Source organism: Streptomyces sp. NBC_01260 (assembly GCF_036226405.1).
GTDB lineage: Bacteria > Actinomycetota > Actinomycetes > Streptomycetales > Streptomycetaceae > Streptomyces > Streptomyces laculatispora.
On sequence record NZ_CP108464.1, the window covers coordinates 4628744 to 4685832 of the forward strand.

Consider the following 57089-nt stretch of genomic DNA (forward strand, 5'->3'; position numbering starts at 1 on the left):
TGCACATGGACGTCCACGACCCGGGTGTCACCGCCCCAGCCGTAGTCCCAGACCCGCTCCAGCAGTTTGTCGCGGGAGAGCACCGTGCCGGGCGCGGACGAGAACTCCAGCAGCAGCCGCATCTCGGTCGGGGTCAGGCCCACCTGCTCGCCGGCCCTGCGCACTTCCATGCCCTCGGTGTCGATCTCCACGTCGCCGAAGACCAGCACCCCGCCCTCGGGCCCGCTCTCCGTCCCGTCGGCGCCGCCCGGACGGCCGCCCGAGGCGTGGCCGAAGCGGCGCAGCACGGCGCGGATCCGGGCGACCAGGACCGCGCCGTCGAAGGGCTTGGTGACGTAGTCGTCGGCCCCGGCCTCCAGGCCGAGCACCACGTCGATCGAATCGGCACGGGCCGACAGCATGATCACGGGAACCGTCGACTCGTCGCGGATGCGACGGCACAGGCTCACCCCGTCCAGTCCGGGCACCATCACGTCGAGCAGGGCGATGTCGGGCCGGTCGGCCCGGAACGCGTCGAGGCCCTGGAGGCCGTCGGGCATCGCGGTGACCACGAAGCCGTCCCGCTCCAGCGCGAGCTGGGTGGCCTCGCGGATGACGTCGTCGTCCTCGACGAACAGGACATGGGTCTCGGCCATCGGAAAGCTCTCAGTTCTTCGTCGGTTCCGTGGGCTCCGGGAAGTCCCCCTCCCCGGCACCGACGGCTCGGTTGAAGTCGTTGTGCACCCGGTCCTGCTCAGTGAACCGGGTGTTCGCCCAGTGGTACGTGATCACTTCCTCGCCCGAGGGATAAGCGACCGAGTCCTTCTTCCCGTAGACCTGTGTCGTCACCACGAGATCGCCGCGGTCGATGGTCCCGTAGACCGCCGGCTGCTCGGTGGTGAACACGTTGTCGTACGTGCCGTTGTCGCGGTGCCGGTACACATAGGTGCCGACGCCCACCGAATCGCCGCAGGTCATCACGTTGACCACCACGTCGGCGGCGGATCCCCCGGTCAGCTTCCCGTACGAGGTGTCCACCGGGTACTCGTCACCCGTGCAGGGCTTCAGGTCCGTCCGGACCCGTTCGCCCACCTTCGGATCTGCCTTGAGCAGGGCCACGGCATCGACCCGGGGGGTCGGCTTCGCCTTGGACGGCGTGGTGGCGGTCGGCGTGATCCGGGCGACCGGCTGGGTACCCGCCGGGCCCTCGTCGCGCGTGCCGGTGCCACCGGTGGAGCAGCTGACCGCGAACACCCCGACGACGGCGAGCCCGGCCAGAGCCGTACTGCTCGCCGCCCATCGGGCCGGGAACCGTCTGCCCCTGGTACCGGTCCCGTTCCCGCTTCCCCCGCCGGTGACCGCGCCGCCGCTTGCGTCGCCGCCGTCACCGCTGCCTGTCAGGCCGCGCACCGCTCCCGCCCCCGCTCGTCATGACGCCCGATCCCCGGGGCCCCGGTCTGTGTCCGAGGCCGCACCGGAGCCGCCGCGGCACGGACGGCCGGCCGGTGCTCCCGGTCCTCTCGGATCCGGGCCTCCCTGCCCGCCTCTTCCCTGCTCTCCAGCTCCTGGCGCAGCCGCGCCAGGGCGCGGTGCAGTGTGCTCTTCACCGTACCGGCCGACATGCCGAGCGCCGCGGCGGTCTCCTCCGTGCTCATCTGCTCCCAGTGTCGCAGCACGACGACGCTGCGCTGCTTGGGAGCCAGCACACCCAGGACGTCCATCAGCAGGGCGCGGTCGGCACGCTGCTCGGTGCCGTCCTCGATGCTGGCGTCGGGGAGCTGCTCGGTGGGGACCTCGTCCAGCTTGCGGGCCCGCCACCACTCGGTCCGGGTGTTGATCATGACCCGGCGCAGGTAGGCGTCGGCGAGGGACTTGTCGGCGATGCCGTCCCAGCGGCGGTAGGTGCGGGCCAGGGCGGTCTGCAGCAGGTCCTGCGCATCCACGGGGTCGGGGACCAGCCGGCGTGCGCTGCGCAGCAGCGCCTCCTGCCGGGTACGTACGTACTCCTCGAATCCGAGCACCTCGCCCTGCGCCATTACAACCGCCTCCATCCCCGTGGAACCCCGTAGTACCGCCGCCAGCCGCTTGGTCGTCGGGCTGACGTCGGTGACGCTACGGAGCGGTTGTCACGAGGCTGTGCGGAGCAGCCATACGCCGACGCACGGCTGCCCATCGGTTGTGTAACAGCACAGGAGGAGTGGGGCAAAGAGGCCCCTGCGGGGGTGCGGACGGGTTCACGCGGGGGGGCCGGGCGGGAGAGTCCCGCCCGGCCGTCAGGTCAGCGGCAGCCGGTACTGGCCGCCCGCCAGCGGTTCGACGAGGCCGTCGGCGACCAGGCCGTCCAGCGCACGGGCGCGCTGCACCGGTTCCTCCCACACGGCGTCCAGCGCCGACTGCGATACCGGTGCCACCGACTCGCGCAGCACGGCGAGCAGCCTGCCGCGCACCTGCCGGTCGGTACCGGCGTAGGTCTGGCCGCGGCGCGGGGGCCCCTGGTGCGCGGGCTTCCCGGCCAGCCGCCAGGCGCACTGCTCCGCGATCGGGCAGCGCGTGCAGTCCTCGTTCTTCGCGGTGCAGACGAGGGCTCCGAGCTCCATCGTCGCGGCGGCCCACTGCGCCGCCCGCTCGTCCTCGTCGGGCAGCAGCGCGCGGGCGAGCTTGCGCTCGGCGGCGGTGGTCGCGTTCGGCGGGTACTGGATGCCGGTCGCGGCCCGCGCGAAGACCCTGCGGACGTTCGTGTCCAGGACGGCGTGCCGCTGCCGGTAGGCGAACGAGGCCACGGCCGCCGCCGTGTACTCACCGATCCCGGGCAGCGCGAGCAGCTGGGCGTGCTCGCTCGGTACGTCGCCGCCGTGCCGTTCCGCTATTGCCTGGGCGGCCCCGTGCAGCCGCAGTGCGCGCCGGGGGTAGCCGAGCCGGCCCCAGGCGCGGACCGCCTCGCCGGGAGGGTCCGCCGCGAGGTCGGCGGGGCGCGGCCAGCGGGCCAGCCATTGTTCGTAGACCGGGAGCACCCGGTTGACGGGGGTCTGCTGCAGCATGAACTCGCTCACCATCACACCCCAGGCGCCCGCTTCGGGGCGGCGCCAGGGCAGATCGCGGGCGTGCTGGTCGAACCACCCGATGACGGGGGTGTGGAGGGAGGCGGGGGGCGTCTGTGTCGCTGTTGTGGCAGTCATCGCACATCCGATCCTGGCACGGAAGGGCAGGCGACGGACCGGGGCACGGGGGTGTCACCCCTCATAAGAGCCCTTGGAGTGATAGTGCCACCCGTCTGCCCCCACGCCACCGGACCTCCGGTTGCGGCAACTGGCCGCACCCCCTGGACCCGGTTGCGGCAACTGGCCCCCTCGGGTCCGGCGGCCCGCCTTCCGTGCGGCGGGGGGCACCGGGATCCACCGGACCGGGTTCCGTGTGCGGCGGACCGCTTTCCCTTCAGATTTCCGTTCAGATGTGAACTACCCAGGTGACGGAGGGTAGGTATCCAACGCCCCTGATCACGTTGGGCGATCATCGCGGTGGCCGTCTCGTGGACTGCGGGGGCGCGAACGGGCGGTGCCGGGATGATGATCCGCAAATCTTGGAGATCGGGGCGGCGGGTGGGGCGGGAGTTGGGGCCGATCTCTCGTACAGTTTGAGCCGTGGGATCTCTGCGTAATCCGATCGGGCCGCTCCCCTCCACCATTTACTGGCGACGGAGGGCGGTAGCGGCGACGCTGATTGCGCTGCTCGCGCTGCTGGTCGTATGGGCCGTCACCTCTCGTGACGGCAAGGGGAACCACGACGACTCCAGGGCCCCCGGCTCCGGTCCCACCGACGCGATCACACCAGGACCCTCCGGTTCCGGCCCGGCCATCAGCGAACAGCCCGGCGGGCGCGACGAGTCGGGCGACTCCGGCGGAGGCGACAGCAGCGGCGGCGGAGGCTCGGACACCGGTTCCGGCGGCTCGGGCGGCGGCAACGACGGCTCCGGCAAGGCCGGTTCCGGTTCGGGCGGCGGCACGGACGGCGGTTCGGGTTCCGGATCGGGCGGCAGTGGCGCCACCGCCGGACAGCGGCTCCCGGCCGGCTCCTCGGTCCCCGACTGCACGCCCGGCGCACTGCAGTTGACCCTGAAGAGCGGTGTCAGTTACGGACCCGGCGAGAAGCCGAAGTTCCGGCTGATCGCCAAGAACACCTCCGCCACCGCCTGCAAGGCCGACTTCGGCCCGAAGAGCGCGGTGCTCACCATCACCGAGGCCGGCGGCGACGACAACGAGGTGTGGTCCTCCAAGGACTGCCCGCGCAACGCGGCCGCCGTGCTGCTGAAGGTCCCGGCGGGCGCGACCGTCGTGCACACCGTGGAGTGGAACCGCGCGAAGAGCGCCCCGAAGTGCGCGACGCCGCCCGCGGGGAGCGCCGGACCCGGCACGTACCTGGTCGAGGCCAAGGCGCCGGGCGAGCCCGTGCAGCGCGCCTCGTTCGTCCTCGCCAAGGACTGACCGGGCACTGGACGCCGCCACCGGCACCGCGCCGCCCCGAGGGGCGCGCGCCCCTCGGGGCTACGGGAGAGCCCTTACACGTACCGTTCGAGAATCGACGACTCGGCCAGCCGCGACAGGCCCTCGCGCACACTCCGCGCCCGCGCCTCGCCGACCCCGTCCACCGTCTGGAGATCGTCCACGCTCGCCGCGAGCAGCTTCTGCAGGCCGCCGAAGTGCTCCACCAGCCGGTCGATGATCGCCCCGGGCAGCCGCGGCACCTTCGCCAGCAGCCGGAAGCCGCGCGGCGAGACCGCCGAATCGAGCGTCTCGGGAGAGCCGCTGTAGCCCAGCGCCCTTGCCACGACGGGGAGTTCGAGCAGCTCGGTGTGGGACAGCGCGTCCAGCTCGGTGAGCGCCTCCGCCACCGTGCGCGACCGCTTCGCGGTCGGCTCCGGCACGTAGTCGCGCACGACCAGCTCGCGCTCCGGCTCCACGCCCGCGATCAACTCGTCGAGCTGGAGCGAGAGGAGCCGGCCGTCGGTCCCCAGCTCCACCACGTACTCGGCGATCTCGGTCGCGATCCGGCGCACCATCTCAAGACGCTGTGCGACGGCGGTCACGTCCCGGACGGTCACCAGGTCCTCGATCTCCAGAGCGGAGAGCGTGCCCGCGACCTCGTCGAGCCGGAGCTTGTACCGCTCCAGCGTGGCGAGGGCCTGGTTGGCGCGGGAGAGGATCGCGGCGGACTCCTCCAGGACCCGGCGCTGCCCGTGCACGTACAGCGCGATGAGGTGCATCGACTGCGAGACCGAGACCACCGGGAAATTGCACTGCCTGGAGACCCGGTCCGCCGTGCGGTGGCGGGTGCCGGTCTCCTCGGTGGGGATGGAGGCGTCCGGGACCAGCTGCACGCCGGCCCGCAGGATCTTGGTCATGTCCTTGTCGAGGATCAACGCCCCGTCGAGCTTCGCCAGCTCTCGCAGCCGGGTCGCGGTGAATTCCACGTCCAGCACGAAGCCGCCGGTGCACATCGACTCGACGGTCTTGTCCATGCCGAGCACGATCAGCCCGCCGGTGTTGCCACGGAGAATGCGCTCCAGGCCGTCCCGCAGGGCCATTCCGGGCGCGACGGCGGTCAACGAGGCGCGCATCAGCGCCTCGTTACCGGTGCCTTGGCCGGACTTTCCGGGCGATGCTGCCCGGTCGCTGGCTGCCACTGCACTCCTCCGGTCACAGGTTTGCGGTGCCCTTGGGGCTTCTCGTTCGGATCAGGCCGGAGCCAGTCGAAAGACCCCACGTCCCTCATACCGTTCGTACGGACGGGCGAGACCAGGGCAAAGTCTACCGGCGTGCGCCGTCCTCCTGTGGGGCCTGTGTACGAGACCGGCGCGGGAGCACTCTCAGCGCGTCGCCCATGTTGGCGACTTCCGTGACCTTCATACCGGCCGGGACCTTCCCCGGATCGGTCGGAACCAGTGCGTGGGTAAAGCCCAGACGGTGCGCCTCGGCCAGCCTGCGCTGGACCCCCGTGACCCTTCTGACCTCGCCCGCGAGACCCACCTCGCCGATCGCCACGAGATTCTTGGGCAGCGGTGTGTCACTCGCCGCACTGGCCAGCGCCAGCGCGATCGCGAGGTCCGCGGCGGGCTCGGTGAGCTTCACGCCGCCGACCGTGGCGCTGTAGATGTCCCGTTTGCCCAGCGAGCTGATCCGGCCGCGCTGCTCCAGTACGGCCAGCATCATCGACACCCGGGACGTTTCGAGCCCTGAGGTGGTGCGCCGGGGTGAAGGGATCTGGGAGTCGACCGTGAGCGCCTGCACCTCGGCGACCAGGGGCCGCTTGCCTTCGAGCGTGACGGTCAGACAGGTGCCGGGCACGGGTTCGTCGCGGCGGGTGAGGAAGAGGCCGGACGGATCGGCGAGACCGGTGATGCCCTCGTCGTGGAGCTCGAAGCAGCCGACCTCGTCGGTCGCCCCGTACCGGTTCTTCACGCCGCGTACCAGCCGGAGCCGGGCATGGCGGTCGCCCTCGAACGACAGCACCACATCGACGAGGTGCTCCAGCAGCCGAGGCCCGGCGATCGCCCCGTCCTTGGTGACGTGGCCGACCAGCAGGGTCGACATACCGCGCTCCTTGGACGCGCGGATGAGCGCCCCGGCGACCTCGCGGACCTGTGCCATGCCGCCGGGCGCGCCCTCGATCTCGGGCGAGGCCACGGTCTGTACGGAGTCCAGGACCAGCAGGGACGGCTTGACCGCGTCCAGATGGCCCAGGACCGCGGACAGATCGGTCTCGGCGGCCAGGTACAGGTGGTCGTTGATCGCCCGGATCCGGTCGGCGCGCATCCGGACCTGGCTCGCGGACTCCTCCGCGGTGACGTAGAGCGTGCGGTGTTCCTCGCTCGCCGCCTTGGCCGCCACGTCCAGCAGCAGCGTGGACTTCCCCACGCCCGGCTCGCCCGCCAGCAGTACGACGGCACCGGGCACCAGCCCGCCGCCCAGCACCCGGTCCAGCTCGCCGACACCGGTCGAGCGGGCGGTGGCCTGCCGGCTGTCGACCTGTCCGATGGGGAGCGCGGCGGTGGAGACACGGCCGGCCGCCGTGGTCCGCACCGCGGGGGCGCCGCCGAACTCCTCGACCGTCCCCCAGGCCTGGCACTCGGGGCAGCGGCCGAGCCACTTGGCGGTGGTCCAGCCGCATTCCGTGCAGCGGTAGGACGGCCGGTCCTTCGCGGATTTCGTACGGGCAGCCATGGCGCCACCGTATAGGTGACCTCGGACAGCGCCGTCCGGCGCGGTGCCGCCGGGGGGGAGCGCACGCCCCTTCCCGCCGGGAATCAGGGAATCCGCCCGATCTCTTCCGATCCCTTCCGCTTTCAAGCGATACGTTCACCCGTAAGGGTTAAATCTGCTCAAGGGGCACCAGGGTCGTGCCCCGTCCTGCCTACGGTCGCAAGGTGACGAGCAGCAGGCTGGAGACCCCCGCGAGCACCCCCGGCGCACACTGGACGCAGCAGCGTGCGCCCCACTCCTCACCGAAGAAGCCGCCCGCCCGCTACGAGCCGCATCTCGACGGCCTGTTCACCTACTGCCTCTCCGTGCTCTGCGACCACGACGCCGCCACCGACGCGCTCGGCGGGGTGCTCGCGCTGGCGGAACGGCAGGGCGGCCGGTGTCCCGCGGACGAGGAGGAACGTAAAACCTGGCTGTACGCGCTGGCCAGGTGGACGTGCCTGCGCAGGCTCACCGAGCAGAAGCAGGGCCGCCACGCGCACCGTCAGCACGACAAGGCGCGGGCGCATGGGCAGTCGGCGAAGGAGAACCGCCGCGCCCCCGCCGTGCAAGGAGTGCGCGCGGGACGGCGTACGCCCCCACCTTCCGTGGCCACCCACGCACCGAAGACGAAGACCCCCGCCGCGCCGCCCCGGTCCGCGATGCCGCAGTCCGCGCCCGCCCCGGAGACCCCCGCGGCCGCCGAGGCGCACCGCCGCGAGCTGGCCCAGCTGGCCTGGCCCGAGGCCGCGGGCACCACCCCCGAACAGCGAGAGGCGCTGGAGCTCGCGGTACGGCACCGGCTCACCCCGGCCGCGGTCGCCGCCGTCCTCGGTCTGGAGGCCGCTGCCGCCAGGGAACTCCTGGCCGCGGCCGCCTGCGAGGTGGAGCGGACCAGGGCCGCGCTCGCCGTCGTCGCGGCGGGCAGCTGCCCCACGGCGAGCAGGCTCACCGGCGATCGGCGCATACTGCTCTCCACCACCCTGCGCCGCGAGCTCGTACGGCATGTGGACGACTGCCCCCGCTGCCGCCGCGCCGCCGAGCGGGCCGGGGCCCAGGGCCCCTGGCCCGGGGCGGCCGTCACCCCGGCCGCCGCGCTGGCGGTCGTCGAGGCGCCGCGCCCGTCCGCCTACGTGGCCATGATTCACGCCCAGAAGCATCAGAAGAATCGGTCCGCCACTCCGCGGTTCGACCGGGCGGGCTTCCCGATGGACCCCAAGGACCACGCCGCGCGCCGGGACCGGCTGCGGTCGAGGGTCATGACGACGACGGTGGTCGCCACGGTCGTCGCCGCCCCGGTGATCGCCCTGTGGTCCGCCTACCGGGGCGCACCGCTCATCGGCGAGGGGCACGACGGGGTCTCGGTCGCCGCGACCGAGATGGACGGGAGCCGCGGCGGCGACCCGTACGACCGCTACGAGAACGCGGGCAACGCCACCCCCGAGTCCGGCCCCCGTTTCACGGACGACGACGGCCTCCCGGACGTCTCGGCCGAGGTCATCAGTGTGGACACGCAGGAGGGGCCGGACACGGGTCGGCACGGCGCGGGCGGGCTCACCGTCGAGGCGCGTCTGGTCGGCGGCACGACGATGATCACCCTGACCGCGTCGAAGGCCGGCCCGGTCGCCTGGTCGGCCCGGACCCCCGCGTCCTGGCTGCGCCTCAGCAGCTCGTCCGGGAAGCTCGCCGCGGGCGGCAGCGTCACGATCCGGGTCCTCGTCGACCACGGGCGCGAACCGGCCTCGCACTGGACCGCACGGGTCGCCCTCACCCCGTCGGGATCGGCCGTCGCGATTCACGGGTACGGCGGGAGGCGTCTGTCGGGCGGCAGACCGCACCCCTCGCGGCCGGGCGGCTCGCTCCATCCGCGCCCGCCCGTCCCGTCGTCCTCACCGGACCCCACGGAGCCGACACCGGACCCGACCGAACCGACGCCCGGCCCGACGGACCCCACCACGACACCGACGGACCCGGGCGGGCCGAGCCAGTCCCCGGGCCCGTCGACCACGACCGGCCCGGGAAAGAACCCGAGCGTCCCGCCCCCGGCGCACTGAAGCACCACCGCCCGGGACCGCCCCTCCGGAACTACGCCGGACCGGCCGGCGGGACCGCCCCGGAACTACGCCGGATCGGCCGGGTGGGGCGCCATCGGCAGCAGCGAGGAGAGCCGCTCCTCGCACAGCCCGGCCAGCCGGTCGTACCCCTCCTTGCCCATCAGCTCGGTCAGCTCGGGGCGGTAGGACACGTACACCGGCTCCCCGGCTCCGTGCGCCGACGTCGCCGACGTGCACCACCAGTGCAGGTCATGACCGCCGGGCCCCCATCCCCTGCGGTCGTACTCACCGATCGTCACCTGGAGCACCCGGGTGTCGTCGGGCCGGTCGATCCAGTCGTAGGTACGGCGGACCGGCAGCTGCCAGCACACGTCCGGCTTGGTCTCCAGGGGCTCCTTGCCCTCCCGCAGGGCCAGGATGTGCAGCGAGCAGCCCGCGCCCGCCGCGAAGCCGGGCCGGTTCTGGAAGATGCACGAACCCTCCCAGCGCCGCGTCTGGCGCTCCCCGTCGTCGTCGGTCTGGACCCAGCCCGACTCCGTACCCACGTCGTGGAACTGCCACAGATCCGGAGTCAGCCGGGCGACATGACCGGCCACCCGCTTCTCGTCGTCCTCGTCCGAGAAATGGGCGCCCAGCGTGCAGCACCCGTCGTCCGCGCGGCCGGCCTGGATGCCCTGGCAGCCGCTGCCGAAGATGCAGCTCCACCTGGACGTCAGCCAGGTCAGGTCACAGCGGAAGACCTGCTCGTCGTCGGCGGGGTCCGGGAACTCCACCCACGCCCGCGCGAAGTCGATCCCCGTCTCGTCGGACCCGTTGGGTCCCTTTGTCTTCGGCTGCTGCATCTCCTGCTTCGTTTTCTGCTTCTTCGTGACTTTGTCCGGCTTCGCCTTTTTCGTCTTTGGCACGCGCCAAGAGTAAGACCGCGGCCGCAGTAGCGTTCTGCGTATGAGACTCGGAGTCCTCGACGTGGGGTCGAACACGGTTCATCTGCTGGTGGTGGACGCGCACCCCGGCGCCCGCCCGCTGCCCGCGCACTCGCACAAGGCGGAGCTGCGCCTGGCCGAGCTCCTCGACGAGGACGGCGCGATCGGCCCGCTCGGCGTGGACCGGCTGGTGGCGACGATCGCCGACGCGGCCCAGGCCGCCGAGGACAAGGGCTGCGAGGACGTGCTGGCGTTCGCCACCTCGGCGGTACGGGAGGCGAGCAACGCCGACACCGTGCTGGCCCGGGTACGGGACGAGACGGGCATCGGCCTCGCCGTCCTCAGCGGCGCGGAGGAGGCCCGGCTCACCTTCCTAGCCGCCCGCCGCTGGTTCGGCTGGTCGGCGGGCAAGCTGCTGGTTCTGGACATCGGCGGCGGCTCGCTGGAGATCGCGTACGGCATCGACGAGGAGCCGGACGCCGCCGTGTCGCTGCCGCTCGGCGCCGGACGGCTCACGGCCGGCTGGCTGCGGGGCGATCCGCCGGACCAGGCGGAGGTGAAGACGCTGCGCCGGCACGTACGGGCGAGCATCGCCCGCAGCGTCGGCGAGTTCACCCGCTTCGGCCGCCCCGACCACGTCGTGGCCACGTCCAAGACCTTCAAACAGCTCGCCAGGATCGCCGGCGCCGCCCGCTCCACCGAAGGGCTGTACGTGCAGCGCACCCTCAGCCGCAAGGCACTGGAGGAGTGGGTGCCGAAGCTGGCCACGATGACGGCCGAGGAGCGCGGGAGACTGCCCGGCGTCTCCGACGGCCGCTCCGCCCAGCTGCTGGCGGGCGCGCTGGTCGCGGAGGGCGCCATGGACCTCCTGGGCGTCGAGGACCTGGAGATCTGCCCCTGGGCGCTGCGCGAGGGCGTCATCCTGCGCCGCCTGGACCATCTGCCCACGCCGGACGCGGTGGCCCTGACCTGACGGCCGCCGCGGACGGGCGCGGCGACCGCCATGGCCCTTCTCACTTTCCGCCGGGCTCTCTCGGCGCCGCGCACCGCGGCCCGTACGCTGTCTGCGTGGCAGAACCAGTGGTGCGCATCCCGGATGCGAAGGTCGCCCTGTCGACGGCCTCCGTCTATCCGGAGTCGACGGCGACGGCCTTCGAGATCGCCGCGCGTCTGGGCTACGACGGTGTCGAGGTCATGGTCTGGACCGATCCCGTCAGCCAGGACATCGAGGCGCTGCGCCGCCTCTCGGACTACCACCAGGTGCCGATACTGGCTGTTCACGCCCCCTGTCTGCTGATCACCCAGCGTGTCTGGTCCACCGATCCCTGGGTCAAGCTCCAGCGGGCGCGGGCGGCCGCGGAGAAGCTCGGGGCGTCGACCGTCGTGGTCCACCCGCCGTTCCGCTGGCAGCGGCAGTACGCGCGTGACTTCGTCACCGGGATCTGGCGGATGGCGGACGAGACCGATGTGCGGTTCGCCGTCGAGAACATGTACCCGTGGCGCTACCGGGACCGGGAGATGCTCGCGTACGCCCCCGACTGGGACGTCACCAACGACGACTACCGGCACTTCACCGTGGACCTCTCGCACACCGCGACCGCCCGTACGGACGGCATGGCCATGGTCGACCGCATGGGCGACCGGCTGGCCCACGTCCACCTCGCCGACGGCAAGGGTTCCGGCAAGGACGAGCACCTGGTGCCCGGCCGGGGCGACCAGCCCTGCGCCGAGCTGCTGGAGCGGCTGGCCCGCACCGGCTTCGGCGGCCATGTCGTCGTCGAGGTCAACACCCGCCGGGCGATGTCCACCGCAGAACGTGAGGCCGATCTCGCCGAGGCGCTGGCCTTCACCCGGCTGCACCTCGCCTCGTCCTCCGCCCAGGTGCCGCGCCCATGACGACGGGCGCCGGCGGCCCGGGCCCCAGACGCCGCGGCCGCCCCTCCCGCACTGAGGCGGCGACCGGCCCCGATGCCCGCACCCGCATCCTGGAGGCCGCCCGCACCGAATTCGCCGAGCGCGGCTACGACAAGACGTCGATGCGCGGCATCGCGAAGGCCGCCGGCGTGGACGCGGCACTGGTCCACCACTACTTCGGTACGAAGGACGAGGTCTTCGCCGCCGCGGTCGAGGTCTCCTTCGAGCCCACCCTGGAGCTCTCGGACGTGCTCGGCAGCGGCACGGAGGGCCTGGGCGAGCGGCTGGCGGGCTACTTCATCGAGGTATGGGAGAACCCGGTGTCCCGTGCCCCGCTGCTGGCGATCATGCGTTCGGCGATGACCCACGAGGCGGCGGCGAAGGTCCTGCGCGTCTTCGTGCTGCGGCGGCTGCTGGGCCGGATCGCGGAGCAGCTGGACGTCCCCGACGCCACCTTCCGCGCGGAACTGGCCGCGTCGCACATGGTGGGCATCGCGGTGCTGCGGTACGTGATCCAGGCGGAGCCGCTGGCATCGGCGGACCCGGAAAAGATCATCGCCATGGTGGCCCCCACGCTGCAGCGCTACCTGACGGAGGACTGACCCCTCCACCGCGTACTCCTCGCACTCCGCGCTGGCGCTCACCACTCCGCTGCGGGCACAGCCCACCCGCGCGCCCGATCCCGGATTTCGGACACTGCGTCCAGATCCTGGCGCCGAGGCGTACGCTCGGAACCAGTCTTTTCTGTCGAAGGAGCGAGAGACGATGCCCCAGCTGAGGTCCCGCACTGTCACCCACGGCCGCAACATGGCGGGCGCCCGCGCCCTTATGCGGGCCTCGGGCGTAGCGAGCGAGGACATCGGCAAGCCGATCATCGCGGTCGCCAACTCCTTCACGGAGTTCGTCCCCGGCCACACCCACCTCGCCCCGGTCGGCCGGATCGTCTCCGACGCGATCAAGGCCGCGGGCGCGGTGCCCCGCGAGTTCAACACGATCGCGGTCGACGACGGCATCGCGATGGGCCACGCCGGGATGCTCTACAGCCTCCCGTCCCGCGACCTGATCGCCGACTCCGTCGAGTACATGGTCGAGGCGCACTGCGCCGACGCACTGATCTGCATCTCGAACTGCGACAAGATCACTCCGGGCATGCTGATGGCCGCGATGCGCCTCAACATCCCCACGGTCTTCGTCTCCGGCGGCCCGATGGAGGCCGGCAAGGCCACCCTCGTCGACGGCACGGTCCGCAAGCTGGACCTGATCAACGCCATCAGCGACGCGGTCGACGAGAGCGTCTCCGACGAGGACATGCTCCGCATCGAGGAGAACGCCTGCCCCACCTGCGGCAGCTGTTCCGGCATGTTCACCGCCAACTCGATGAACTGCCTGACCGAGGTCCTCGGCCTCTCCCTCCCCGGCAACGGCTCCGTGCTCGCCACGCACACCGCCCGCAAGGCGCTGTACGAGGACGCCGGCCGCACGGTCGTGGAGATCACCAAGCGCTACTACGAGCAGGACGACGAGACGGTCCTGCCGCGCGCCATCGGCACCCGCGCCGCGTTCGACAACGCGATGGCGCTGGACATCGCCATGGGCGGCTCGACCAACACGATCCTGCACCTGCTGGCCGCAGCCCAGGAGGCCGAGCTGGCGTACGACCTCGACGACATCAACGAGGTCTCGCGCCGGGTCCCCTGCCTCTCCAAGGTCGCCCCCAACGTGGCGCCCGGCGGTACGTACTACATGGAGGACGTCCACCGGGCCGGCGGCATCCCCGCCATCCTCGGCGAGCTCCACCGTGGCGGGCTGCTCAACGAGGACGTGCACTCGGTGCACTCCGACACGCTCGCCGAGTGGCTCAAGAACTGGGACATCCGCGGCGGCTCTCCGTCCCCGGAGGCCGTCGAGATGTGGCACGCGGCCCCCGGCTGCGTCCGTTCCGCGACCGCCTTCTCGCAGTCCGAGCGCTGGGAGACCCTCGACCTGGACGCGGCCGGCGGCTGCATCCGCGACATGGAGCACGCGTACTCCAAGGACGGCGGGCTCGCGGTCCTCAAGGGGAACCTCGCCGTGGACGGCTGTGTCGTGAAGACGGCCGGCGTCGACGAGTCGATCTGGACCTTCGAGGGCCCGGCGGTCGTCTGCGAGTCGCAGGACGACGCCGTCGACAAGATCCTCCGTAAGGAGATCAAGGAGGGCGACGTCGTCGTCATCCGTTACGAGGGCCCGCGCGGCGGCCCCGGTATGCAGGAGATGCTCTACCCGACGTCGTTCCTCAAGGGCCGCGGCCTCGGCAAGAGCTGCGCACTGGTCACGGACGGCCGCTTCTCCGGCGGGACGTCGGGCCTGTCCATCGGCCACGCCTCGCCGGAGGCGGCGTCCGGCGGCACGATCGCGCTCGTCGAGGACGGCGACCGGATCCGGATCGACATCCCGAACCGCTCGATCGAGCTCCTCGTCCCCGACGCCGAGCTGACCACCCGCCGTGAGGCGCTGAACGGTGTGTACGCGCCGAAGAACCGCGAGCGCAAGGTCTCGGCGGCGCTGCGCGCCTACGCGGCCATGGCGACCAGCGCGGACCGCGGCGCCGTCCGCGACGTCTCCAGGCTCGGCTGACCCTCCGGTGTCCGGCCCCTCCCGTGAGGGGCCGGACTCATAGCGGGCCCTGACCGCGGCCGACGTCCCGCGCGAGGTGTTGTGGCCCGAAAAGCACTCCCTGTGACCAGGTGGTCGCAGTAAGCTCGCACCCTTGTCATGCATGATCATGAATGGGGGAGTATGCGCACTTCTGTACGCCGCTCAGCGGTCGTCTCCGTACGTCGCTCAGCGGTCATCGCGTCAGCCGTCGCCGCCCTCGCGGCCCTCGGCGCAGTCCCGGCGGGTGCGGCTTCGGCCGCCGCCACTCCGGCCGGTGTCTGCGGATCCGGGTACACCCAGATCGACTCGCACGCGTTCCGGAACTCGTCGGTCGAACTGGCCCGCGTCTACCTGTTCTACAACGCGAGCACCAAGTTCAACTGCGTGGTCACCTTCCACGCCTCCGCCACCAGCGGTCACGCGCTGACCACCGGCGCCTGGCTCGATGTGGACGGGGACGGCAAGGAACAGGCCAAGGACCAGGGCACGTACTCCTCGTACGCGGGCCCGGTCCGGCTCGCCGCGGGCAGCCACTGCGTGAAGTGGGGCGGCATGATCGAGGCGGGCGTCGGTACGTACACGTACACGAGCCCGTGGAGTCACTGCGGCTGACGCGCGACGGCGCCGCGCCCCGCACCGGACGGGCGCGGCGCCACCGCCCCACCGCCCGGCTGACCCGGGTGCGGGCCCGGCCCTGGGACAATCGGCCTCGTGAGCGAGAACAGCGAGACCTCCGACGACACCGCGCCCGGCACCACCGAGTCCGCGACGGCATCCGCCGGCGCCGCCGCGACCGCCCCCGGTCCGCAGCCCGAGCCCATCCGCTTCTTCGGCACGACCTGGGTCGCCCACGACGGCCACTACGGTCTCCGCCGCGCCGGAGTGGCCGTCGGCTCGCTCGCCGCGACCGTTGCCTCCTGCTTCGTGCTGCGGTTCGCCTACCAGGGCCTGGAGATCGCGGATGTCGGCAGTTTCGTCGGCATGCTGGTGGTCCTGATGTTCGCCGTCTGCAGCGCCATCGCCTTCCGCAAGACGTGGGAGGGCTTCAGCAGCCGCCCGGCCGACCCCGGCCGCGAGGACAATCTGCGCGGCCTCAAGACCATCGGCTTCATCGGCGCGCTGCTCGCGTACTTCATCCGTACGTTCACCGAGGCGCCGGGCGAGAAGCTCCGGCGCACGGAGTACGAGGAGGCCCAGGTCCGGTTCACGAAGCGGCGGTCGGCACGGACCGGGAATCCGGCAGCCCGCAGGACGGCCAAGGCGAAGAAGGCCCGCCGCAAGTAGCGCGGCGCGCCCGGCCGGAAGGCGGCCCGGCCCGTGGAGCCCGGCCGTCCCACCCGCCCCGGACCGGTTGACGGTCCGCGACCGGCGGCGTCGCGGGACCGGCCGACACGGCCCCGCGACGCCGCTGAACACCTCGACCCGGCAGCCCGGCCGAAGCCACCATGGCCGCATGGCCACTACGGATAACCCGGACCCCAGCCGGTCCCCGCGTCCCTCGTCCGCACCCCCGCGCGCCCTGTCCTTCGACCGCGCCGCCGCCCAGTACGGCGCGGCCCGCCCCGGCTACCCGGACGCCCTCCTCGACGCCGTCGAGGAACTCGCGGGCCGCCCCCTGCGAGGCGCCCGTACCCTCGACGTCGGCGCGGGCACCGGCATCTCGACCCGCCGCCTCCACGACCGGGGCGCCCGGGTCGTCGCCGTCGAACCGGGCCCCGGCATGGCGGCGGAACTGCGAAGGACCCTGCCGGACATCCCGCTGGTACGGGGCGACGGCAACCGCCTCCCCTTCGCCGCGGCTTCGGCCGACCTGATCACGTACGCCCAGTCCTGGCACTGGACCGACCCCGCCCGCTCGGCCCCCGAGGCCGTGCGCGTCCTGCGGCCGGGCGGCGCGCTGGCCCTGTGGTGGAACGTCGCCGACCCGGCCGTCCCGTGGATCGCCGAACAGGACGCGCGCCTGCGCCGCTTCTTCGCCGTCGAGGTGCCCGCGGAGGGCGGGCCCGAGAACGAGAACGCAGCCGGGAACGCGCCCGTGAACCGCCCCCGGGCCACCGGTGTCCACGGCTCGCCCGTCTCCGCCCGCGATCTGCCGTCCGAGCTCACGTTCGTGCACCGTCGTGTGCCCTGGACCCGGCGCGTCCCCCTGGCCACCCACCTCGCCAACCTCGCCAGCCACTCCGCCTTCCTGGTCCTCGGCGACGAGCCCACCCGGCGCTGTCTCTCCGAGGAGCGCGAGCACCTCGCGCAGCGCTTCCCGGACGGCACGGTGGAGGAGGCCTATGTCGTCGATCTGAGCGTGGCCATCCGCTGAGCCCCCGCCCGACGACGCCCGGCTCCCTTGACGGCAGCCCGCCGCCGAGACAAAATTCATCACATGATGAATTCTTCGGGCGTCGCCATCGAGGCCCGCGGCCTCACCGTCGTACGAGGCAGCCGCACCGTCCTGAAAGGCCTCGGCTTCACCGTCGAGCCAGGCAGGATCACCGGGCTCCTCGGCCCCTCCGGCTGCGGCAAATCCACCCTGATGCGAGCCGTCGTCGGCACGCAGGCCAAAGTCACCGGCACCCTCGACGTCCTGGGCAGCCCTGCCGGCCACCCCACCCTCCGCCCGCGGGTCGGGTACGTCACCCAGGCGCCGTCCGTCTACACCGACCTCACCGTCCGGCAGAACCTCGACTACTTCGCGGCGATCCTGCAGCCGGGCCGCCGGCACCGCGATGCCCGCCGCGAAGCCGTCACCCGCGCCATCACCGAGGTCGACCTGACCAGCCACTCCGACGCCCTCGCCGGCACCCTCTCCGGCGGCCAGCGCACCCGCGTCTCCCTCGCCGTGGCGCTGCTCGGCACCCCCGAACTCCTCGTCCTGGACGAACCCACCGTCGGCCTGGACCCGGTGCTCCGGCGCGATCTGTGGAGCCTCTTCCACCGCCTCGCCGCGGACCGGGGGACCACCCTCCTCGTCTCCTCCCACGTCATGGACGAGGCCGAGCGCTGCCACCGGCTGCTCCTGATGCGCGAGGGCGAGATCCTCGCCGACGACACCCCCGAGGCACTGCGCGCCGCCTCCCGCACCGACACCGTCGAAGAAGCCTTCCTCCACCTGGTCGACGCGGCCGCCACCCGTCAGGAGAACGCCCGATGAGCACGCGTACGCCTACGAGCACGACGCGCGACACCCCGGCACCGCCCCCGGTGACCGGCTCGCCCGTCCTGAGCCCCGCCCGCACCCTCGCCACCGCAGTCCGCGTCCTGCGTCAGCTGACCCACGACCCCCGCACCGTCGCGCTGCTCCTGCTGATCCCGGTCCTGATGATCACGCTGCTGCGCTACGTCTTCGACGGCAGCCCCAGGACCTTCGACTCCATCGGCGCCTCGCTGCTCGGCATCTTCCCGCTGATCACGATGTTCCTGGTGACCTCGATCGCCACCCTGCGCGAGCGCACCTCGGGCACCCTCGAACGCCTCCTCGCCATGCCGCTCGGCAAGGGCGACCTGATCGCGGGCTACGCCCTCGCGTTCGGCGCCGTCGCCATCCTCCAGTCCCTCCTGGCGACGGGCCTCTCCCTCTGGGTCCTCGGCCTGGACGTCACCGGATCACCGTGGCTGCTGCTCCTGGTCGCCCTGCTCGACGCCCTGCTCGGTACGGCCCTCGGCCTGTTCGTCTCGGCCTTCGCGGCATCCGAGTTCCAGGCGGTCCAGTTCATGCCGGCCGTGATCTTCCCGCAGCTCCTGCTCTGCGGACTGTTCATCGCCCGGGACCAGATGGCACCCGTCCTCGAAGCGATCTCGAACGTCCTGCCCATGTCGTACGCGGTCGACGGCATGAACGAGGTCCTCCACCACACGGACATCACCGGGGACTTCATCCGCGACATCGTGATCGTGGCGGGCTGCGCACTCCTCGTCCTCACCCTCGGCGCCGCCACCCTCCGCCGCCGCACCACCTGACGGGCCGGTGCGAGGATGGCGGGCACGCGTACCGAGAACAGCCGGCACCCAGAACCGCCGGCACCGCCCGGAGGGTGAACCGCATGACCCAGACAGTTGCAGTCCTCGGCACCGGCAAGATCGGCGAGGCCCTGCTCAGCGGCATGATCCGGGCCGGGTGGCGCCCGGCGAACCTGCTGGTCACCACCCGCCGCGCCGAACGCGCCGAGGAGCTCCGCAACCGCTACGGGGTCGACTCCGTCAGCAACGCCGAGGCCGCCGAGCGCGCCGACATCCTGATCCTCGCGGCCAAACCCCAGGACATGGCCCGCCTCCTCGACGAGCTCTCCGCCCATGTCGCAGCCGACCGCCTGGTCATCAGCGCCGCGGCCGGCATCACGACCGCCTTCATCGAGGACCGCCTCACCGAGGCCACCCCGGTCGTCCGTGTCATGCCGAACACCCCCGTCCTGGTCGACGAGGGCATGTCCGTCATCTCCGCGGGCAGCCACGCCACCGGCGCACACCTGGCCACCGCCGAGGCGATCTTCGGCGGGGTCGGCAAGACCCTGCGCGTCCCCGAGTCCCAGCAGGACGCGGCCACCGCACTCTCCGGCTCGGGCCCCGCGTACTTCTACTTCCTCGTCGAGGCGATGACGGACGCCGGCATCCTGCTCGGCCTGCCCCGCGCCCAGGCCCACGACCTGATCGTCCAGGCCGCCATCGGCGCCGCCGTGATGCTCCGGGACAGCGGCGAGCACCCGGTCAAGCTCCGCGAGGCGGTCACCAGCCCGGCCGGCACCACCATCAGCGCCATCCGCGAACTGGAGAACCACGGCGTGCGCGCCGCCCTCATCGCGGCCCTCGAAGCCGCCCGCGACCGCAGCCGCGAACTCGCCTCCGGCAACGGCTGAGCTACTCCGCGGCGGCTGCGATCAGCTCCGCACTGCGCACCACCTCCGCGAACCCACCGCCGTGCAGCGACACGGCGGTGGCCCGCGCCAGCTCCTGCGCGCCGAGCGTCCACCCCCACGGACCGGCCCCGTCGAAGGTGTACGTCGCATCGAGCGCGAAGAACACCTCGTACCCCAGGTTCCCCGCCATCCGTGCCGTCGTCTCCGCGCACATATTGGTCTGGATACCGGCCACCACGATCTGCCGCACCCCGCCCGCGCGCAGCCACGCCCCCAGATCGGGCGTCCCGTAGAACGCCGAGTTCACGCTCTTCGTCAGAAACAGCTCGGGCCCACCGCCCTTTCCCCGCCGCTCCTCCACGTACGGCTTGAAGCCGTTCCCCGGATATCCCACCCGCAGCGGCGAATCCGGCTTGGGCGAGTCATGCCGTACGAACACGACCGGCCGCCCGCTCGACTGCCAGGCATCGATCAGCCCGGCGATGTTCCGGTCCGCCGAGGGGTTGTTCCGCGGCCCCCAGTACGCCTCCTCCTCGAATCCCTGCTGCACGTCCACCACGACCAGCGCTGCGTTCTCCGCGATATCCATGGCTACGATGCTGCCGCCCCGGACCCCGGCGGCCCAGAGGTCAAAAAGCCATCGATCGATGCTTTACTGCCAGCATGGCCACGCCCCCGGACACGACCGCCACACCCGCCCCCGCCCGCGCCCCGTCCCGGATCGCCCTCGTCTCCTTTCCCGGCATCCGCGCGTTCGACGTCTCGGTCATCACGGAGGTCTGGGGCGTGGACCGCACCGACCGGGACGTGCCGGCGTTCGAGCTGCGCCGCACCGCGGCCGACCCGGCGCCCATCCCGCTGCGCGGCGGCCTCTCGCTGACCCCCGACCGCACGCTCGCCTGGCTGCCCCGCGCCGACCTGATCGTGGTCCCCGGCCTGGACGACCACCTGACACCGGCCCCCGGGCCGGTCCTCGAAGCGCTCCGCCGCGCCCATGCCCGCGCCACCCCGATCGCCGCCCTCTGCGGAGGCGCCTTCACGCTCGCCCAGGCGGGACTGCTGGACGGCCGGCGAGCGGTCACCCACTGGAACCTCACCGACCTCCTGCGCACCCGCCATCCCGGCGTGACCGTCGTCCCCGACGCCCTCTTCGTCCACGACGACAACCTCTGGACATCCGCGGGCACGGCGGCGGGCATCGACCTCTGCCTCCACCTCGTCCGTACGACCCACGGCGCGGAGGCCGCGGCGACGATCGCGCGTTCGATGGTCACGGCGCCCTTCCGCACCGGCACCCAGGCTCAGTTCATCGAGCACCCCACCCCGCACACCGACCGCGACGCCGACGCCCTCGCCGCGGTACGGGCCTTCGCCCTGACACATCTGGCCGAACCGCACACGGTGGCCGGCCTCGCCGCCCGAGCGGGCATGTCCCCGCGCTCCTTCGCCCGCCACTTCCAGGCGACCACCGGCACCGCTCCACTGCGCTGGCTGATCACCCAACGCATCGCCGCAGCTCAGAAGCTCCTGGAGCGCACCGATCTCGCCCTCCCCGAGGTAGCCCGCCGCACCGGCTTCGGCAGCGAGATCACCATGCGCCAGCACTTCGCGACCCACCTGTCCACCAGCCCCCGCGACTACCGCCTGGCCTTCCACCACACCCCGGCAGGACCTGGGGTTGACACGCCCGGTCCGCATCCGTAGTGTGCTCCGAGTTGTCCGACGTGAGCGCCGACCCCGGTCGGTCCCCGGACAGCCATTCCGCAGTAACCACAACGAGCCAGCGACAGCTGTCGCCTGCCTCTGCGTGCGCATTCGCGAAATGAGGAATCCACGTTCGAAGGAACGTGACCCCGATTAGCGTCGGGGCCCTGGATTCCGCTAAAGTCTCACTCGTCGGAACGGCCCAACAGCCAGGAAGACAAACCCCGCTGACTGGGAATCAGGCCCGAAAGGATCTGATAGAGTCGGACTCGCCGGAAAGGGAAACGCGAAAGCGAAGAACTGGAAAGCGAAAATGCGAGGCCCGCTTCGACCGGGAATCGGACACGAAAGAGTCTGATAGAGTCGGAAACGCAAGACCGAAGGGAAGCGCCCGGAGGAAAGCCCCAGAAAATGTTCTGGTGGTGAGTACAAAGGAAGCGTCCGTTCCTTGAGAACTCAACAGCGTGCCAAAAGTCAACGCCAGATACGTTGATACCCCGACCTGCTTCGGCAGGTTCGAGGTTCCTTTGAAAGTCCTGGCAGACCACACTAGTGGTTCTACCAGGCAATGCACATAGCGAGGACATAGTGAACGATCGGTCTTATTCCGACTCGATTGTTCCGCTCTCGTGTGTGTGATCCCGATTACGGGAAAACATTCACGGAGAGTTTGATCCTGGCTCAGGACGAACGCTGGCGGCGTGCTTAACACATGCAAGTCGAACGATGAAGCCCTTCGGGGTGGATTAGTGGCGAACGGGTGAGTAACACGTGGGCAATCTGCCCTTCACTCTGGGACAAGCCCTGGAAACGGGGTCTAATACCGGATAATACTTTCCCTCTCATGGGGGAAGGTTAAAAGCTCCGGCGGTGAAGGATGAGCCCGCGGCCTATCAGCTAGTTGGTGGGGTAATGGCCTACCAAGGCGACGACGGGTAGCCGGCCTGAGAGGGCGACCGGCCACACTGGGACTGAGACACGGCCCAGACTCCTACGGGAGGCAGCAGTGGGGAATATTGCACAATGGGCGAAAGCCTGATGCAGCGACGCCGCGTGAGGGATGACGGCCTTCGGGTTGTAAACCTCTTTCAGCAGGGAAGAAGCGAAAGTGACGGTACCTGCAGAAGAAGCGCCGGCTAACTACGTGCCAGCAGCCGCGGTAATACGTAGGGCGCAAGCGTTGTCCGGAATTATTGGGCGTAAAGAGCTCGTAGGCGGCTTGTTGCGTCGGTTGTGAAAGCCCGGGGCTTAACCCCGGGTCTGCAGTCGATACGGGCAGGCTAGAGTGTGGTAGGGGAGATCGGAATTCCTGGTGTAGCGGTGAAATGCGCAGATATCAGGAGGAACACCGGTGGCGAAGGCGGATCTCTGGGCCATTACTGACGCTGAGGAGCGAAAGCGTGGGGAGCGAACAGGATTAGATACCCTGGTAGTCCACGCCGTAAACGTTGGGAACTAGGTGTTGGCGACATTCCACGTCGTCGGTGCCGCAGCTAACGCATTAAGTTCCCCGCCTGGGGAGTACGGCCGCAAGGCTAAAACTCAAAGGAATTGACGGGGGCCCGCACAAGCAGCGGAGCATGTGGCTTAATTCGACGCAACGCGAAGAACCTTACCAAGGCTTGACATACACCGGAAAGCATCAGAGATGGTGCCCCCCTTGTGGTCGGTGTACAGGTGGTGCATGGCTGTCGTCAGCTCGTGTCGTGAGATGTTGGGTTAAGTCCCGCAACGAGCGCAACCCTTGTTCTGTGTTGCCAGCATGCCCTTCGGGGTGATGGGGACTCACAGGAGACTGCCGGGGTCAACTCGGAGGAAGGTGGGGACGACGTCAAGTCATCATGCCCCTTATGTCTTGGGCTGCACACGTGCTACAATGGCCGGTACAATGAGCTGCGATGCCGCGAGGCGGAGCGAATCTCAAAAAGCCGGTCTCAGTTCGGATTGGGGTCTGCAACTCGACCCCATGAAGTCGGAGTTGCTAGTAATCGCAGATCAGCATTGCTGCGGTGAATACGTTCCCGGGCCTTGTACACACCGCCCGTCACGTCACGAAAGTCGGTAACACCCGAAGCCGGTGGCCCAACCCCTTGTGGGAGGGAGCTGTCGAAGGTGGGACTGGCGATTGGGACGAAGTCGTAACAAGGTAGCCGTACCGGAAGGTGCGGCTGGATCACCTCCTTTCTAAGGAGCATTTCTTACCCGGTTTTCCGGGTCAGAGGCCAGTACACCGGCGAATGTTCGGTGCTGGTTGCTCATGGGTGGAACGTTGACTATTCGGCACGACAGGTTGTTTTTCACTAGTACTGCTTCGGCGTGGAATGTGGGGAGTGATCGGTCGGGTCGGGCACGCTGTTGGGTATCTGAAGGTACGGCCGTCATGGTCGTCCTTCGGTTGCCGGCCCCAGTGAACTCGCCCGGTAAGGGTGGGGTGGTGGGTGGCTGGTCGTTGTTTGAGAACTGCACAGTGGACGCGAGCATCTGTGGCCAAGTTTTTAAGGGCGCACGGTGGATGCCTTGGCACCAGGAACCGATGAAGGACGTGGGAGGCCACGATAGGCCCCGGGGAGCTGTCAACCAAGCTTTGATCCGGGGGTGTCCGAATGGGGAAACCCGGCAGTCGTCATGGGCTGTCACCCGCTGCTGAACACATAGGCAGTGTGGAGGGAACGAGGGGAAGTGAAACATCTCAGTACCCTCAGGAAGAGAAAACAACCGTGATTCCGGGAGTAGTGGCGAGCGAAACTGGATCAGGCCAAACCGTATGCGTGTGATACCCGGCAGGGGTTGCGCATGCGGGGTTGTGGGATCTCTTTTTCACGGTCTGCCGGCTGTGAGACGAGTCAGAAACCGTTGATGTAGGCGAAGGACATGCGAAAGGTCCGGCGTAGAGGGTAAGACCCCCGTAGCTGAAACATTAACGGCTCGTTTAAGAGACACCCAAGTAGCACGGGGCCCGAGAAATCCCGTGTGAATCTGGCGGGACCACCCGTTAAGCCTAAATATTCCCTGGTGACCGATAGCGGATAGTACCGTGAGGGAATGGTGAAAAGTACCGCGGGAGCGGAGTGAAATAGTACCTGAAACCGTGTGCCTACAAGCCGTGGGAGCGTCGCTGTGTGTGCTTGCACATGCAGTCGTGACTGCGTGCCTTTTGAAGAATGAGCCTGCGAGTTTGCGGTGTGTTGCGAGGTTAACCCGTGTGGGGAAGCCGTAGCGAAAGCGAGTCCGAATAGGGCGATTTAGTAGCGCGCTCAAGACCCGAAGCGGAGTGATCTAGCCATGGGCAGGTTGAAGCGGAGGTAAGACTTCGTGGAGGACCGAACCCACCAGGGTTGAAAACCTGGGGGATGACCTGTGGTTAGGGGTGAAAGGCCAATCAAACTCCGTGATAGCTGGTTCTCCCCGAAATGCATTTAGGTGCAGCGTCGTGTGTTTCTTGCCGGAGGTAGAGCACTGGATAGGCGATGGGCCCTACCGGGTTACTGACCTTAGCCAAACTCCGAATGCCGGTAAGTGAGAGCACGGCAGTGAGACTGTGGGGGATAAGCTCCATGGTCGAGAGGGAAACAGCCCAGAGCATCGACTAAGGCCCCTAAGCGTACGCTAAGTGGGAAAGGATGTGGAGTCGCAGAGACAACCAGGAGGTTGGCTTAGAAGCAGCCACCCTTGAAAGAGTGCGTAATAGCTCACTGGTCAAGTGATTCCGCGCCGACAATGTAGCGGGGCTCAAGCGTACCGCCGAAGTCGTGTCATTCATACACATATCCCCAACGGGAGTATGGATGGGTAGGGGAGCGTCGTGTGCCGGGTGAAGCAGCCGCGGAAGCGAGTTGTGGACGGTTCACGAGTGAGAATGCAGGCATGAGTAGCGATACACACGTGAGAAACGTGTGCGCCGATTGACTAAGGGTTCCTGGGTCAAGCTGATCTGCCCAGGGTAAGTCGGGACCTAAGGCGAGGCCGACAGGCGTAGTCGATGGACAACCGGTTGATATTCCGGTACCCGCTTTGAAACGCCCAATACTGAATCAGGCGATGCTAAGTCCGTGAAGCCGGCCCGATCTCTTCGGAGTTGAGGGTAGTGGTGGAGCCGACGAACCAGACTTGTACTAGGTAAGCGATGGGGTGACGCAGGAAGGTAGTCCAGCCCGGGCGGTGGTAGTCCCGGGGTAAGGGTGTAGGCCGTGTGGTAGGTAAATCCGTCACACATTAAGGCTGAGACCTGATGCCGAGCCGATTGTGGTGAAGTGGATGATCCTATGCTGTCGAGAAAAGCCTCTAGCGAGTTTCATGGCGGCCCGTACCCTAAACCGACTCAGGTAGTCAGGTAGAGAATACCGAGGCGTTCGGGTGAACTATGGTTAAGGAACTCGGCAAAATGCCCCCGTAACTTCGGGAGAAGGGGGGCCATCACTGGTGATTGGATTTACTCCATGAGCTGGGGGTGGCCGCAGAGACCAGCGAGAAGCGACTGTTTACTAAAAACACAGGTCCGTGCGAAGCCGTAAGGCGATGTATACGGACTGACGCCTGCCCGGTGCTGGAACGTTAAGGGGACCGGTTAGCTGACTTTCGGGTCGGCGAAGCTGAGAACTTAAGCGCCAGTAAACGGCGGTGGTAACTATAACCATCCTAAGGTAGCGAAATTCCTTGTCGGGTAAGTTCCGACCTGCACGAATGGCGTAACGACTTCTCGACTGTCTCAACCATAGGCCCGGTGAAATTGCACTACGAGTAAAGATGCTCGTTTCGCGCAGCAGGACGGAAAGACCCCGGGACCTTTACTATAGTTTGATATTGGTGTTCGGTTCGGCTTGTGTAGGATAGGTGGGAGACTTTGAAGCGGCCACGCCAGTGGTTGTGGAGTCGTCGTTGAAATACCACTCTGGTCGTGCTGGATGTCTAACCTGGGTCCGTGATCCGGATCAGGGACAGTGTCTGATGGGTAGTTTAACTGGGGCGGTTGCCTCCTAAAGAGTAACGGAGGCGCCCAAAGGTTCCCTCAGCCTGGTTGGCAATCAGGTGTTGAGTGTAAGTGCACAAGGGAGCTTGACTGTGAGACCGACGGGTCGAGCAGGGACGAAAGTCGGGACTAGTGATCCGGCAGTGGCTTGTGGAAGCGCTGTCGCTCAACGGATAAAAGGTACCCCGGGGATAACAGGCTGATCTTCCCCAAGAGTCCATATCGACGGGATGGTTTGGCACCTCGATGTCGGCTCGTCGCATCCTGGGGCTGGAGTCGGTCCCAAGGGTTGGGCTGTTCGCCCATTAAAGCGGTACGCGAGCTGGGTTTAGAACGTCGTGAGACAGTTCGGTCCCTATCCGCTGTGCGCGTAGGAATATTGAGAAGGGCTGTCCCTAGTACGAGAGGACCGGGACGGACGAACCTCTGGTGTGCCAGTTGTCCTGCCAAGGGCATGGCTGGTTGGCTACGTTCGGAAAGGATAACCGCTGAAAGCATCTAAGCGGGAAGCCTGCTTCGAGATGAGTATTCCCACCCTCTTGAAGGGTTAAGGCTCCCAGTAGACGACTGGGTTGATAGGCCAGATGTGGAAGCCCGGTAACGGGTGGAGCTGACTGGTACTAATAGGCCGAGGGCTTGTCCTCAGTTGCTCGCGTCCACTGTGTTAGTTCTGAAATAACGAACGGCCGTGTTTTGTTCCGGTGTTGGTTAATTTCATAGTGTTTCGGTGGTCATTGCGTTAGGGAAACGCCCGGTTACATTCCGAACCCGGAAGCTAAGCCTTTCAGCGCCGATGGTACTGCAGGGGGGACCCTGTGGGAGAGTAGGACGCCGCCGAACTCCTTTTGATAGTTAAGCCCCGTGCCCTTGTGGCACGGGGCTTTTCTGCGTTCCGGACAGTTTAAGGTCGTGACATGCGCTACGAACTGGTCATCTTCGACAACGACGGTGTGCTCGTGGACAGCGAGCCGATCTCCAACACCATCCTGGCCGGCTACCTCACGGAGCTCGGGCACCCCACCTCGTACGAGGAGTCCCTCCGCGACTACATGGGGGCCGCCATGCACCGCGTGCACGACCTCATCGAGGAGCAGGGCGGGGAGAAGCTGCCCGCCGACTTCGACGACACGTTCCACTCGCGGGTGTTCGCCGCGTTCCGGCAGGAGCTGCAACCCGTACCCGGCGCCGAGGAGGTGCTGGGGGATCTCGTCGCCGAGGGGGTCCCGTACTGCGTCGCGTCCTCCGGCAGCCACGAGCGGATCCGGGTCGGGCACCTGAAGACCGGGCTCGACCAGTGGTTCGAGGAGGAGTGGATCTTCAGCGCGCAGGACGTGGGGCGCGGGAAGCCGGCGCCCGACCTGTTCCTGCACGCCGCCGACCGGATGGGGGTGCCGCCGGAGAGGTGCGTCGTCATCGAGGACAGCCCGCTCGGGGTGGAGGCCGCCAGGGCCGCGGGGATGGACGTGTACGGGTTCACGTCGATGATGCCGGCGGACCGGCTGGCCGGGGTGACCGGGCATTTCTCCGACATGGGACAGCTGAGGGAATTGCTTGCCTGACACATCTACCCATGGGTAGAAACTGGCTCTACGCTCGCGCCCATGACAGATGCACGTTTGCGGCACGGCAGAGCCTCCCTCGGGTTGAGCTTCTTCGTGCAAGGCGTCACCTTCGCTCTTCTCGTGACGCGGATCCCCGCCATTCAGGACCGGTACGGGATATCCGACGGCCTGCTGCCCGTGTTCCTCGCTGCCGTGCCGATCCTGGCCGGTGCGGGCAGCGTGGTCACCGAGAAGGTGGTCGCGCGGGTACGGCCGCGGGTGGTCCTGCGGTGGGCGCAGCCCGTCGTGCTGCTCGCGCTGCTCGGTGTCGGTGCCGGGAGCGAGCTGTGGGAAGCGGCCCTGGCGCTGGGCGCCTTCGGGCTGGCCGTCGGTGCGCTGGACGCGTCCATGAACATGATGGGGGTCAGCCTTCAGCGGGCGTACGGACGCTCCATCATGCTCGGCTTCCATGCCGCGTACAGTCTGGGCGGGATCGCCGGGGCGTCGATGGCGTGGGCCGGGGCGCACTGGGATCTGTCGCTGCTGGTCTCGTACCTTCCGGTCGTGGTGGTGCTGTTGCCCGTCGCGCTCGTCGGGAGCCGGTGGTACGTCGAGGGGAAGCACGAGGACGAGGGGCAGGCCGCGGAGCGGGGGAAGGCCGGCTCGGTCTCGTTCAAGCTGTTGATGCCGCTCTGTCTGGTGATGAGCTTCGCGTACATCGGGGACTCGACGGTCTCCAACTGGAGCGCCAAGTATCTGCAGGACGTGCTGGGGAGCTCGGAGCAGCTCTCGACCGTCCCCTACAACGTCTACATGGTGACGACGCTGCTGGGGCGGGCCGTCGGGGACTTCGGAGTGCGGCGGTTCGGGGCGGTGGCCGTGGTGCGGTTCGGGAGCGTGCTGGCCGCGGCCGGGTTCGGTGTGGTGGCCATGGCCGGCGGGGCCTGGGTCGGGATGCTCGGGTTCACCATGCTGGGGTTCGGGCTGTGTGTGATCGTGCCGCAGACGTTCGCGGCCGCGGGGCGGTTGTTCCCCGGTGCGAGCGACACCGCGATCGCCCGGCTGAACATCTTCAACTACGTGGGGTTCCTGGTCGGCTCGCCCCTGGTGGGGGCGCTCGGGGACGCCTGGAGCTATCGGGGCGCGATGCTCGTACCGATGGCGCTGGTGCTCGCGATGCTCGTGTACGCCAAATCGTTCGGTGCGGAGCCCGCCCGATACGGTGGCGGGCATGAGCGGCCGCGCACAGCTGATGTGGGATGACGCAGTAACGGGATACGACTTCGGGGACAGCCATCCCATGGACCCGGTCAGACTTGCCCTGACGATGAGCCTGGTGCGGGCGTTCGGTCTCGACCGTGCGGTGGATGTGGTGGCGGCCAAGTCCGCCGGGGAGTCCACGCTGCGGCTCGTGCACCGCTCGGACTATGTGGCGGCCGTGCGGGCGGCCTCGGCGGATCCGGACCACGCCGACCAGAACTACGGACTCGGGACGACGGACGATCCGGCGTTCGCCGGGATGCATGAGGTGTCGGCGCTGATCGCCGGGCAGTCGGTGGCCGCGGCGGAGGCGGTGTGGCGCGGGCAGACCGGGCACGCGGTGAACTTCACCGGCGGGCTCCACCACGCCATGCCCGGCAGCGCGTCGGGCTTCTGTATCTACAACGACCCGGCGCTCGCCATCGCGCGGCTGCTGGAGCTGGGTGCGGAGCGGGTCGCGTACATCGATGTGGACGTGCACCACGGGGACGGCGTGCAGGCGGCCTTCTGGGAGGACCCGCGGGTGCTGACGGTCTCGCTGCACGAGCACCCGCGGACACTCTTCCCGCAGACCGGCTGGCCGGAGGAGACCGGTGCGGGGGCGGGTGCGGGCGGTGCGGTGAATGTGGCGCTGCCGGCCGGGACTGGGGACGCGGGATGGCTGCGGGCGTTCCACGCGGTGGTGCCGGAACTGCTGGCGGACTTCCGGCCGCAGGTCCTGGTGACGCAGCACGGGGCCGATACGCACTTCGAGGACCCGTTGGCCCATCTCGCGGTGTCGCTGGACGCCCAGCGGGCCGTGATGGCGGCCTGTCACGACCTCGCCCATGAGTACGCGCAGGACGGGCGCTGGGTGGCGCTCGGCGGGGGCGGCTACGCGGTGGTGGACGTGGTGCCGCGGTCCTGGACGCATCTGGTGGGGATCGCCGCCCATGCGCCGGTGGACCCGGAGTCGGTGATCCCGTCGTCCTGGCGGGACGAGGTCTACGCGCGGACCCGGCAGCTCGGGCCGGCCCGGATGACGGACGGCCGTACCCCGTCGTGGAAGTCGTGGGAAGAGGGGTACGACCCGGCGGACCGGCTGGACCAGGCGGTGCTGGCGAGCCGTCGGGCGGCCTTTCCGCTGCGGGGGCTGCTGACCTGACGCCCGGTCGGTGGGTGCGGTGGTTACGCCAACTGTGGGGCGTAATCCGGCTTTTGGTCCCTGGGCGGTGCGGGTGCGGGAGCATCGGCAGGGTGTTGAGCACCGGAGCGCTGCGCGCGCATCTGCTGGCGGCCCGGCTGGCCGGTCCCGTGGCCACCTCGCGGGAGGTGAGCCTGCGGAGTTATCGGCTTTTCGCGGCCAGGGACCCCCGGGTGACACTCGGCCTCGATCCCGGACGGGGCTGGGGGGAGCGGGAGCTGCTCCGTCTGATGGCCGAGAAGTGCGGGGTCTCGGACGATCCCGCGCATGTCTCGGGTCCTGATGTGATCGATCCGGAGCGGACGCTGGCGGGGCTGGACGCGTTTGCCGCGCGGCTGTCGGACGCGGCTCTCCGGCGGGCGCCGGTGCTGTTCGGGACGGGACATCCGCACCGGCTGCTCGGCTTCTACGCAGCGCTGGCAGACGCTTTGTCGTCGGTGGGGTGCGCTGTACTCACCCCCGCGCAGGGGCGATGTATCGACATAACGACCCGGTTCGGCGTACGCACGTACAACCTTGACTACGTACGGGGAGTCGCGCTGGTGCGCGAACCCGGCGTGCGGGTGCCCGGTGGTGGTACCGGCGCACACTCCCACTCCCCGCTGCCGGTCAGGGTCGCCCTGGAGGCTGCCGTGGAGGCCCGTGGGCCGCTGCCGGAACTCGTCGTCGGGGACCACGGCTGGGTCTGCGGGGCAGGTCAGCTGGGCATCGAGGCGATCGGGCTGGCCGATACGGACGATCCGGCGCTGTTCGTCGGCGAGGCCGAGGGGAGGGTGTCGGTCGTCGTTCCGGTCGACGACGCCGTGCGGTCCGCCTACTACTTGCCGCTCACGCGCTATGTACTCAATCGGGCGTGTCTGTCACAGTAGGCGGCCGATCGTCTCTCCTCTTCCCCACTCGCATCACCCGCCCCTAATCTGGGGAGTGAGCGCACATCGACGAAGAGTCACCGGAGGGGAAGCCGGGGCGCGTCGCGTGCGGAAGGTACAGGTGGATCATGGCTGCTGACAGCGAGAGGCCTCTCAACGAGGTCAAGTTTCTGACCGTGGCGGAAGTCGCCTCGGTCATGCGAGTGTCGAAGATGACCGTGTACCGCCTGGTGCACAGCGGTCATCTGCCGGCGATCCGGGTGGGCAGGTCCTTCCGGGTGCCGGAGCAAGCGGTTCACGAGTATCTCCGGGAGTCCTTCGTGGGGGTGGGGACGGCCTGACATTCCCCTCGGATTACGTCCCTCACCCGGTGGCGGGTAGGCTAGGCCGACGTAGGTCGTGTGGGCCCAGACGCCCCGCACCAGTGAAGAAGAAGTGAGCGAGGGTAGTCGTGGGCTCTGTCATTAAGAAGCGGCGCAAGCGGATGGCCAAGAAGAAGCACCGCAAGCTGCTCAAGCGCACGCGCGTTCAGCGTCGCAACAAGAAGTAGGCGAACGCAGTTCGTGAAATCCGCAGCCCTTCCGCCATTCCGGCGGGAGGGCTGCGGTGCTGTGCGGACCATGCGCACGGCAGGTGCACGCATTCGGGCCATGACGCGGCACAAGCCTGCCGCGCGGTCATCACAGGGCAACGTCCACCCGCTACGGTGACGACCGGGGGAGAACCTCTTCGAGGACTCCGCCGACTCACTTCACGGGAGACCGACGGAAGGCGCTGATCTTGGGGAAGGTCGTGCTCGTCACGGGAGCGGCCCGGCAGTTGGGCGGCCGGTTCGTGCGGCGCATCCAGCGTGACCCGGGCGTGGACCGGGTGATCGCGGTCGACGCGGTCGAGCCCGGCCACCAGCTGGGGGACGCCGTCTTCGTGCGTGCGGACATCCGCCAGCCCGCCATCGCCAGAGTCCTCGCCGAGCACTCGGTCGACACCGTCGTCCATCTGGACGTCAGCGGAAAGGGGCTCGGGGCCCAGAGCCGTACCGCGGTCAAGGAGACCAACGTCATCGGCACCATGCAGTTGCTCGGTGCGTGCCAGAAGGCCCCGGCCGTTCAGCGGCTGGTGATCAAGTCCAGTACCGGTGTGTACGGCTCCGCGCCCCGTGATCCGGCGGTCTTCCACGAGACCACCCCGCCCAAGTCCCTGCCGAGCGGGGGCTTCGCGAAGGACGCGGTGGAGGTCGAGGGGTACGTACGCGGCTTCGCGCGCCGCAGGCCGGACGTGGCCGTGTGCGTGCTCAGGTTCGCGAACATCCTGGGGCCGGACGCGGATTCGCCGCTCGCGGACTATCTGTCGCTGCCGGTGCTGCCGACGGTGTTCGGGTACGACCCCAGGCTCCAGTTCGTGCACGAGGACGACGTCATCGCCGTACTCGGCATCGCCGCGAGCGAGCCGCGGCGCGGGACGCTGAACAGCGGCACCTTCAACATCGCCGGGGACGGGGTGCTGCTGCTCTCGCAGTGCTCGCGGCGGCTGGGGCGGCCGACGATGCCGCTGCTGCTGCCCGCGGTCACCTGGGTCGGTCAGGCGCTCCGTACGGTCGGGATGACGGACTTCTCGCCGGAGCAGATCCGGCTGCTCACCCATGGCAGGGTGGTCTCCACGGTCCAGATGCGCGAGACCCTGGGCTTTCGGCCGCGGTTCACCACGGTGGAGACGTTCGCGGAGTTCGCGCGCAGCCGGGGACCTGGGCTGCTGCCGCCCGAGGCGGTGGGCCGGGCCGTCGGCAGACTGGCAGGGATGCCGTTCGCCGGGGGGACCGGCGGGGCTCCGGGGATGACCGGGGCCGGCGGCGACACACACCCGACTCCGAGCGGCAGGTAGAGGAGCGCACCGACGATGGCGGATGCCAAGGTCATTCCGTTCGATGACGACCGTTCGCGGTCGGGGGGCTCGCCGCGTGCTGTGCGGCGGCGCTCCCCCGGACGCGGCAACGGGTCCGTGAGCGCCCTGCCGGGGCAGTTGGACGGCGGGCTGCCGCCGGAGGAGCCGGAGGAGGCTGCGGTGGCTCCCCAGGACGTGGAACGGGGTGGCTGGGACCGGCGGATCGCGGGCGGGCTCGCGTTTCTGCGGCGGCGGGTCACGGGTGAGTACGACGTCGACGAGTTCGGCTACGACAAGGAACTCACCGACCAGGTGCTGATGTCGGTGCTGCGGCCCGTGTACGAGAAGTACTTCCGGGTCGAGGTGAAGGGCATCGAGAACATTCCGTCGGACGGCGGGGCGCTCATCGTGTCCAACCACTCCGGGACGCTGCCGCTGGACGGGCTGATGCTTCAGGTCGCGGTGCACGACAACCACCCGGCGGGGCGGCATCTGCGGCTGCTCGCCGCGGACCTGGTCTTCATGCTGCCGGTCGTCAACGAGCTGGCCCGCAAGGCCGGGCACACGCTGGCGTGTGCGGAGGACGCGGAGCGGCTGCTGCGGCAGGGCGAGGTCGTCGGGGTGATGCCGGAGGGCTTCAAGGGCATCGGCAAGCCGTTCGGCGAGCGGTACAAGCTCCAGCGCTTCGGGCGGGGCGGCTTCGTGTCGACGGCCCTGCGGGCCGGGGTGCCGATCGTGCCGTGCTCGATCGTGGGGGCGGAGGAGATCTACCCGATGATCGGCAACTCCAAGACGCTGGCGCGGCTGCTGGGTACGCCGTACTTCCCGATCACGCCGACGTTCCCGTGGCTGGGGCCGCTGGGGGCGGTGCCGTTGCCGACGAAGTGGACGATCCAGTTCGGTGAGCCGATTCCCACGGACGGGTATCCGGTGGAGGCGGCGGAGGATCCGATGCTGATGTTCAATCTGACGGATCAGGTGCGGGAGCAGATCCAGCACACGCTGTACAAGCTGCTGGTGCAGCGGCGATCGGTGTTCTTCTGAGGTGCCCGGCCCGTCCGGGCGGGCTGTCCGCGATCGCCGGACGGGCTTGGTGCTGCCCGTCCGGCGATCGGGTCAGGATTCGTTTCTGCTGTCGATCCCGAGGCCTCCGATCAGGCCGGGGATCAGCGGGGGCAGGGTGATGTCCGGCGTGGGCGCCGTGCTCGGGGTGTCCTTCGACGGTTCGGTGGCGTCCGGCGACGGCGGGTCGAAGAGGTCGTCCGCGCCGCCCCCGATCAGACCGTCCGCCGGGGTGCTGCCCGAGTCAGACGGGTGGGGCGAGGAACTGCTGCCCTGGTGGCCGTCGTGCGCGTCGGCGGGTGAGGAGGACGCGGGGGAGGGCTGGTGCGAGGAGGGCGCCGTACCGGTGTCGGTGGAGCCGGACCGCTGCGATCCGCCGTTCTTCTCCGGGGTACGGGGGAACAGCGACTGCAGCGGCGCGACTTCTTCGTCTATGGCGGCGAAGACCGAGCTCACCTGGTCGCCGAGCTCGGTCAGCTGGACGGGCAGCCGGTCGCGGAGGCTGGTCCAGCTCTCGCGGTGCGAGCGGGAGAAGGAGTCCAGGGTCTGGATCGGGCCGATGGCGCCGTCCCGCTGGTAGGCCGCGTGGAGCAGGCGGTGGCCCTCGGTGGCGTCGTGGGTCATGCCGTTGAGCGTGCGTCTGACCTCGCCGAGCTGTTCGTGGTCCAGGTCGCCCGCGCGGCCGCGTTCCATCAGCCTGCGGGCTTCGCTGAGCCGCGTCGACGCCTGGTCCAGGTAGACCTCGCCGCGGTCGGTGTCGCTGCCGGCCAGGTTGAGGTGGATGTCCTCCATGCCGCGCTTCAGCCCGTAGAGCGAATCACCCGGGAGGGCGTCGGAGCTGGCGGCGGCCACTCCGCCGAAGGCACCCGCGGCCACACCGACGGTGAGTCCGCCGGCCGCGAGGCCCTTCGTCCAGCGCGATCTGGGGCGCAGTTTGCGGAGCGGGGATGCCCGGTGGGCCCCCTTGCCCCGTTGTTCGGGCACTGTAGTGGCCGCGGGCGCACCGCCCGCGGCGAACACGGCCTCCATGGCGGCGACGAGCTGGGCTCGCTGCACCACTTTGACCTCGGGATCCAACGCCGGCTTCGGTAGCTCACCGAGGCCGTTCGCCAGGGCCAACAGCGTTCCGCGGTCGGCCGGTTCGGCCGGGTCCTCGGGCTGTACGGCCGCCGCACCGCGGAGCGACTGCTCCTCCACGGCCTGGGCGAAGGCGTTCGCCCGCCGGTGTGCCGAGACGTTCGCGATCACTGGCGGCACCTCCTCTCGTCATGACGGTCGACTCCCCTGAGGGTCCGGAAGGTTGCACACCTTGAGCGCATCCACACGATTGAGTGAGTGTCTGCGGACATGGAGTGACGACAGGGGGCCTGCAACCGGCACAACGAGTGGCGCGGCACTTGGGTTACGCACGAAAGATGATCGGACCAGTGGGTGATGATCGTATTGCCGAGAGTGATTCGGTCCGGGATGGGGTCAGCGGGCATCGTCCGGAAGGAGCCGGGCAAGGGTGCGGACGGCGCGGTACTGCAGGGTCTTGATCGCGCCCTCGTTCTTGCCCATCACTCGGGCGGTCTCGGCGACCGAGAGCCCTTGCAGGAAGCGCAGGGTCACGCACTCCTGCTGCTGCGGGTTGAGTCGGCGCACGGCTTGCAGCAGTGCGGCATTGGAGAGGGACTCCAGGACGGAGTCCTCGGGGCTGCGCTCGACCTCGTTGGCGTCGAGCATTTCGCCGGTGGTCACTTCCAGCCGGAAACGACTGGATTTGAAGTGGTCGGCGACCAGGTTGCGGGCGATTGTGACCAGCCAGGCGCCGAAGTCGCGGCCCTGCCAGGTGAACGTGGAGATACGCCGCAGGGCGCGCAGGAAGGTCTCACTGGTGAGGTCCTCCGCCGTCGCCTTGCCGCCCACGCGGTAGTAGATGTAGCGGTACACGGTGTCGCTGTACTGGTCATAGAGGCGGCCGAAGGCGTCAGCCTCACCGGCCTGTGCGCGCTCGACGAGATCCATCATGCGCGCGCTGTCGCTGTCGGCCGTCGGCCGACGAACGGTGGACGTGGTCGTTGCGCCGCGGTTGCTGCGTCTTCCGACCGCCGCACCGCGTTCGGCCAGGGCGTAGCAAGGGCCGGCAGGTGCAGGGGTGGCAAAGGCGGGTACGGCGTACGCGGTGGGGACGAAGCCGCGCAAGCGGTCGGCGACCGTTGCGCGCAGCGTAGCCAGGCCCGAGGCGTCAACCCCGACGTGTGGGTACACGGGACTCCCAGAGGCAGAGCTTCCATCACGTGCAGTGCGGAACCGTCACTCGTCGTAGTGAGTGGTGGGTTCCGGAATGCGTCTGAGGAGAATAACGCTTCGTACAGGCAGTGCTACACCCAGTTGCTCAAATCACCGGTTACGTCGCTTCTGTAGCGACTATTCGACACATTAAGTAGCGCATCGTGACCGGTTATTGATCGAATTATTTCGGGATCTGTCAGCCGTCGCGACAGGTTGTGGTCGGGCGGGGTGACCCGGCCGGTGGGTGCGGCCGGGGTCAGCGGCGGCGGCGGTGCAGGGCGACGGCGGCGGCGGTGCCGCCCGCGAGGGCGCCCACCCCGGCCGCGGCCGGGATGCCGACCTTGGCCGCCTTGCGGCCCGTCCGGTAGTCGCGCAGCCGCCAGTCACGGGCGCGGGCGTACTTGCGGAGCTTGGTGTCGGGGTTGATCGCGTACGGGTGTCCGACCAGGGACAGCATCGGGATGTCGTTGTGCGAGTCGCTGTACGCGGCGCAGCGCGCCAGGTCCAGGCCCTCCGCCGCGGCCAGGGCGCGTACCGCCTCGGCCTTCGCGGGGCCGTGCAGGGGTTCGCCGACCAGACGCCCGGTGTAGACCCCGTCGACGGATTCGGCGACCGTGCCGAGCGCGCCGGTCAGGCCGAGGCGGCGGGCGATGATCGTGGCGGTCTCCACCGGAGCGGCGGTGACCAGCCAGACCTTCTGTCCGGCGTCGAGGTGGGCCTGGGCGAGGGCGCGGGTGCCGGGCCAGATGCGGTCGGCCATGTACTCGTCGTAGATCTCCTCGCCGATGGACATCAGCTCGGAGACGCGGTGGCCCTTCACGATGGACAGGGCGCTGTCGCGCGCGTCCTGCATGTGTTCGGGGTCCTCGACGCCGGCCAGCCTGAACCAGGCCTGCTGCCAGGCGAACCGGGTCAGTTCGCGGCGCTCGAAGAACTTCCGCTTGTACAGGCCGCGACCGAAGTGGAAGATCGCGGCGCCCTGCATCACGGTGTTGTCGAGGTCGAAGAAGGCGGCGGCCCGGTCGTCGCCGACGACGGGGAACTCCGGTTCCTCGGCCTCCGCGCCGGGCGTGGCGCCGGCATCGGCTTCGGTGTCCGCGGACCGCTCGGCGTCGAGCGACGATTTCCGCGCTGCTTCTGCTGCTGCCTCGCCTGCCAGCACGCTCCGTGCTGTCGCGGAACGCCTACGGGGTGTGAGCCATCCAAGAGCGGCCATGCCGTGAGCATAGCCAGTTGGCCCGGCCCTTCCCGACCTGCCGGGATGCGGTGGCGTGAACTCTCGGGGACCGAATTGTTAATCGGGTGATTCCGGGCGTAGGGGATGAGGGGCCGGGCAGCTCCGTCCGCGGCGCAGAATGGAGGGCATGAGTGCCCTGTTGCGTCGTACGAAGAAGAAGCCCGCGGACCGGGTGGTGACCCTGGTCGGGAAGCCCGGGTGTCACCTCTGTGACGATGCCAGGCTGGTGGTGCGGGAAGTCTGCGAGGAGACCGGCGCGTCGTGGGAGGAGAAGGACATCACCCGGGACGAGCAGCTGTACCGGGAGTACTGGGAGCAGATCCCCGTGGTCCTCATTGATAACGAACAGCACACGTTCTGGCGGGTGGACCCGGTAAGACTGCGCAGTGCGCTGCTTTCCTGAGTGAAACCCGGTTACCATCATGGGCGTTTTGAGTGGTCCCGGGGGTGTAGTCGTGAGGAGCGTGTACCACCTTGCCCCCTTCGGGCCTGCAACGGGCTGATGCGATCGGCGGTTCCTGGATCGCGCGACGAATGTGCGTGACCCCGGTCACTTTGACCGGACAAATCGGACACTATCTTTGTGCACGCGTTCACAAAGACATAGCCTGCATTCGACGGGGCGGCCATGGGACATGCGGCCGCCTGCAGCCCCGCTCATCCCGCAGGAGCACCGTGGCAACTGGCCGAAACCACCGACCGGCGACCCGTAGCCGAGGAATTCCCGAGGCCACCGTCGCCCGACTTCCGTTGTATCTCCGTGCGCTGACCGCGCTCTCCGAGCGCTCGGTCCCCACGGTCTCCTCCGAGGAGCTCGCCGCGGCGGCGGGAGTCAACTCCGCCAAGCTGCGGAAGGACTTCAGCTACCTCGGTTCGTACGGGACGCGTGGCGTCGGCTACGACGTCGAGTATCTCGTCTACCAGATCTCCCGTGAGCTCGGCCTCACCCAGGACTGGCCGGTCGCGATCGTCGGCATCGGTAACCTCGGAGCCGCGCTCGCCAACTACGGCGGTTTCGCCTCCCGCGGGTTCCGGGTCGCCGCGCTGATCGACGCCGACCCCGCGATGGCCGGAACGCCCGTCGCGGGTATCCCCGTCCAGCACGCCGACGACCTGGACCGGATCATCAGTGAGAACGGCGTGTCGATCGGTGTGATCACCACCCCGCCCGGCGCGGCGCAGCAGGTCTGCGACCGGCTCGTGGCCGCGGGTGTCACCTCCATCCTCAACTTCGCCCCGACCGTGCTCTCGGTGCCCGACGGCGTCGACGTGCGCAAGGTCGACCTCTCCATCGAGCTCCAGATCCTCGCCTTCCACGAGCAGCGCAAGGCCGGCGAGGACGCCGCCGCGGACAGTGCCCCCGACCCGGCCGCACCGCCCGTGCGCGCCACGACCACCAGCCGGAAGGGACCCGACGGGGACATGCCCGCCGTGATGCCGGCATGAGTCTCCTTGTCGTAGGGCTGAGCCACCGCAGCGCCCCCGTCTCCGTGCTGGAGCGGGCCTCGCTGGCCGCCGGTACCCAGGCCGCGCTGTTGCGCGACACCCTCGCCGCGGAGCCCGCGGTCGAGGCCGCCGTCCTCGCCACCTGCAACCGCATCGAGCTGTACGCCGACGTGGACAAGTTCCACGCGGGCGTCGCCGAGCTGTCCACCCTGCTCGCCCGGCACAGCGGCGTCGGTCTGGACGAGCTCACTCCGTATCTCTATGTGCACTACGAGGACCGGGCCGTCCACCACCTCTTCTCGGTGGCCTGCGGACTGGACTCGATGGTCGTGGGCGAGGGCCAGATCCTCGGTCAGATCAAGGACGCGCTGGCGCTGGGGCAGGAGCTCCACACCGCCGGCCGGCTGCTGAACGACCTCTTCCAGCAGGCCCTGCGGGTCGGCAAGCGCGCCCACAGCGAGACCGGGATCGACCGGGCCGGGCAGTCGCTCGTCACGTTCGGTCTGGAGCAGCTCGCCGAGGGCCGCGACCCCGGTGTCTGGGCGAAGGGCAAGCGCGCCCTGGTGATCGGCGCGGGCTCGATGTCCTCGCTGGCCGCCGCGACGCTGGCCCGTACCGGTGTCGCCGAGATCGTCGTCGCCAACCGCACCCGTGCTCGCGCCGACCGGCTGGTCGAGATCCTCAACCAGGCCGCCGGTGCCTCGGTGGCGGCCCACGCGGTGGAGATGGCCACGGTCTCCGACGAACTGACACGTGCCGATGTCGTCGTCTCCTGCACCGGTGCGACCGGTCTGGTGCTGAGCGCCGAGGCCGTCGCCGGTGCGCTCGGGCTGGACTTCGACGCGCGCGAGGCACCCGCCGCGCCTGTCGCCGCGCCGCCCGCCGAGCCGGACCAGCACGCCGCGTGGGTGGAGAACGGTTCCGCCACCGCGACCGCGCAGGCGCAGGCCGTCCGCCGGGTCACCGTGCCCGCCCAGTCCACCGGGCCGGTCCGCCTCGCCCTGCTGGACCTCGCGATGCCCCGTGACATCGACGGCGACGCCGCCCGCCTCGACGGTGTGCGCCTCGTCGACATCGAGTCGCTCGCCGAGGCGTCCGCCGACGCCCCGATGGCCGCCGATGTGGACCAGGTGCGCACCATCGTCGCCGACGAGGTCGCCGCCTTCGGTGCCGCCCAGCGCGCCGCCCACATCACTCCCACCGTCGTCGCCCTGCGCACGATGGCCGCCGGAGTGGTTGCGGGCGAGATCGCACGGCTGGACGGACGCCTCCCCGACCTGGACGAAAAGCAGCGCGCCGAGATCTCGCAGACCGTGCGCCGCGTCGTCGACAAGCTCCTGCACGCGCCCACCGTGCGGGTCAAGCAGCTCGCCAGCGAGCCCGGCGGCGCCGGGTACGCCGATGCGCTGCGGGAACTCTTCGACCTCGACCCGCAGACGGTCGCCGCCGTCTCCCGGGCAGACCTGAACGACCCGAATCGAGGGCGGTCATGACCGACAACTCACCCCTGGGCGCGGGGGCCACCAAGCCGCTGCGGCTGGGGACCCGGCGCAGCAAGCTCGCCATGGCGCAGTCCGGCCTGGTGGCCGAGGCCGTCAGCGAGGTGACCGGGCGGGCCGTCGAGCTCGTCGAGATCACCACGTACGGGGACATCTCCAAGGAGCAGCTCTCGCAGATCGGCGGGACCGGCGTGTTCGTCGCCGCGCTGCGCGAAGCCCTGCTCCGCGGCGAGGTGGACTTCGCCGTCCACTCGCTGAAGGACCTGCCCACCGCTCAGCCCGAGGGTCTGGTGCTGGCCGCGGTGCCGGTGCGCGAGGACCCGCGTGACGTGCTGGTGGCGCGGGACGGGCTGACCCTCGGGCAGCTGCCGCCCGGTTCCCGGATCGGCACCGGCTCGCCGCGCCGGATGGCGCAGCTCAACGCGTACGCCCGCGCTCACGGCCTCGGCATCGAGACCGTGCCGATCCGCGGCAACGTCGATACGCGTATTGGTTTTGTACGAAGCGGTGAACTGGACGCGGTGGTACTCGCCGCGGCCGGACTCAGCCGTCTCGGCCGGACCGGTGAGGTGACCGATTTCCTGTCGGTCGACACCGTTCTGCCCGCTCCCGGCCAGGGAGCACTGGCGATCGAATGCGCTGCCAGCAGCGCTGACCTCGCCGCCGCGCTCGCCGAGCTCGACGACCCGTACACCCGGGCCGCCGTGACCGCCGAGCGTGCCCTGCTCGCCGCCCTGGAGGCCGGCTGCTCCGCACCTGTGGGTGCGCTGGCCGACCTCCTGGCCGACGGTCAGGCTGTCAACGAACTGCGCCTGCGCGGGGTCGTCGGGTCCACCGACGGTTCCTCGCTGGTGCAGCTGTCCACCACCGGTCCCGTCCCCACGTCGCACGACGACGCGGCGGCCCTCGGTCGCGAACTCGCGGCCGAGATGCTCGCCAAGGGTGCGGCCGGTCTTATGGGGGAGCGAGCACTTTGAGCCCCACCGGCCCCGCCGCATCCGATTTCCCTGTCCTGTCCGCAGGGCACGTCACCTTCCTCGGCGCCGGTCCCGGCGACCCGGGACTGCTGACTCTGCGCGCCGTCGAGGCGCTTGCGAGCGCGGACGTTCTTGTCGCCGAGCCGGACGTTCTCGGCGTCGTTCGCTGCCATGCGCGGGCAGGCGTAAGCACGCCTGAGCTGACGGTTGTTGACGCGCAGTCAACAGCCGTCGGTGTTCCCGTTCTCAGGGACGCGGCCAATCTTGTCATGGAGGCCGCGAAGGGCGGCAGGCGGGTCGTCCGTGCCGTCGCCGGTGACCCGGGCCTGGACGGTCACGCGGGCGGCGAGATGCTGGCCTGCGCGGCCGCCGGTATTCCCTTCGAGGTCGTGCCGGGTGTCGCCAACGTCGTGGGGGTGCCCGCGTACGCCGGGGTGCCGCTGCGTGACGCGCAGGGCGCGGACGTCCGGTTCGTCGACGCCCGTACCGCCTCGGACCGCTGCTGGAGCGAGGTCGGCGCGAGCGATGCCACGTGTGTCATCTCGACGACGCTCGACGCGGTGGCCGCGGCCGCCGGTGAGCTGGTCTCGGCGGGCCGCAAGCCCGACACCCCGCTGACGGTGACGGTCGGCGGCACGACGACCCGGCAGCGCACCTGGACGGCGACGCTGGGCACCATCGCCCAGCTCTTCAAGCAGGCGAAGGTCCTTCCGTCGCCGGAGGGGCACCGGCCCGTCATAGCCGTGGTCGGGGAGCGCAGCTCCGCCGCCCAGCGCGACCAGCTCGCGTGGTTCGAGTCCAAGCCGATGTTCGGCTGGAAGGTGCTCGTGCCGCGTACGAAGGAGCAGGCGGCGTCGCTCTCCGACCAGTTGCGTTCGTACGGCGCGGTGCCGCACGAGGTCCCGACGATCGCCGTCGAGCCGCCGCGTACGCCCCAGCAGATGGAGCGCGCGGTCAAGGGCCTGGTCACCGGCCGCTACGAGTGGATTGCGTTCACCAGCGTCAACGCGGTGAAGGCCGTCCGGGAGAAGTTCGAGGAGTACGGGCTCGACGCCCGTGCCTTCGCCGGGATCAAGGTCGCGGCCGTCGGCGAGCAGACCGCCGCCGCGCTCGTCGATTTCGGTGTGAAGCCGGACCTGGTGCCGTCCGGTGAGCAGTCCGCCGCCGGTCTGCTGGAGGACTGGCCGCCGTACGACCCGGTCTTCGACCCGATCGACCGCGTCTTCCTGCCGCGTGCCGACATCGCCACCGAGACGCTGGTGGCCGGTCTCATCGAGCTGGGCTGGGAGGTCGACGACGTCACCGCGTACCGCACGGTCCGCGCCTCGCCGCCGCCCGCCGACACGCGTGAGGCCATCAAGGGCGGCGGGTTCGACGCGGTGCTCTTCACCTCGTCCTCGACGGTGCGCAACCTGGTCGGCATCGCCGGCAAGCCGCACAACGTGACCGTCATCGCGTGTATCGGCCCGGCCACGGCGAAGACCGCCGAGGAGCACGGTCTGCGCGTCGACGTCCTGTCCCCGGAGCCGTCCGTGCACAAGCTCGCCGAGGCGCTCGCCGCCTTCGGTGCGCAGCGCCGGGACGCGGCGAAGGAGGCCGGTGACCCGGTGACGCGGCCGAGCGAGCGGCGTCCCGGTGCGCGGCGGCGTCGTACGACGACCTGATCCGCGGGACGAGTGCGGGGCCCGGCTGCTTCTTCGCGGAGCGGCCGGGCCCCTCTCCGTTCCCCGGCCCCTTTTCCCGGCACGGGTGTCGGTAAGACGGTGATGTGTGCGGGTCTAGTCTCGAAGGATGACTGTGTACGGAAACTTCCCCGGCTCTCGCCCCCGACGGCTGCGGACGACCCCCGCGATGCGGCGGATGGTCGCCGAGACACGGCTCGACCCGGCGAATCTGATCCTGCCCGCGTTCGTGCGCGAGGGCATCGACGCCCCGGTCGCCATCTCGGCCATGCCCGGGGTGCGGCAGCACACCCTGGACACCCTGCGCAAGGCCGCGGTCGACGCGGTCTCGGCCGGGGTCAGCGGGATCATGCTGTTCGGTGTGCCGCTGGACGAGAAGAAGGACGCCCGGGGCACGGCGGGCACCGACCCCGAGGGCATCCTCCAGGCCGGTCTGCGCGCGGTCCGCGAGGAGGTCGGTGACGATCTCGTCGTCATGTCCGACCTCTGTCTGGACGAGTACACCGACCACGGCCACTGCGGTGTGCTGACCGAGGACGGCCGGGTCGACAACGACGCGACGCTGGAGCGGTACGCCGAGATGGCCCAGGTCCAGGCCGACGCGGGCGCCCATGTGGTCGGCCCCAGCGGCATGATGGACGGCCAGGTCGGGGTGATCCGCGACGCGCTGGACCAGACCGGACACGAGGACGTCTCGATCCTCGCGTACACGGTGAAGTACTCCTCCGCCTTCTACGGCCCGTTCCGCGAGGCCGTCGGCTCCTCGCTCGAGGGTGACCGCAGGACGTATCAGCAGGACCCGGCCAACGCCCGTGAGTCGCTGCGCGAGTTGGCGCTCGACCTCGCCGAGGGCGCGGACATGGTCATGGTCAAGCCGGCCGGACCGTACCTGGACATCCTGGCGAAGGTCGCCGAGTCGGTGGACGTGCCGGTCGCCGCGTACCAGATCAGTGGTGAGTACGCGATGATCGAGGCCGCCGCCGAGCGCGGCTGGATCGACCGGGACGCGGCGATCATGGAGAGCCTGACCGGTATCCGGCGGGCGGGCGCGCAGATGATCCTGACGTACTGGGCGACGGAGGTCGCGCAGCGGCTGGGGCGCGCCGGCTCCTGAAGCGGGTACGCAAAAGTCCCGCCCGGCCGGTGAGGAACTCCGGTACCAGGGCGGGACTTTCGCGTACGGCGCTACCGGGCCGGTGGGCCTACTTCGCGGTGGCGTAGGCGGTCCAGATCCGGAGCGGGAAGACATTGCCGCGCTCCGAGTCGTCCCCGCCCACGCCCTGCATGCCCAGCAGTTGAGGGGTTCCCGGCTTGTTGCGGAACATCGTCACGGCCGTGGTCAGCCCCTTGGCGTGGCCGATGAACCAGGCCGACTTCATCCGGTCGTCCCCGTCGGTCGCGCCCGCCGAGAGGTCGTCGAGGGTCCCGGAACCGGCGAACGCGTCGAACTTCTTGTCCTGCGCCAGCGACGTCCAGGCCGAGATGCCCAGGGTGTCCTTCACATCGTTGGCCACCGAGGCGTCCATCGCGCGCTGCGGCGCCGGTTTCCCGAAGCCCTCGATGGCCTCGCCGTCCCGGGTCATCCCGGTCACCGAGTAGGGCTCGGCCCGCATACCGCCGTTGCTGAAGGCGCCGTACGCGTCCGCCATCCTGACCGCGCTCGGTGTGGACGTGCCGAGGGGGAAGGACTTGTCCAGCCGGGCCAGGCTCTCCTCGTGCAGCCCGGCCGCGACCGCCATCTCCTTCACCTTCTTCAGCCCGATGTCCTTGCCGAGCCGTTCGAAGGTGAGGTTGGCCGATCTGATCAGCGCGTCGCGCAGGGTCGTCGGCACCAGGACCGGCACCGGGAGGACACCGCCACCCGAGGGGGTCGTGGGCGTCGCCGGGCGCGGGCCGCCCGTGATCAGACGCCCCGTACTGCTGTAGCCGCTGTCCAGGGTGATTCCGCCGCCCTTCTGAAGGGCCGCGGCCAGCACGAAGGGCTTGAAGGCCGAGCCGACGGGGACGCCCGCGGTGTCGGCGTTGTTGGCGAAACGGGTGGTCGCGTCGGCTCCGCCGTACACCGCGACCACGGCCCCGTCCTCGGGACGGACGGATGCGGCGCCGACCTCGACGTACTTGTCCGCGGGGCGCTTCTTGGGGGCGAGGTCGTGCCTGCGCACGCTGCGCACGGCCCGCTCCAGCTGCTGCACCCTGTCCTTCTCGAAGGTGGTGTGCACCCGGTAGCCGCCCCGGGCGAGGTCCTTGGCGGTGAGGCCCGAACGCTTCTTGATGTACTTGTTGGCGATGTCGACGAGGTAGCCGGTCTGGCCGCCGAGGCTGGTCGGCTTGACCGCGTCCCGCGGCTCCGGGAACTTCTTGTACGTGGCCCGCTCGGCCTTCGTCATCATGCCGTTCTCGACCTGCCGGTCCAGGATCCACTCCCAGCGGTCGACGGCGCGCTGGTGGTTGCCCTTGCCGCCCGAGGGGTCGTACTCCTCCGCCCCCTTGAGCAGGGACGCGAGCATCGCGGTCTGGCTGGGATCGAGGTTCTTCGCGGGGATTCCGTAGTACGTGACCGCCGCTGCCTGGATGCCGTAGGCGCCGCGGCCGAACCAGCTGGTGTTCAGATATCCCTGGAGGATCTCCGCCTTGCTCTGCTTGTTGCTCAGCTTGAGCGAGATGAAGAACTCCTTGAACTTCCTTTTCGCCGACTGCTCCTGGCTGAGGTAGGTGTTCTTCACGTACTGCTGGGTGATGGTGGAGCCGCCCTGGGTCTCACCGCCTTCGACCATGCTGACGGCCGCGCGGGCGATCCCCTTCACCGATACCCCCGCGTCGGAGTAGAAGGTCTCGTTCTCGGCGGCTATGACCGCGTGCTCCATCGAGTCGGGTATGTCGGCGAGCGTGACGTTCTGCCGGTTGACCGCGCCCACGCTCACCAACTGGCTGCCGTCCGCCCAGTAGTAGACGGTGCCCTGCCTGCTGGCCTCGGCGTTCTCGTCCGGGATGTCGACGGACGCGTACACGGCGGCGAACAGCCCGGCCAGCGCCGTGAGTCCGAGCAGGGCCGCGCTCAGCACCTGCCGCCAGGAAGGGGCCCAGCGGAGCCAGTTGGTTCTCCCCCGGCGGGGGTAGTCGACTCGGCGCACGCGAGGGCGTTTCGGGCGGATGGGGCGTCGGGCCATGCTTCAGCTCCTCGTTCACCGTCCACGGCGGGGGCGCGGACTTGTGAGAGGAGATGTTCCGGATCGTGATCAGGTTGTCTCGGGGCCCCGCCCAGCACGGGTGGCGCACGCGCACCGGGCAGCCTTTGCGGGGAAACGATGAACGATGCCCCACATGTCGGCCGGTGCGGCGGTCCCGGCCCGGGGGCGGGGACCGGCGCTCAGGCCCCCGGTCCGTGACCCCAGGCCGCGAGGATGCGGGCGGCCTCCCGGCCCAGTGTCCGGTCGTCGGCCAGCCGGTGCAGCACCTCGGCCCGGCTCTCGCTCGGGCCCGCGTGGCTGAGCGCTGCCAGGGCGTTGTCCCGGACGAGCTGGTCCTCGTCGCGCAGGACGGCGGCCGCCATCGCGTCGTGGACCTCCGGGTCGTCCGCGTAGGGGCCCAGCGCCATGGCCGCGTACTGCCGCACCAGGTCCTCGTCGGGCCCGCGCATCACGGCCAGCAGTGCGCGGGCGGCCCGCCGGCGGTGCGTGCCGTCCGTGGGCGGCCACAGCCGCAGGGCCGTCGTGGCCTCGATCCTGGCGAGCTCGTACTCCTCGGTGTCCTCGGTCACCGAGGCGAGGAACGGCAGGGCCGCCGGGTGGTCGGGCCGGTCCGCGAGTATGTCGCCTATTCCCGCGACGAGTTCGCGCCGCTTGTCGCTCTCGGGGGGCTGTGCGTGGAACTGATCGATGAGGCTCTCTGTCCGGTCCATTGTGTGTGGCTTCCCCGTGGGAGGCGGCGCACTCCCCGTACGCGCCCGCGCCCCGCCTGCCCCGCCGGTGGGCGGGGTGGACGGGGGGCGGGCAGGGCAGATGGGGCGGACGGGGCTCAGTACTGGAGGGCGTCGGCCATCTCGGTCTGCCAGTAGGTGACGAAGCCGTTGTCGTCCCAGTAGGTGTTGGCGGGGAGCGTCAGCTCGGCGGGGGCGCCCGTGGAACCCACAGGGTTCTTGCCGGCGAAGTTGACCTGGAGGTGGCTGCCCTTGCGGGGGGCGGGGCCGCTGCCGGGCTCGCCGGTCAGGCCGATGGCGGCGTACGCGGACTGGCCCGGCTCAAGTGTCACGACGGCCTGGGGCTGGCTGTCCTCCAGGATCGGGAAGACGGCCTGCGCGTCGTCGAAGCGGAGCTTGGGTGCGTAGTAGGCGTTGCAGAGCTGGGAGCCCGCGTTCGTCACGGTCAGCAGCAGGTGGTTGATGGGGCGGCTCACCTTGGTGACGGTGACCTTGGTGTTACTGCCGGTGCAGGTGACCGTCTTGGTGCTGCTGCTGGTGGGGCCGGCAGTGTTGCCTGCCTTGTCCGTGGAGCCGCTGGTGTTCTTCCCGTCGCTCGTGGCGGGCGGCGCGGTGTTCTTCGTCGTGCCGCTGCCGCTGCCGCCGGTCTTGGTGCCGGAGTTGGCGGCGGGGGCGTCGGTGGCGCCCTCCTCCGGTGCGGCGGTCTGGGGCTGGGACTGGGACTCGGGCTGGGACGTGGCCTGCTTGTCGATGGTGTGCGCCACCGGGGCGGCCGCTCCCGCCTTGCTGCTCTCGCTGCTGCCGCTGTCACCACTGCACGCGGTGAGCGAGAGGGCGGCCAGGAGCGCGGTGGCGGCGAGGGCGGTGGTGCGGATGCGGTTGCTGCGCATGGTGGTACTCCCCGTGAAGTGGTGCTGCTGGTGGTGGTGCTGGTGGTCTGTGCGGTTCAGCGCCGGCGGTTCAGTACTGGCGGTTCAGTACTGGCTGTTCAGTACTGGCTGTTCAGTACTGGAGGGCGTCGGCCATCTCGGTCTGCCAGTAGGTGACGAAGCCGTTGTCGTCCCAGTAGGTGTTGGCCGGGAGCGGCAGCTCGGCCGGGGCGCCCGTGGAGCCGGAGTTACGGTCGGCGAAGTACACCTTGAGGTGGGTGGCCTTGCGCGGGGCCGGGCCGCTGCCGGGCTCGCCGGTGAGGCCGATGGAGGCGTACGCGGACTGGCCCGGGTCGAGCGTGACGACGGCCTGCGGCTGGCTGTCCTTCAGGATCGGGAAGACGGCCTGCGCGTCGTCGAAGCGGAGCATCGGGGCGTAGTAGGCGTAGCAGGGGCGGCTGCCCGCGTTGGTCACGGTGAGCAGCAGGTGGTTGATGGGGCGGCTCACCTTGGTGACCGTGGTCTTGGCGTTCGTGCCGGTGCAGGTGACGGGCTTGCTGCTGGTGGTCTTGCCGCTGGAGTTCTTGCTCACCTGGCTGGTGGAGCCGGTGTCGGCGCCCTTTCCGCTCTTCGTGACGGGCGGCGCGGCGTTCTTCGACGTGCCGTCGGTCTGCGCGTCGGCGTCGGTGGCGTCCTTCTCCGGCGCGGCGGCCGGGGGCTGGGACTGCTTGCCGGCGCTGTCCCCTGCCGGAGCGGACGCTGCCGCCTTGCCGTTGTCGTTCGTGCTGCCGTTGTCACCACTGCATGCGGTGAGCGAGAGGGCGGCCAGGAGGGCGGTGGCGGCGAGGGCGGTGGTGCGGATGCGGTTGCTGCGCATGGTGGTACTCCCCGTGAAGTGGTGGTGGTCTGTGCGGTTCAGTGCTGGACGTCCAGCGCTGGATGTTCAGTACTGGCGGATGAGGATCATGACGACCGTGCCGGTCACGATCACTACGCCGACGGCCAGGACATCGATGAGCTCGATGCGGAAGAGGGTTCGCATTGCTCGTCCCCTGTGCTCTCTGCGGTGTGTCCACAGCTTGCGGGGCGGCGGATTCCGGCCGCAACACCTGCCGAGCCATTGGGGATGCTGGAATGCCTGCGCGTACTGTGACCTGGGCAGATTCCACGTCCCTGGAACGGTGTTCCGGGATGAATCAGGAGGGGGAACGCTGCAGTGGCGACGCCGGAGGCCGAAGAGTTCGCGGCCCTGCTCAAGGAACTGAAGGACCGTTCGGGACGCAGTTACGGGGTGCTCGCCGCGAAGCTGCACGTCAGCACGTCGACGCTTCATCGGTACTGCAACGGGGACGCCGTCCCCAACGAGTACGGGTCCGTGGAACGGCTGGCCCGGCTGTGCGGGGCCACGTCCGACGAACTCGTGGAGCTGCACCGGCGGTGGATCGTCGCCGAGGCCGCGCGGCGACGCGGGAAGCCGGAGAACGGGAAGCCGGAGAACGGGGCGGCGGCGAATGCCTCGGCTCCGGTTCAGGTTCCGGCTCCGGCTCCCGAGCCGGCTCCCGAGCCCGAGCGTCGACGCGAGCCGGAAGCAGAGTCCGCGCCCGCGTCCGCACCCGAGTCCGCGCCCGCTTCCGACCTGGAGCGTGAGCACCCGGCCGCGTCCGCCGCCCCGGCCGCCCGCTGGCGACGCGCGTCGGCCCGTACGCGCGTGCTGCTCGCCGCGGCGGCCGTCGTCGCGCTCACCGTGCCCACCGCCGTCGTCGCCAACCAGCTCGCCGGGGCGAGCGAGGACGCCGCCGTGGGTACCCCGCACGCGACGGACCCGGGGGATGACGACAAGAAGGCGGACACCGTGGCCGAGGCCTCGAAGAGCGCCTCCGCGTCACCCAGCCCCTCGCGGAAGCCGAGCGCTTCCGCGGACACCGGGTCCCCCACTCCGTCCGCGGGCACCTCCAAGCCCGCCGCGCACCACACGGAATCCGTGCCGAAGGCTGCCACCGGGCGGCCGCCGACCGTCACCATCAGCTCGTACAACTGGGAAGAGCCCTGCGGGCAGTACTACCTGCTGGACCAGGACGCCGACTTCGTGCCTCCGCCGCCCGTGCCGCAGGACACCCGTGGCTGGGCCCGTGCGCTGGGCGGGGTGGACGGCGGCCAGATGAAGCTCGAACTCACCGTGCAGGGCACCTCGCAGCAGGCGGTCGTCCTGCGAAGGATGAACGTGCGGGTGCTGAACCGCGACGCGCCCCTGAAGCGGTCCGCGTTCTCGATGGGCGAGGGCTGCGGGAGCGGAATCGAGCCCCAGTCCTTCGATATCGGCCTGGACAACAGCCGTCCCGCGCTCACGCCCGTGGCGGGGCAGCAGGGGGACAAGAAGGTCCCGCCGAAGGACTTCCCGTTCAGCGTCTCCTCCAAGGATGTGGAGGTCTTCGACCTCGACGCGCATGTGGAGGGCCACGACGTCAGGTGGTACCTGGAGCTGGAGTGGAGCAGCGGCGGCCAGACGGGCACGATGCGCATCGACGACGGCGGAAAGCCGTTCCGTACGAGCAGCATCGCGGGACGGCCGGAGTACCGCTACAACAGGGACACCTCCAAGTGGGAGGCCCCCTCCCTCTGACGCCCACCCGAATCTCGGGGCTCGGGTCTCGGGTCCCGGGATTCGAGTGGGGCGATTCACTCGTTCGAGCGTATGAGGGGCGGGGCCGGGCCGGGGCTTGAGGCTCGGGATTCGAGACCCGGGACACGAGCTCCGAGATTCGAGCGCCTTCCTTTAACCGGTAGGGAGAGAAGGGTGGTTGGGAAAACCTTCCCGACCTCCCTGACCCGTCACGGCCAGCAAGTATGACTAATGGTGACAGCTTGCGACGGTGCGTGGCGACTGTCTACGGTGCGAGAACGAAGCGACCCCGACGCGGTGTAATCGCACCGGCCGGGGTCTGACCTCAAGATCGCAAGCAAAGGAAACGATCTCGTGGCTCCTCAGAACTTTAGTCCCGCTCTGCCCGCGTCCGCAGTGCCGGCCCCGTGCCCGATGGCCCATCCCGGTTACGGCAAGCGATCCGTCCCGGACGAACTTCCGCCCCTCGCTGATGACTTCGCGTTGCTGCCCCTGCGGGTGCGGTATGTGGCCGCGTTCATCGAGCGGCTGCCCGAGGGCGCCACGATGAGCGTGAAGTGCCTCGCCAAGCAGATCCCGCTGTACGGACAGCAGGCCGTCGGCTCCGCCCTGACCGCGCTGTCGGTGGCCGGGCATCTGCGGCGCGTACGGTGCGCGGTCGGTGGCGGTGACCAGGTGCGGTGGGTGTTCCGGACCTACTGGTCGCGGACCGCCCACGACAGCGAATGGTGGGCGAACCATCTGGCGCCCGAGCCCGCCCCTGCCTCCGTCCCCGAACCCGTACGGAAACCGGCCCCCGCGCCCCGCACCGAGAGCCCCGCCCCCGCCCTCGCCCGCGTACCTCGCGCTGGCCGGGCTCGGGCGCGCCGACGCGCGCCTCGCGCTCTCCGCCGCCGACTGCACGGCCCTGGCACCCCTGGCCGAGCGCTGGCTCGCACGCGGCGTGGGCGCCGACTACCTCACCCGCGCCGTCACCGCCGGACTGCCCGCCCGCGTCGACTCACCCGTCGGCTTCCTCCGCCACCGCCTCAACGACAAGATCCCGCCCGCACTGCCCACCGCCCCCACACCGCCACCCGCCGGGGCCCCCGTCCGGCGCGTGATGATGGAGTGCACCGAATGCGGCACCCCCGGCCGCCCCGAAGCACTCCCCCATGGCCTCTGCCAACCCTGCCACCAGCCCAGGACCGCCACCGACGCCCCGGCCGCCCCGCCCGCCGAACGCGACATCAGCGCCCATGTCGCCGGACTGCGCGGGCTCCTCGCGGGCGGTAGGTGAGTCGGGTGTTCACCTATAGTCCTATTAGATCGTGACATGGGAAGATTCGGCGATCACCGTGCGAACGACGCGGCGGGTGCGGCAATGCCGTTGACAGTGAAGGTGGGGCCGGTGGACACAGCCGAGGCGGAGAAGAAGCAGGTCGGGCGCACATTCACGTGGCCGTGGTTCCTGGTGGCGGTGATCGTCTACCTGGGAATCATCCAGGGAATCGGTCAGCTGACCGGAGTGGACACCTCCTCCTCCGACAGCCAGTTCCCGACCACCGAGTCGCTCGTTCGCAACGCGCTGATCCCGATCGGCGCCTCGATCGTGTTCGTGGCCGCACTGGTGACCTGGCTCGGCTGGTGGGGCGAAGTGCTGCGCTACCGCGCGCCCGTGCGGCGCTGGGTGCGCTGGGTACCGATCTCCATGCTGCTCGCCGCCCTTGTCGGGCTGAACTACGGCCACCTCGGCGACCAGAGCGCCGCTCTGGTCGGCTGCCTGCTGCTGCTCGGACTGTTCGTCGGTGTGGGCGAGGAACTGATGTTCCGCGGCATCGGCGTCCACGTGTTCAAGCGCGCCGGATTCAGCGAGGGCAAGGTCGCCCTCTGGTCATCCGTGATCTTCGGCCTGGCTCACGTCAGCAACGCCATCGGCCAGGGCGCCCAGGCGATCATTCAGGCCCTGGTCGTCTGCACCTCGGGCTACTTCTTCTACCTGTGCCTGCGTGTGGGCGGCGTGATCCTCCTGCCGATGCTCGTCCACGGGCTGTGGGACACCAGTCTGTTCTCCAGCATGGTCGGCACCGAGCCCGTCGCCTACCCCGGCCTCGTCCTCATCATCGTGCTCCAGGTCGCCCTGATCATCGTGCTCGTCAGCCGACGCCGCGGGATCGAGCCGGTCTCGCCCCAGAACACGGCACAGCCGACTCTCCCCACCCCTCAGTCCCCGTAGTAGCGGAAAGCCCCTGGGGCTCAGTCCCACCAGAACGCCCACGTCTCCTGGTTCAGCACCGCCTTCTCCGCGTATGTCCGGAGGGTGTTGAGCGTCGACTGCTGGATGTTGTCCGGGCAGAACGCGAAGTGCTCGGCGGCCAGCGCCTCGGCCTCGGCCGCCGTGGTCGGCGGGCGGCTCACGGAGACGACCATCGTGTCGAAGCCGAGCACCACGACGCGTGCCCCGAACCGGTCCTCCCAGGAACGCAGCACCGCGCAGAGCCGGGCCACGTCGTTCTCGTGGTTGAGCGGCCCCGACCAGCCGATCGCCGCCGGTATGTCCGCGCTGCGCCGCGCGGGCACCAGCGCCGCCCGCATTCCGGCCGGCGAGAAGTCCATCTGGGTCATCTGGTCCGCGATCTCGGCCGCCAGACCGTCCGGGGTGTCCGGCCCCGCCTCGGCCGGCACGGGAGCCAGGCCCGGCCAGTCGGTCGCGGAGTCGTCGAGGTCGAGTTCGTCCTCGGCGTACGCCTCCCACACCTCGCTCAGGACATCCTCGGCGTCATGGTCCCCGGGGTACGTCGTCCGGGCCGGCATGAGGTCCCAGTGCTCGGGCCACTGGGTGCGCATCCCGCCGTCGATCAGTACCGGAAGCAGCCCGACGGGCCGCCCCAACGCGCGCAGCGCGGCCCACGAGCCGGGGGACGCGGACTCGTCCCCGTACCAGAGCAGTGGTTCGTCCCACGCGCCGTCGGCCGTGTCGACCACGCGTGTGCCGGGCGGGAGTTCCAGCCCGGTGTCGGCCGGAGAGCGGAGGGGATTCGGGAGCATCGCCATGCCAAAACCCTAGGCGCCCCCACTGACACTCGTCCCGTCAGCGTCCTACGTGCCCGGTGAACGCGGCCCAGGCGGTGGGGGCGAGGGTGAGCGCGGGGCCCTCGGGGTTCTTGGAGTCACGGACGTGCACGGCGCGGGGGTGAGCGGCGACCTCGACGCACTCGCCGCCTTCGTCGCTGCTGTAGCTGGACTTCCGCCAGTCGTAGGCGACTTCGAGGCACTCGCCACCGTCGCTGCCGCTGTAGCTGGATTTGAACCAAACACGTGCGGTGCTCATAACTCTCCTAGCAGCCGGTCCAGCAGACCCTTCGAATCCTCGACGTTGTGGGCCTGCGTTCGCAGCATCGCATATTTCTGCGACAAGATGCTGACCTCGTCCGGGTCGGAGATGAGCTGGCTGCCACGCTGCGTTTCGGTGTAGGCGATGCGTTGGTAGTCCGGTGTTTCCAACAGGATGAACGGGCCGGCGAGGGCTGCGTGCGTGGCCCGGTCCAGGGGCATGATCTGGAGCGCGAATCCGGGGAGATCGGCACATGCGCGCAGGTGGCGGAGGGTCTCCTCATGCACCACGGGGCCGCCCAGGGGTGCCCGCACGATCGCCTCGGAGATGATGAAGCTCGTGGTGGGCGGGAGTGTGCGCCGCATGATCTCCTGACGCTCCAGCCGGTTGCTGACGTGGGTGTCGATCTCCTCCGGGCTGAACGCCGGAACGCGGCTGCCGAAGACGGCCCGCGCGTACGTCTCCGTCTGCAACAGGCCGGGCAGAACCTGGTTGGCGAAGAAGGACAACGCCAGCGCCGACCGCTCCAGGTCCATGTACTGCTCCGCCCACGCCGGGATCAGGTCCACCTCCGGCATGTTGTCCACCGCCGTCTCCAGCGTGCCCTTCGTGTCCAGGAGGCTGTCCAGGACGCGGGCCAGGGGAGGGAGCAGGGTGCGGCGGCCCTGTTCGATGGAGGCGATGGTCTCCGGCTGGGCGCAGGCCTGTTCGGCCAGTTGGCGCTGGGTCAGTCCTGCGGCGATGCGGAACCGCGCCACGAGCGCGCCCACGAGCTTCATTGCCGACGCGTTCTTGCGCTGCCGATTCCTGGGGTGCATACGGTCCCCACTCCCCACTCTCGTCCGTACTTCACGCGTGACCGGCCCGTACAAGAAATCTGTACGGGTGCACGTACTGCATCAGCGTAGTCACGGAGTGTGACTCTCGTCTCATGAACGAGACGATGCAACTCGTGCTCATGCGCGAGCGGTTCTACCGGCGCGAGCGCCTATCGGTGCGGTCCGTGCGGGAGTTCGTGCGGACCGCCGCCGAGGACTGGGGGTACGGGGCGCGGGCCGACGACGTACTGCTCTGTGCGAGCGAGCTGGCGACCAACGCCCTGGTGCACGGGGTGCCGCCGGGGCGCGGGTACCGGGTGCGGCTGCTGCTCAGCGAGGCGGGGCGGCTGATGCGGGTCGAGGTGCACGACAGCGGGGACGGGACGCCCGTGGCGCGGGAGCCGGCCGGGGAGTCGGGGCGGGGGCTGCTGATCGTGGCGGCGTTCTCCGACGGGTGGGGGGTGGGGGAGCGCAGCCCCGGCAAGGTGGTCTGGTGTCAGTTCCGCAGGGAGCGGTGACGGCCGGAGGCCTCGGCGAGGAGCCCGATGGCTCCTCGGGGAGGACCGTGTCCCGTGCCGGCAGCATGGCCGCGACCGAGTGGCCGTGGTTCAGCCCGGTCCCGTTCAGGAGGACGGTCCTGGTGGGAGGCCATTTCGGCCTCGTCGTCGTGGTCGTCGTCGTCCTCGAAAATCTGTCGGCCGAAGGCCGGTCAACGCGGATCTGATGTCGATCTCGCAGGTCAGGGAAGGTGTGCGCAGGGCCTGCCGGTCGTGCGGGGTGCTCCGGGGCGGACGGTGGGGCAGGTGGTCGGATCTCGCCAACTCCGTTGCTGTGAAGTTTCGTTGAATGATTTCGGCTTGCACCGACAAAGGGTGCGGCGCTTAATGGGTCCTTCGCGGTGAGCGATCATTCGAGGGGGAGTCATGGAGCCACCGGCCGTACCACCGCGCCCCATGGGCGCGCCTTCGCCGCTGCTCGTGCACTCGGTGGATCTCCGGGTCAGCAAGCGGCTGCTGTGGGTCGGGCCGGCCGCGTATCCGCTGGAGAACATCGCCCGCGTCTTCACGTTCGTGCTGCGTCCGCGACGCAAGGAGGCGATCACGCTGTTCTGCAAGCGCGTGGCGTTGACGCTCGCGCTGGCGGTGGGCATGACCGTTCTCATTCTGCTGGTGGACGCGGTGGCGTCCATCGGCCGGGGCGAGAGCAGTGGTGGCCCGTTCATCTTCCTCGTGTGGCTCGGGACGGTGGGCGGGTTCGTCTACTACCTGCTGGAGCTGACCCAGGTCCTCTCGGCCCGCTCGCACTTCGTGCTGGCGGTGGAGACGTCGGGGCCGTCGACGGCGATGGTGACCAGCCGTGATCCGGGTGAACTGATTCAGCTCGTCGGTCGCATCGCCCACGCGATCGACCATCCGGAGGCCGAGTTCACCGTGCGGGTGGAGGGAATCAGCGCGAGTCCCCAGATCTACCACTTCGGGGACAACGTCAATATGTACGGAGGGTCCGGGAACGTGGGGATTGCGAATTCATGAGCGGCGACAACGTGAACATGTACGGCGGCTCGGGGAACACGGGCATCCAGAACAACCATTTCGCGCCGTCCGCCGAAGCCGTCTCCCCGGAGTTGCGGGAGGCGCTACGGGAACTGCTGCGGCTGGTCGGTGAGCTGCGGGGGCAGCTCCCGCCGGCCAGTGCCCGGGTCCTGGACGACAACCTGCCCGCCCTCACCGGGCAGGGCGTCCCGCCGCAGGCGCCGGAGGAGCGGCATCGCGCGCTGCTGGCGGTCGCCGGTATCGCGGCCACGGTGTCGACGGTCGGGGAGCCGGTGGTCGAGGCGGTCAGGAAGGTGCTCGGGCTCCTGGGCGCTGTGTGAGCCGTAACGCGGGCGATCGAACGCGTGGACGGCGAAGTCGCGGGAAGGTGCCCGGGGCAACTTCCACAGGGAGCGGTGCACGGAACCGCCCAGCGACGACCGTCGAGGAGACGTATGACCAGCACCATGGACGACAGACCGGAGCACCTCCGCCCGGACACGTCCGACGCCTCCACCTCCGACGCCTCCACCTCCGAGGCCTCCGCCGAGCAGGAGACCGCGCTCCTCGTTGAGCGCGCACTCAGGCTGCGACGGCGGCTGGAGCGGCTCATCGGAATCGCCGCGACCGAGGGAAACGAGCTGGTCCCGCTCCGCAACGGTGACGCGATCTTCGCCGCGATGCTGGAGAGCATCCGGGGCGCCGAGCACACCGTGGACATGATGACCTTCGTCTACTGGCGTGGCGACATAGCCGGGGAGTTCGCCCGGACGCTGGCCGATCGGGCTCGGGCCGGAGTCAGGGTCCGGCTGCTGCTGGACGGGTTCGGCAGCCGGCTGATCGAGAAGGACCAGCTCGCG

52 protein-coding genes, 3 rRNA genes and 1 pseudogene (2 of these 56 running past the window's edge) are annotated in these 57089 nt (G+C 69.6%); 38 read left to right on the forward strand and 18 right to left on the reverse strand.

Annotation, left to right across the window (positions count from 1 at the left end):
* The 4 genes from cseB to OG322_RS20725 form a co-directional block, all read right to left on the reverse strand.
* A protein-coding gene (gene cseB, locus OG322_RS20710) for a two-component system response regulator CseB (protein WP_123460032.1) crosses the window boundary here: on the reverse strand, positions 1–635 show its 5' portion. 73 nt of this gene lie to the left of the window's left edge; the window shows 635 of its 708 coding nt (coding positions 1–635); it begins with the start codon at positions 633–635; the stop codon falls past the left edge of the window.
* Between the two features lie 10 nt (positions 636–645).
* A complete protein-coding gene (locus tag OG322_RS20715; RefSeq protein WP_241200015.1) occupies positions 646–1389 on the reverse strand; it encodes a hypothetical protein in 744 nt (247 codons plus the stop codon).
* A complete protein-coding gene (locus tag OG322_RS20720; protein WP_241200014.1) occupies positions 1377–2015 on the reverse strand; it encodes a SigE family RNA polymerase sigma factor in 639 nt (212 codons plus the stop codon). The genes OG322_RS20715 and OG322_RS20720 overlap by 13 nt, the downstream gene beginning before the upstream one ends.
* A gap of 237 nt (positions 2016–2252) precedes the next feature.
* The gene (locus OG322_RS20725) at positions 2253–3155 is read right to left on the reverse strand and encodes an A/G-specific adenine glycosylase (protein WP_123460031.1); all 903 of its coding nucleotides are present in this window, start codon (positions 3153–3155) and stop codon (positions 2253–2255) included.
* A gap of 504 nt (positions 3156–3659) precedes the next feature.
* Here OG322_RS20725 and OG322_RS20730 point away from each other — a divergent pair.
* The gene (locus tag OG322_RS20730) at positions 3660–4457 is read left to right on the forward strand and encodes a hypothetical protein (RefSeq protein WP_443066596.1); all 798 of its coding nucleotides are present in this window, start codon (positions 3660–3662) and stop codon (positions 4455–4457) included.
* 74 nt (positions 4458–4531) lie between these two features.
* On the opposite strand, the gene disA is transcribed toward OG322_RS20730, so the two are convergent.
* A complete protein-coding gene (gene disA / locus OG322_RS20735) occupies positions 4532–5656 on the reverse strand; it encodes a DNA integrity scanning diadenylate cyclase DisA (RefSeq protein WP_123460030.1) in 1125 nt (374 codons plus the stop codon).
* Between the two features lie 124 nt (positions 5657–5780).
* Positions 5781–7193 (reverse strand): DNA repair protein RadA, encoded by a 1413-nt coding sequence (gene radA / locus OG322_RS20740; protein WP_123460029.1) that lies wholly within the window; start codon positions 7191–7193, stop codon positions 5781–5783.
* A gap of 203 nt (positions 7194–7396) precedes the next feature.
* On the opposite strand from radA, the gene OG322_RS20745 reads away from it, so the two are divergent.
* Positions 7397–9265, forward strand: a complete 1869-nt coding sequence (locus tag OG322_RS20745; protein ID WP_124284293.1) for a BACON domain-containing protein — start codon at positions 7397–7399, stop codon at positions 9263–9265.
* Positions 9266–9330: 65 nt separating this feature from the next.
* On the opposite strand, the gene OG322_RS20750 is transcribed toward OG322_RS20745, so the two are convergent.
* On the reverse strand, positions 9331–10170 hold the full coding sequence (locus tag OG322_RS20750; RefSeq protein WP_123460027.1) for a hypothetical protein: 840 nt from the start codon (positions 10168–10170) through the stop codon (positions 9331–9333).
* Positions 10171–10210: 40 nt separating this feature from the next.
* Between OG322_RS20750 and OG322_RS20755 the strand changes: the two genes are divergently transcribed.
* The 10 genes from OG322_RS20755 (at position 10211) to proC (ending at position 19583) form a co-directional block, all read left to right on the forward strand.
* The gene (locus tag OG322_RS20755) at positions 10211–11161 is read left to right on the forward strand and encodes a Ppx/GppA phosphatase family protein (protein ID WP_123460026.1); all 951 of its coding nucleotides are present in this window, start codon (positions 10211–10213) and stop codon (positions 11159–11161) included.
* A gap of 95 nt (positions 11162–11256) precedes the next feature.
* The gene (locus OG322_RS20760; RefSeq protein WP_123460025.1) at positions 11257–12084 is read left to right on the forward strand and encodes a sugar phosphate isomerase/epimerase family protein; all 828 of its coding nucleotides are present in this window, start codon (positions 11257–11259) and stop codon (positions 12082–12084) included.
* Positions 12081–12704, forward strand: a complete 624-nt coding sequence (locus OG322_RS20765; protein ID WP_123460024.1) for a TetR/AcrR family transcriptional regulator — start codon at positions 12081–12083, stop codon at positions 12702–12704. The genes OG322_RS20760 and OG322_RS20765 overlap by 4 nt, the downstream gene beginning before the upstream one ends.
* 163 nt (positions 12705–12867) lie before the next feature.
* Positions 12868–14718 carry a dihydroxy-acid dehydratase gene (gene ilvD, locus OG322_RS20770; protein ID WP_123460023.1) on the forward strand — a complete coding sequence of 617 codons (1851 nt, stop codon included), beginning with the start codon at positions 12868–12870 and terminating at the stop codon, positions 14716–14718.
* Between the two features lie 162 nt (positions 14719–14880).
* Positions 14881–15351, forward strand: coding sequence for a hypothetical protein (locus OG322_RS20775; RefSeq protein WP_123460022.1), 471 nt, complete (start codon positions 14881–14883; stop codon positions 15349–15351).
* A 99-nt stretch (positions 15352–15450) separates the two neighbouring features.
* Positions 15451–16023: a hypothetical protein gene (locus tag OG322_RS20780; RefSeq protein WP_123460021.1), complete on the forward strand. Its 573-nt coding sequence runs from the start codon at positions 15451–15453 to the stop codon at positions 16021–16023.
* A 169-nt stretch (positions 16024–16192) separates the two neighbouring features.
* A complete protein-coding gene (locus OG322_RS20785; protein ID WP_124284292.1) occupies positions 16193–17053 on the forward strand; it encodes a class I SAM-dependent methyltransferase in 861 nt (286 codons plus the stop codon).
* 63 nt (positions 17054–17116) lie between these two features.
* On the forward strand, positions 17117–17884 hold the full coding sequence (locus tag OG322_RS20790) for an ABC transporter ATP-binding protein (RefSeq protein WP_123460019.1): 768 nt from the start codon (positions 17117–17119) through the stop codon (positions 17882–17884).
* Positions 17881–18690: an ABC transporter permease gene (locus OG322_RS20795; protein WP_329306783.1), complete on the forward strand. Its 810-nt coding sequence runs from the start codon at positions 17881–17883 to the stop codon at positions 18688–18690. The genes OG322_RS20790 and OG322_RS20795 overlap by 4 nt, the downstream gene beginning before the upstream one ends.
* An 83-nt stretch (positions 18691–18773) precedes the next feature.
* The gene (proC, locus tag OG322_RS20800; protein WP_123460017.1) at positions 18774–19583 is read left to right on the forward strand and encodes a pyrroline-5-carboxylate reductase; all 810 of its coding nucleotides are present in this window, start codon (positions 18774–18776) and stop codon (positions 19581–19583) included.
* A gap of 1 nt (position 19584) precedes the next feature.
* On the opposite strand, the gene OG322_RS20805 is transcribed toward proC, so the two are convergent.
* The gene (locus OG322_RS20805) at positions 19585–20172 is read right to left on the reverse strand and encodes a cysteine hydrolase family protein (protein ID WP_123460016.1); all 588 of its coding nucleotides are present in this window, start codon (positions 20170–20172) and stop codon (positions 19585–19587) included.
* Between the two features lie 74 nt (positions 20173–20246).
* On the opposite strand from OG322_RS20805, the gene OG322_RS20810 reads away from it, so the two are divergent.
* From OG322_RS20810 to OG322_RS20865, 12 genes are all read left to right on the forward strand, one after another.
* A complete protein-coding gene (locus tag OG322_RS20810; RefSeq protein ID WP_123460015.1) occupies positions 20247–21287 on the forward strand; it encodes a GlxA family transcriptional regulator in 1041 nt (346 codons plus the stop codon).
* Between the two features lie 658 nt (positions 21288–21945).
* Positions 21946–23471: ribosomal RNA gene (locus OG322_RS20815) — 16S ribosomal RNA — on the forward strand.
* Positions 23472–23772: 301 nt separating this feature from the next.
* Positions 23773–26897: ribosomal RNA gene (locus tag OG322_RS20820) — 23S ribosomal RNA — on the forward strand.
* Between the two features lie 79 nt (positions 26898–26976).
* Positions 26977–27093, forward strand: a 5S ribosomal RNA gene (rrf, locus tag OG322_RS20825).
* The 16S, 23S and 5S rRNA genes sit together here, the layout of an rRNA operon.
* A gap of 74 nt (positions 27094–27167) precedes the next feature.
* Entirely contained in the window at positions 27168–27812 is a 645-nt protein-coding gene (locus OG322_RS20830) for an HAD family hydrolase (RefSeq protein ID WP_123460014.1), read from the forward strand.
* Positions 27813–27854: 42 nt separating this feature from the next.
* Positions 27855–29057 carry an MFS transporter gene (locus OG322_RS20835; protein ID WP_329306784.1) on the forward strand — a complete coding sequence of 401 codons (1203 nt, stop codon included), beginning with the start codon at positions 27855–27857 and terminating at the stop codon, positions 29055–29057.
* Positions 29026–30198 carry an acetoin utilization protein AcuC gene (locus OG322_RS20840; RefSeq protein WP_329306785.1) on the forward strand — a complete coding sequence of 391 codons (1173 nt, stop codon included), beginning with the start codon at positions 29026–29028 and terminating at the stop codon, positions 30196–30198. Before OG322_RS20835 ends, OG322_RS20840 begins: the two co-directional genes overlap by 32 nt.
* A gap of 92 nt (positions 30199–30290) precedes the next feature.
* The gene (locus OG322_RS20845; protein ID WP_123460012.1) at positions 30291–31106 is read left to right on the forward strand and encodes a phosphatase; all 816 of its coding nucleotides are present in this window, start codon (positions 30291–30293) and stop codon (positions 31104–31106) included.
* A gap of 128 nt (positions 31107–31234) precedes the next feature.
* Positions 31235–31447: a helix-turn-helix domain-containing protein gene (locus tag OG322_RS20850; RefSeq protein ID WP_123460011.1), complete on the forward strand. Its 213-nt coding sequence runs from the start codon at positions 31235–31237 to the stop codon at positions 31445–31447.
* A gap of 110 nt (positions 31448–31557) precedes the next feature.
* Entirely contained in the window at positions 31558–31656 is a 99-nt protein-coding gene (locus OG322_RS20855) for a 30S ribosomal protein bS22 (RefSeq protein WP_003948845.1), read from the forward strand.
* A 230-nt stretch (positions 31657–31886) separates the two neighbouring features.
* Positions 31887–32984, forward strand: coding sequence for an NAD-dependent epimerase/dehydratase family protein (locus OG322_RS20860; protein WP_329306786.1), 1098 nt, complete (start codon positions 31887–31889; stop codon positions 32982–32984).
* A gap of 15 nt (positions 32985–32999) precedes the next feature.
* A complete protein-coding gene (locus OG322_RS20865) occupies positions 33000–34028 on the forward strand; it encodes a lysophospholipid acyltransferase family protein (RefSeq protein ID WP_124284289.1) in 1029 nt (342 codons plus the stop codon).
* A gap of 72 nt (positions 34029–34100) precedes the next feature.
* Here the strand turns inward: OG322_RS20865 and OG322_RS20870 are convergent, their stop codons facing one another.
* From OG322_RS20870 to OG322_RS20880, 3 genes are all read right to left on the reverse strand, one after another.
* Complete coding sequence (locus OG322_RS20870) at positions 34101–35294, reverse strand: DUF5667 domain-containing protein (RefSeq protein ID WP_124284288.1); 1194 nt, start codon at positions 35292–35294, stop codon at positions 34101–34103.
* A 225-nt stretch (positions 35295–35519) separates the two neighbouring features.
* Positions 35520–36296: an ECF subfamily RNA polymerase sigma factor, BldN family gene (locus OG322_RS20875; RefSeq protein ID WP_123460007.1), complete on the reverse strand. Its 777-nt coding sequence runs from the start codon at positions 36294–36296 to the stop codon at positions 35520–35522.
* A gap of 280 nt (positions 36297–36576) precedes the next feature.
* Positions 36577–37536: an HAD family hydrolase gene (locus tag OG322_RS20880; RefSeq protein WP_123460006.1), complete on the reverse strand. Its 960-nt coding sequence runs from the start codon at positions 37534–37536 to the stop codon at positions 36577–36579.
* Between the two features lie 148 nt (positions 37537–37684).
* On the opposite strand from OG322_RS20880, the gene OG322_RS20885 reads away from it, so the two are divergent.
* From OG322_RS20885 to hemB, 6 genes are all read left to right on the forward strand, one after another.
* On the forward strand, positions 37685–37960 hold the full coding sequence (locus tag OG322_RS20885) for a glutaredoxin family protein (RefSeq protein ID WP_123462067.1): 276 nt from the start codon (positions 37685–37687) through the stop codon (positions 37958–37960).
* Positions 37961–38232: 272 nt separating this feature from the next.
* On the forward strand, positions 38233–39003 hold the full coding sequence (locus OG322_RS20890; protein WP_123460005.1) for a redox-sensing transcriptional repressor Rex: 771 nt from the start codon (positions 38233–38235) through the stop codon (positions 39001–39003).
* Positions 39000–40496: a glutamyl-tRNA reductase gene (locus tag OG322_RS20895; protein ID WP_123460004.1), complete on the forward strand. Its 1497-nt coding sequence runs from the start codon at positions 39000–39002 to the stop codon at positions 40494–40496. The genes OG322_RS20890 and OG322_RS20895 overlap by 4 nt, the downstream gene beginning before the upstream one ends.
* Complete coding sequence (gene hemC / locus OG322_RS20900) at positions 40493–41479, forward strand: hydroxymethylbilane synthase (protein WP_123460003.1); 987 nt, start codon at positions 40493–40495, stop codon at positions 41477–41479. The genes OG322_RS20895 and hemC overlap by 4 nt, the downstream gene beginning before the upstream one ends.
* Complete coding sequence (locus OG322_RS20905; RefSeq protein WP_123460002.1) at positions 41476–43143, forward strand: uroporphyrinogen-III synthase; 1668 nt, start codon at positions 41476–41478, stop codon at positions 43141–43143. The genes hemC and OG322_RS20905 overlap by 4 nt, the downstream gene beginning before the upstream one ends.
* A 127-nt stretch (positions 43144–43270) precedes the next feature.
* Entirely contained in the window at positions 43271–44275 is a 1005-nt protein-coding gene (gene hemB, locus OG322_RS20910; protein WP_206432328.1) for a porphobilinogen synthase, read from the forward strand.
* Between the two features lie 88 nt (positions 44276–44363).
* On the opposite strand, the gene OG322_RS20915 is transcribed toward hemB, so the two are convergent.
* The 4 genes from OG322_RS20915 to OG322_RS20930 form a co-directional block, all read right to left on the reverse strand.
* Positions 44364–46328, reverse strand: coding sequence for a transglycosylase domain-containing protein (locus OG322_RS20915; protein ID WP_329306787.1), 1965 nt, complete (start codon positions 46326–46328; stop codon positions 44364–44366).
* Positions 46329–46528: 200 nt separating this feature from the next.
* Positions 46529–47059, reverse strand: a complete 531-nt coding sequence (locus OG322_RS20920; RefSeq protein WP_329306788.1) for a HEAT repeat domain-containing protein — start codon at positions 47057–47059, stop codon at positions 46529–46531.
* A gap of 116 nt (positions 47060–47175) precedes the next feature.
* Positions 47176–47967 carry a DUF4232 domain-containing protein gene (locus OG322_RS20925; RefSeq protein ID WP_123459998.1) on the reverse strand — a complete coding sequence of 264 codons (792 nt, stop codon included), beginning with the start codon at positions 47965–47967 and terminating at the stop codon, positions 47176–47178.
* A 112-nt stretch (positions 47968–48079) separates the two neighbouring features.
* Entirely contained in the window at positions 48080–48823 is a 744-nt protein-coding gene (locus OG322_RS20930; protein WP_329306789.1) for a DUF4232 domain-containing protein, read from the reverse strand.
* A 339-nt stretch (positions 48824–49162) separates the two neighbouring features.
* Here OG322_RS20930 and OG322_RS20935 point away from each other — a divergent pair, with 339 nt between their 5' ends.
* From OG322_RS20935 to OG322_RS20945, 3 genes and pseudogenes are all read left to right on the forward strand, one after another.
* Entirely contained in the window at positions 49163–50566 is a 1404-nt protein-coding gene (locus OG322_RS20935) for a helix-turn-helix domain-containing protein (protein ID WP_329306790.1), read from the forward strand.
* 414 nt (positions 50567–50980) lie between these two features.
* A pseudogene (locus OG322_RS20940) lies at positions 50981–51845 on the forward strand (MarR family transcriptional regulator).
* Positions 51846–51956: 111 nt separating this feature from the next.
* Positions 51957–52781 carry a CPBP family intramembrane glutamic endopeptidase gene (locus OG322_RS20945; protein WP_260146692.1) on the forward strand — a complete coding sequence of 275 codons (825 nt, stop codon included), beginning with the start codon at positions 51957–51959 and terminating at the stop codon, positions 52779–52781.
* A gap of 20 nt (positions 52782–52801) precedes the next feature.
* On the opposite strand, the gene OG322_RS20950 is transcribed toward OG322_RS20945, so the two are convergent.
* From OG322_RS20950 to OG322_RS20960, 3 genes are read right to left on the reverse strand one after another with little or no spacing between them, the layout of a single operon-like run.
* A complete protein-coding gene (locus tag OG322_RS20950; RefSeq protein WP_123459993.1) occupies positions 52802–53599 on the reverse strand; it encodes a DUF4253 domain-containing protein in 798 nt (265 codons plus the stop codon).
* A 37-nt stretch (positions 53600–53636) separates the two neighbouring features.
* Entirely contained in the window at positions 53637–53876 is a 240-nt protein-coding gene (locus OG322_RS20955; protein WP_329306791.1) for a DUF397 domain-containing protein, read from the reverse strand.
* Positions 53873–54697, reverse strand: coding sequence for a helix-turn-helix domain-containing protein (locus OG322_RS20960; RefSeq protein WP_329306792.1), 825 nt, complete (start codon positions 54695–54697; stop codon positions 53873–53875). The genes OG322_RS20955 and OG322_RS20960 overlap by 4 nt, the downstream gene beginning before the upstream one ends.
* Positions 54698–54810: 113 nt before the next feature.
* Between OG322_RS20960 and OG322_RS20965 the strand changes: the two genes are divergently transcribed.
* The 5 genes from OG322_RS20965 to OG322_RS20985 all read left to right on the forward strand — a co-directional run.
* A complete protein-coding gene (locus tag OG322_RS20965; RefSeq protein ID WP_123459990.1) occupies positions 54811–55215 on the forward strand; it encodes an ATP-binding protein in 405 nt (134 codons plus the stop codon).
* Positions 55191–55421, forward strand: a complete 231-nt coding sequence (locus OG322_RS20970; RefSeq protein WP_124284280.1) for a hypothetical protein — start codon at positions 55191–55193, stop codon at positions 55419–55421. The genes OG322_RS20965 and OG322_RS20970 overlap by 25 nt, the downstream gene beginning before the upstream one ends.
* A 229-nt stretch (positions 55422–55650) precedes the next feature.
* Entirely contained in the window at positions 55651–56229 is a 579-nt protein-coding gene (locus OG322_RS20975; protein WP_241200012.1) for a DUF6232 family protein, read from the forward strand.
* A complete protein-coding gene (locus OG322_RS20980; protein ID WP_123459987.1) occupies positions 56226–56570 on the forward strand; it encodes a hypothetical protein in 345 nt (114 codons plus the stop codon). The genes OG322_RS20975 and OG322_RS20980 overlap by 4 nt, the downstream gene beginning before the upstream one ends.
* Before the next feature lie 114 nt (positions 56571–56684).
* Positions 56685–57089, forward strand: the 5' end (the start) of a protein-coding gene (locus OG322_RS20985) for a phospholipase D-like domain-containing protein (protein ID WP_124284279.1). The gene runs 864 nt beyond the window's last position; 405 of the gene's 1269 nt are visible here — the first part of the coding sequence; it begins with the start codon at positions 56685–56687; the stop codon falls past the right edge of the window.

Bases quoted from the DNA above. Each gene is read 5' to 3' on its own strand.
- OG322_RS20765 (WP_123460024.1), top strand. From the start codon at position 12,081: ATGACGACGGGCGCCGGCGGCCCGGGCCCCAGACGCCGCGGCCGCCCC.
- OG322_RS20720 (WP_241200014.1), bottom strand. From the start codon at position 2,015: ATGGCGCAGGGCGAGGTGCTCGGATTCGAGGAGTACGTACGTACCCGG.
- OG322_RS20755 (WP_123460026.1), top strand. From the start codon at position 10,211: ATGAGACTCGGAGTCCTCGACGTGGGGTCGAACACGGTTCATCTGCTG.
- OG322_RS20850 (WP_123460011.1), top strand. From the start codon at position 31,235: ATGGCTGCTGACAGCGAGAGGCCTCTCAACGAGGTCAAGTTTCTGACC.
- OG322_RS20980 (WP_123459987.1), top strand. From the start codon at position 56,226: ATGAGCGGCGACAACGTGAACATGTACGGCGGCTCGGGGAACACGGGC.
- OG322_RS20915 (WP_329306787.1), bottom strand. From the start codon at position 46,328: ATGGCCCGACGCCCCATCCGCCCGAAACGCCCTCGCGTGCGCCGAGTC.
- OG322_RS20725 (WP_123460031.1), bottom strand. From the start codon at position 3,155: ATGACTGCCACAACAGCGACACAGACGCCCCCCGCCTCCCTCCACACC.
- OG322_RS20840 (WP_329306785.1), top strand. From the start codon at position 29,026: ATGAGCGGCCGCGCACAGCTGATGTGGGATGACGCAGTAACGGGATAC.
- OG322_RS20830 (WP_123460014.1), top strand. From the start codon at position 27,168: ATGCGCTACGAACTGGTCATCTTCGACAACGACGGTGTGCTCGTGGAC.
- OG322_RS20790 (WP_123460019.1), top strand. From the start codon at position 17,117: ATGATGAATTCTTCGGGCGTCGCCATCGAGGCCCGCGGCCTCACCGTC.
- ilvD (WP_123460023.1), top strand. From the start codon at position 12,868: ATGCCCCAGCTGAGGTCCCGCACTGTCACCCACGGCCGCAACATGGCG.
- OG322_RS20775 (WP_123460022.1), top strand. From the start codon at position 14,881: ATGCGCACTTCTGTACGCCGCTCAGCGGTCGTCTCCGTACGTCGCTCA.
- OG322_RS20865 (WP_124284289.1), top strand. From the start codon at position 33,000: ATGGCGGATGCCAAGGTCATTCCGTTCGATGACGACCGTTCGCGGTCG.
- OG322_RS20895 (WP_123460004.1), top strand. From the start codon at position 39,000: ATGAGTCTCCTTGTCGTAGGGCTGAGCCACCGCAGCGCCCCCGTCTCC.
- OG322_RS20810 (WP_123460015.1), top strand. From the start codon at position 20,247: ATGGCCACGCCCCCGGACACGACCGCCACACCCGCCCCCGCCCGCGCC.
- OG322_RS20805 (WP_123460016.1), bottom strand. From the start codon at position 20,172: ATGGATATCGCGGAGAACGCAGCGCTGGTCGTGGTGGACGTGCAGCAG.
- hemB (WP_206432328.1), top strand. From the start codon at position 43,271: ATGACTGTGTACGGAAACTTCCCCGGCTCTCGCCCCCGACGGCTGCGG.
- OG322_RS20975 (WP_241200012.1), top strand. From the start codon at position 55,651: ATGGGCGCGCCTTCGCCGCTGCTCGTGCACTCGGTGGATCTCCGGGTC.
- OG322_RS20955 (WP_329306791.1), bottom strand. From the start codon at position 53,876: ATGAGCACCGCACGTGTTTGGTTCAAATCCAGCTACAGCGGCAGCGAC.
- OG322_RS20925 (WP_123459998.1), bottom strand. From the start codon at position 47,967: ATGCGCAGCAACCGCATCCGCACCACCGCCCTCGCCGCCACCGCGCTC.
- OG322_RS20880 (WP_123460006.1), bottom strand. From the start codon at position 37,536: ATGGCCGCTCTTGGATGGCTCACACCCCGTAGGCGTTCCGCGACAGCA.
- proC (WP_123460017.1), top strand. From the start codon at position 18,774: ATGACCCAGACAGTTGCAGTCCTCGGCACCGGCAAGATCGGCGAGGCC.
- radA (WP_123460029.1), bottom strand. From the start codon at position 7,193: ATGGCTGCCCGTACGAAATCCGCGAAGGACCGGCCGTCCTACCGCTGC.
- OG322_RS20795 (WP_329306783.1), top strand. From the start codon at position 17,881: ATGAGCACGCGTACGCCTACGAGCACGACGCGCGACACCCCGGCACCG.
- OG322_RS20950 (WP_123459993.1), bottom strand. From the start codon at position 53,599: ATGGCGATGCTCCCGAATCCCCTCCGCTCTCCGGCCGACACCGGGCTG.
- OG322_RS20960 (WP_329306792.1), bottom strand. From the start codon at position 54,697: ATGCACCCCAGGAATCGGCAGCGCAAGAACGCGTCGGCAATGAAGCTC.
- OG322_RS20930 (WP_329306789.1), bottom strand. From the start codon at position 48,823: ATGCGCAGCAACCGCATCCGCACCACCGCCCTCGCCGCCACCGCCCTC.
- OG322_RS20785 (WP_124284292.1), top strand. From the start codon at position 16,193: ATGGCCACTACGGATAACCCGGACCCCAGCCGGTCCCCGCGTCCCTCG.
- hemC (WP_123460003.1), top strand. From the start codon at position 40,493: ATGACCGACAACTCACCCCTGGGCGCGGGGGCCACCAAGCCGCTGCGG.
- OG322_RS20965 (WP_123459990.1), top strand. From the start codon at position 54,811: ATGAACGAGACGATGCAACTCGTGCTCATGCGCGAGCGGTTCTACCGG.
- OG322_RS20920 (WP_329306788.1), bottom strand. From the start codon at position 47,059: ATGGACCGGACAGAGAGCCTCATCGATCAGTTCCACGCACAGCCCCCC.
- OG322_RS20835 (WP_329306784.1), top strand. From the start codon at position 27,855: ATGACAGATGCACGTTTGCGGCACGGCAGAGCCTCCCTCGGGTTGAGC.
- OG322_RS20885 (WP_123462067.1), top strand. From the start codon at position 37,685: ATGAGTGCCCTGTTGCGTCGTACGAAGAAGAAGCCCGCGGACCGGGTG.